The sequence below is a fragment of the Roseivirga spongicola genome, from assembly GCF_034376045.1.
GTDB classification, from domain to species: Bacteria; Bacteroidota; Bacteroidia; order Cytophagales; family Cyclobacteriaceae; genus Roseivirga; species Roseivirga spongicola.
Genome location: NZ_CP139724.1, coordinates 1,960,828 through 2,018,498, shown reverse-complemented (window position 1 = coordinate 2,018,498; position 57,671 = coordinate 1,960,828). Strand labels below are relative to the sequence as shown.

Annotated in this window: 55 protein-coding genes (1 of these 55 running past the window's edge); 42 read left to right on the top strand and 13 right to left on the bottom strand. The window is 40.5% G+C overall.

The window, feature by feature from the left end:
- The first annotated feature begins 37 nt into the window (after positions 1-37).
- Positions 38-2,752 (top strand): TonB-dependent receptor, encoded by a 2,715-nt coding sequence (locus T7867_RS08940; RefSeq protein WP_157717551.1) that lies wholly within the window; start codon positions 38-40, stop codon positions 2,750-2,752.
- 31 nt (positions 2,753-2,783) lie between these two features.
- On the opposite strand, the gene T7867_RS08935 is transcribed toward T7867_RS08940, so the two are convergent.
- The 3 genes from T7867_RS08935 to rocD all read right to left on the bottom strand — a co-directional run bounded on the left by T7867_RS08935 (position 2,784) and on the right by rocD (position 5,415).
- Positions 2,784-3,704, bottom strand: a complete 921-nt coding sequence (locus T7867_RS08935; RefSeq protein WP_068218346.1) for a sensor histidine kinase — start codon at positions 3,702-3,704, stop codon at positions 2,784-2,786.
- A 101-nt stretch (positions 3,705-3,805) separates the two neighbouring features.
- On the bottom strand, positions 3,806-4,012 hold the full coding sequence (locus T7867_RS08930) for a hypothetical protein (RefSeq protein WP_068218343.1): 207 nt from the start codon (positions 4,010-4,012) through the stop codon (positions 3,806-3,808).
- 122 nt (positions 4,013-4,134) lie between these two features.
- A complete protein-coding gene (gene rocD, locus T7867_RS08925) occupies positions 4,135-5,415 on the bottom strand; it encodes an ornithine--oxo-acid transaminase (protein ID WP_407691168.1) in 1,281 nt (426 codons plus the stop codon).
- Between rocD and T7867_RS08920 the strand changes: the two genes are divergently transcribed.
- The 13 genes from T7867_RS08920 to T7867_RS08860 all read left to right on the top strand — a co-directional run bounded on the left by T7867_RS08920 (position 5,384) and on the right by T7867_RS08860 (position 16,095).
- Entirely contained in the window at positions 5,384-5,653 is a 270-nt protein-coding gene (locus T7867_RS08920; protein WP_317038747.1) for a DUF5522 domain-containing protein, read from the top strand. The genes rocD and T7867_RS08920 overlap by 32 nt on opposite strands.
- On the top strand, positions 5,650-6,189 hold the full coding sequence (locus T7867_RS08915; RefSeq protein WP_322300097.1) for a PH domain-containing protein: 540 nt from the start codon (positions 5,650-5,652) through the stop codon (positions 6,187-6,189). Before T7867_RS08920 ends, T7867_RS08915 begins: the two co-directional genes overlap by 4 nt.
- Positions 6,170-7,684, top strand: coding sequence for a PH domain-containing protein (locus T7867_RS08910; RefSeq protein ID WP_322300096.1), 1,515 nt, complete (start codon positions 6,170-6,172; stop codon positions 7,682-7,684). The genes T7867_RS08915 and T7867_RS08910 overlap by 20 nt, the downstream gene beginning before the upstream one ends.
- A gap of 126 nt (positions 7,685-7,810) precedes the next feature.
- Positions 7,811-8,050: a 50S ribosomal protein L28 gene (rpmB, locus tag T7867_RS08905; protein WP_068218327.1), complete on the top strand. Its 240-nt coding sequence runs from the start codon at positions 7,811-7,813 to the stop codon at positions 8,048-8,050.
- 25 nt (positions 8,051-8,075) lie between these two features.
- The gene (locus T7867_RS08900) at positions 8,076-9,542 is read left to right on the top strand and encodes an aminopeptidase P N-terminal domain-containing protein (RefSeq protein ID WP_322300095.1); all 1,467 of its coding nucleotides are present in this window, start codon (positions 8,076-8,078) and stop codon (positions 9,540-9,542) included.
- A 51-nt stretch (positions 9,543-9,593) separates the two neighbouring features.
- Complete coding sequence (locus T7867_RS08895) at positions 9,594-10,292, top strand: class I SAM-dependent methyltransferase (protein ID WP_068218321.1); 699 nt, start codon at positions 9,594-9,596, stop codon at positions 10,290-10,292.
- A complete protein-coding gene (locus tag T7867_RS08890; protein ID WP_157717550.1) occupies positions 10,289-10,429 on the top strand; it encodes a hypothetical protein in 141 nt (46 codons plus the stop codon). The genes T7867_RS08895 and T7867_RS08890 overlap by 4 nt, the downstream gene beginning before the upstream one ends.
- 252 nt (positions 10,430-10,681) lie before the next feature.
- Positions 10,682-11,341, top strand: a complete 660-nt coding sequence (locus T7867_RS08885; protein WP_068218318.1) for a porin family protein — start codon at positions 10,682-10,684, stop codon at positions 11,339-11,341.
- 35 nt (positions 11,342-11,376) lie between these two features.
- Entirely contained in the window at positions 11,377-12,438 is a 1,062-nt protein-coding gene (locus T7867_RS08880) for a serine hydrolase domain-containing protein (RefSeq protein ID WP_068218315.1), read from the top strand.
- A gap of 10 nt (positions 12,439-12,448) precedes the next feature.
- Positions 12,449-12,877, top strand: coding sequence for a hypothetical protein (locus T7867_RS08875; protein ID WP_068218312.1), 429 nt, complete (start codon positions 12,449-12,451; stop codon positions 12,875-12,877).
- Positions 12,855-13,505 (top strand): CatB-related O-acetyltransferase, encoded by a 651-nt coding sequence (locus tag T7867_RS08870; RefSeq protein ID WP_068218309.1) that lies wholly within the window; start codon positions 12,855-12,857, stop codon positions 13,503-13,505. Before T7867_RS08875 ends, T7867_RS08870 begins: the two co-directional genes overlap by 23 nt.
- A gap of 1 nt (position 13,506) precedes the next feature.
- Entirely contained in the window at positions 13,507-14,154 is a 648-nt protein-coding gene (locus tag T7867_RS08865; protein ID WP_068218306.1) for a DUF4386 family protein, read from the top strand.
- Between the two features lie 189 nt (positions 14,155-14,343).
- Complete coding sequence (locus T7867_RS08860) at positions 14,344-16,095, top strand: FAD/NAD(P)-binding protein (RefSeq protein ID WP_068218303.1); 1,752 nt, start codon at positions 14,344-14,346, stop codon at positions 16,093-16,095.
- A gap of 11 nt (positions 16,096-16,106) precedes the next feature.
- On the opposite strand, the gene T7867_RS08855 is transcribed toward T7867_RS08860, so the two are convergent.
- Positions 16,107-17,012 (bottom strand): mechanosensitive ion channel family protein, encoded by a 906-nt coding sequence (locus T7867_RS08855; protein WP_322300094.1) that lies wholly within the window; start codon positions 17,010-17,012, stop codon positions 16,107-16,109.
- Between the two features lie 178 nt (positions 17,013-17,190).
- Between T7867_RS08855 and T7867_RS08850 the strand changes: the two genes are divergently transcribed.
- The 11 genes from T7867_RS08850 (at position 17,191) to T7867_RS08800 (ending at position 25,373) form a co-directional block, all read left to right on the top strand.
- Positions 17,191-17,766, top strand: coding sequence for a Crp/Fnr family transcriptional regulator (locus T7867_RS08850; RefSeq protein ID WP_322300093.1), 576 nt, complete (start codon positions 17,191-17,193; stop codon positions 17,764-17,766).
- A gap of 60 nt (positions 17,767-17,826) precedes the next feature.
- Positions 17,827-18,267, top strand: a complete 441-nt coding sequence (locus tag T7867_RS08845; RefSeq protein ID WP_322300092.1) for a carboxymuconolactone decarboxylase family protein — start codon at positions 17,827-17,829, stop codon at positions 18,265-18,267.
- Between the two features lie 124 nt (positions 18,268-18,391).
- Positions 18,392-18,574: a 50S ribosomal protein L33 gene (gene rpmG, locus T7867_RS08840; protein ID WP_068218291.1), complete on the top strand. Its 183-nt coding sequence runs from the start codon at positions 18,392-18,394 to the stop codon at positions 18,572-18,574.
- 2 nt (positions 18,575-18,576) lie between these two features.
- A complete protein-coding gene (locus tag T7867_RS08835; protein ID WP_084375596.1) occupies positions 18,577-18,732 on the top strand; it encodes a DUF4295 domain-containing protein in 156 nt (51 codons plus the stop codon).
- 183 nt (positions 18,733-18,915) lie between these two features.
- Positions 18,916-19,869 (top strand): signal recognition particle-docking protein FtsY, encoded by a 954-nt coding sequence (gene ftsY / locus T7867_RS08830; RefSeq protein WP_322300091.1) that lies wholly within the window; start codon positions 18,916-18,918, stop codon positions 19,867-19,869.
- Between the two features lie 181 nt (positions 19,870-20,050).
- Positions 20,051-20,311, top strand: a complete 261-nt coding sequence (locus T7867_RS08825; RefSeq protein WP_068218285.1) for a hypothetical protein — start codon at positions 20,051-20,053, stop codon at positions 20,309-20,311.
- Positions 20,312-20,389: 78 nt separating this feature from the next.
- On the top strand, positions 20,390-20,788 hold the full coding sequence (locus tag T7867_RS08820) for a transposase (RefSeq protein WP_273513439.1): 399 nt from the start codon (positions 20,390-20,392) through the stop codon (positions 20,786-20,788).
- Positions 20,785-21,717, top strand: coding sequence for an IS3 family transposase (locus T7867_RS08815; RefSeq protein WP_322300090.1), 933 nt, complete (start codon positions 20,785-20,787; stop codon positions 21,715-21,717). Before T7867_RS08820 ends, T7867_RS08815 begins: the two co-directional genes overlap by 4 nt.
- 131 nt (positions 21,718-21,848) lie before the next feature.
- Positions 21,849-23,165, top strand: a complete 1,317-nt coding sequence (gene rimO, locus T7867_RS08810; RefSeq protein ID WP_068218282.1) for a 30S ribosomal protein S12 methylthiotransferase RimO — start codon at positions 21,849-21,851, stop codon at positions 23,163-23,165.
- A gap of 59 nt (positions 23,166-23,224) precedes the next feature.
- Positions 23,225-24,808: a bacillithiol biosynthesis cysteine-adding enzyme BshC gene (gene bshC / locus T7867_RS08805; protein WP_322300089.1), complete on the top strand. Its 1,584-nt coding sequence runs from the start codon at positions 23,225-23,227 to the stop codon at positions 24,806-24,808.
- Complete coding sequence (locus T7867_RS08800) at positions 24,801-25,373, top strand: 5-formyltetrahydrofolate cyclo-ligase (protein WP_322300088.1); 573 nt, start codon at positions 24,801-24,803, stop codon at positions 25,371-25,373. Before bshC ends, T7867_RS08800 begins: the two co-directional genes overlap by 8 nt.
- On the opposite strand, the gene T7867_RS08795 is transcribed toward T7867_RS08800, so the two are convergent.
- The 5 genes from T7867_RS08795 to T7867_RS08775 all read right to left on the bottom strand — a co-directional run bounded on the left by T7867_RS08795 (position 25,370) and on the right by T7867_RS08775 (position 31,938).
- The gene (locus T7867_RS08795; RefSeq protein WP_322300087.1) at positions 25,370-29,065 is read right to left on the bottom strand and encodes a sialidase family protein; all 3,696 of its coding nucleotides are present in this window, start codon (positions 29,063-29,065) and stop codon (positions 25,370-25,372) included. The genes T7867_RS08800 and T7867_RS08795 overlap by 4 nt on opposite strands.
- A 3-nt stretch (positions 29,066-29,068) precedes the next feature.
- Positions 29,069-29,446 carry a hypothetical protein gene (locus tag T7867_RS08790; protein ID WP_288340888.1) on the bottom strand — a complete coding sequence of 126 codons (378 nt, stop codon included), beginning with the start codon at positions 29,444-29,446 and terminating at the stop codon, positions 29,069-29,071.
- A gap of 92 nt (positions 29,447-29,538) precedes the next feature.
- Entirely contained in the window at positions 29,539-30,219 is a 681-nt protein-coding gene (gene mnmD, locus T7867_RS08785; RefSeq protein ID WP_322300086.1) for a tRNA (5-methylaminomethyl-2-thiouridine)(34)-methyltransferase MnmD, read from the bottom strand.
- Positions 30,220-30,696 (bottom strand): 2-C-methyl-D-erythritol 2,4-cyclodiphosphate synthase, encoded by a 477-nt coding sequence (gene ispF, locus T7867_RS08780; protein ID WP_068218266.1) that lies wholly within the window; start codon positions 30,694-30,696, stop codon positions 30,220-30,222.
- Entirely contained in the window at positions 30,697-31,938 is a 1,242-nt protein-coding gene (locus T7867_RS08775; protein ID WP_068218263.1) for a M16 family metallopeptidase, read from the bottom strand.
- Positions 31,939-32,021: 83 nt separating this feature from the next.
- On the opposite strand from T7867_RS08775, the gene T7867_RS08770 reads away from it, so the two are divergent.
- Both T7867_RS08770 and ytxJ read left to right on the top strand, forming a co-directional pair.
- A complete protein-coding gene (locus tag T7867_RS08770; protein ID WP_068218261.1) occupies positions 32,022-34,001 on the top strand; it encodes an alpha-ketoacid dehydrogenase subunit alpha/beta in 1,980 nt (659 codons plus the stop codon).
- 1 nt (position 34,002) lies between these two features.
- Positions 34,003-34,374: a bacillithiol system redox-active protein YtxJ gene (gene ytxJ / locus T7867_RS08765; RefSeq protein ID WP_317038746.1), complete on the top strand. Its 372-nt coding sequence runs from the start codon at positions 34,003-34,005 to the stop codon at positions 34,372-34,374.
- A 34-nt stretch (positions 34,375-34,408) separates the two neighbouring features.
- On the opposite strand, the gene T7867_RS08760 is transcribed toward ytxJ, so the two are convergent.
- Both T7867_RS08760 and T7867_RS08755 read right to left on the bottom strand, forming a co-directional pair.
- The gene (locus tag T7867_RS08760; protein WP_068218259.1) at positions 34,409-34,948 is read right to left on the bottom strand and encodes a hypothetical protein; all 540 of its coding nucleotides are present in this window, start codon (positions 34,946-34,948) and stop codon (positions 34,409-34,411) included.
- Positions 34,949-35,074: 126 nt separating this feature from the next.
- Positions 35,075-35,824, bottom strand: a complete 750-nt coding sequence (locus T7867_RS08755; protein ID WP_068218256.1) for a hypothetical protein — start codon at positions 35,822-35,824, stop codon at positions 35,075-35,077.
- Positions 35,825-36,024: 200 nt separating this feature from the next.
- On the opposite strand from T7867_RS08755, the gene rpsT reads away from it, so the two are divergent.
- The 12 genes from rpsT to T7867_RS08695 all read left to right on the top strand — a co-directional run bounded on the left by rpsT (position 36,025) and on the right by T7867_RS08695 (position 52,699).
- Positions 36,025-36,276 carry a 30S ribosomal protein S20 gene (gene rpsT / locus T7867_RS08750; RefSeq protein ID WP_068218253.1) on the top strand — a complete coding sequence of 84 codons (252 nt, stop codon included), beginning with the start codon at positions 36,025-36,027 and terminating at the stop codon, positions 36,274-36,276.
- Positions 36,277-36,379: 103 nt separating this feature from the next.
- Positions 36,380-37,069 carry a RadC family protein gene (gene radC, locus T7867_RS08745; protein ID WP_068218250.1) on the top strand — a complete coding sequence of 230 codons (690 nt, stop codon included), beginning with the start codon at positions 36,380-36,382 and terminating at the stop codon, positions 37,067-37,069.
- Positions 37,070-37,130: 61 nt separating this feature from the next.
- On the top strand, positions 37,131-37,748 hold the full coding sequence (locus T7867_RS08740) for a DUF1684 domain-containing protein (RefSeq protein WP_068218247.1): 618 nt from the start codon (positions 37,131-37,133) through the stop codon (positions 37,746-37,748).
- A gap of 65 nt (positions 37,749-37,813) precedes the next feature.
- Entirely contained in the window at positions 37,814-40,228 is a 2,415-nt protein-coding gene (gene pheT, locus T7867_RS08735) for a phenylalanine--tRNA ligase subunit beta (RefSeq protein WP_068218244.1), read from the top strand.
- Positions 40,228-40,521: a hypothetical protein gene (locus T7867_RS08730; protein WP_068218241.1), complete on the top strand. Its 294-nt coding sequence runs from the start codon at positions 40,228-40,230 to the stop codon at positions 40,519-40,521. Before pheT ends, T7867_RS08730 begins: the two co-directional genes overlap by 1 nt.
- A gap of 11 nt (positions 40,522-40,532) precedes the next feature.
- On the top strand, positions 40,533-40,820 hold the full coding sequence (locus T7867_RS08725) for a cell division protein ZapA (RefSeq protein ID WP_068218238.1): 288 nt from the start codon (positions 40,533-40,535) through the stop codon (positions 40,818-40,820).
- A gap of 53 nt (positions 40,821-40,873) precedes the next feature.
- A complete protein-coding gene (rny, locus tag T7867_RS08720) occupies positions 40,874-42,439 on the top strand; it encodes a ribonuclease Y (protein WP_068218234.1) in 1,566 nt (521 codons plus the stop codon).
- Between the two features lie 125 nt (positions 42,440-42,564).
- Positions 42,565-44,337 (top strand): LytTR family transcriptional regulator, encoded by a 1,773-nt coding sequence (locus tag T7867_RS08715; protein ID WP_068218231.1) that lies wholly within the window; start codon positions 42,565-42,567, stop codon positions 44,335-44,337.
- Positions 44,338-44,530: 193 nt separating this feature from the next.
- The gene (locus T7867_RS08710; RefSeq protein WP_068218229.1) at positions 44,531-44,758 is read left to right on the top strand and encodes a response regulator transcription factor; all 228 of its coding nucleotides are present in this window, start codon (positions 44,531-44,533) and stop codon (positions 44,756-44,758) included.
- Positions 44,759-44,928: 170 nt separating this feature from the next.
- On the top strand, positions 44,929-47,400 hold the full coding sequence (locus tag T7867_RS08705; RefSeq protein WP_084375595.1) for a tail fiber domain-containing protein: 2,472 nt from the start codon (positions 44,929-44,931) through the stop codon (positions 47,398-47,400).
- Between the two features lie 60 nt (positions 47,401-47,460).
- Positions 47,461-52,224, top strand: a complete 4,764-nt coding sequence (locus T7867_RS08700; protein WP_068218226.1) for a tandem-95 repeat protein — start codon at positions 47,461-47,463, stop codon at positions 52,222-52,224.
- 7 nt (positions 52,225-52,231) lie between these two features.
- On the top strand, positions 52,232-52,699 hold the full coding sequence (locus T7867_RS08695) for a hypothetical protein (protein WP_068218223.1): 468 nt from the start codon (positions 52,232-52,234) through the stop codon (positions 52,697-52,699).
- 355 nt (positions 52,700-53,054) lie between these two features.
- Here the strand turns inward: T7867_RS08695 and sucD are convergent, their stop codons facing one another.
- Both sucD and T7867_RS08685 read right to left on the bottom strand, forming a co-directional pair.
- Positions 53,055-53,930: a succinate--CoA ligase subunit alpha gene (gene sucD, locus T7867_RS08690; protein ID WP_068218220.1), complete on the bottom strand. Its 876-nt coding sequence runs from the start codon at positions 53,928-53,930 to the stop codon at positions 53,055-53,057.
- Between the two features lie 329 nt (positions 53,931-54,259).
- Positions 54,260-55,222 carry an endonuclease/exonuclease/phosphatase family protein gene (locus T7867_RS08685; RefSeq protein ID WP_068218217.1) on the bottom strand — a complete coding sequence of 321 codons (963 nt, stop codon included), beginning with the start codon at positions 55,220-55,222 and terminating at the stop codon, positions 54,260-54,262.
- An 86-nt stretch (positions 55,223-55,308) separates the two neighbouring features.
- Here T7867_RS08685 and T7867_RS08680 point away from each other — a divergent pair, with 86 nt between their 5' ends.
- From T7867_RS08680 to T7867_RS08670, 3 genes are all read left to right on the top strand, one after another.
- Positions 55,309-56,757, top strand: a complete 1,449-nt coding sequence (locus tag T7867_RS08680) for an SLC13 family permease (RefSeq protein ID WP_068218214.1) — start codon at positions 55,309-55,311, stop codon at positions 56,755-56,757.
- Between the two features lies 1 nt (position 56,758).
- The gene (locus tag T7867_RS08675) at positions 56,759-57,487 is read left to right on the top strand and encodes a nitroreductase family protein (RefSeq protein ID WP_068218211.1); all 729 of its coding nucleotides are present in this window, start codon (positions 56,759-56,761) and stop codon (positions 57,485-57,487) included.
- An 89-nt stretch (positions 57,488-57,576) separates the two neighbouring features.
- Positions 57,577-57,671, top strand: partial view of a carboxypeptidase-like regulatory domain-containing protein gene (locus T7867_RS08670; protein ID WP_068218208.1) — the beginning only. Its footprint extends 802 nt past the window's final position; 95 of the gene's 897 nt are visible here — the first part of the coding sequence; its start codon is at positions 57,577-57,579; its stop codon lies off the right edge, out of view.

Here is a 57,671-nt window from a genome sequence, read left to right as displayed (position 1 = left end):
AAAAAGAATTCCTAAGTTAATAGTGTCGAAAACACTCATGAAATATTTATACACACTCACACTTCTCCTCTTTTTTCAACTTTTAAACGCCCAAGATTTTCAAATTAAGGGAACAGTTAAAGACAGTACCACCCAAGAAGTACTGCCTTATGCCAATGTAATCCTTAAAAACCCTAGTGACTCTATTCTTCGAACAGACATCACCAATAGCGAGGGCCAGTTCACTTTAGAAAAAGTAGAAAAAGGCCAATACACTTTGCACATCTCGTTTGTTGGCTTCACTCCCCATATTGATAGTATTGATTTAGATGCTAACCTTCAATTAGGAGACATCATCTTATCAGAAAGCAGTACCGAATTAGATGAACTCACCATTGAGGGAGAGGCCATTCCTGTGGTAGTAAAAAAAGACACGCTAGAATACAATGCCGCTGCTTTTACTGTGCCAGAAGGTTCTGAGCTAGAAGACCTTCTCAATAAAATGCCTGGGGTGGAGGTTAAAGATGGAACCATTACAGTTAATGGAAAGCGGATAGAAAAGCTGTTGGTTGACGGCAAACCTTTTTTCGATGGCCAGATTCAATCTGCGCTCAAGAATCTGCCTGCCGATTTTGCAAAGAAGATACAGTTTATAGAAGAAAAGTCTGAACAGGCGCAATTCAGTGGTACAGACGATGGGGAAAGAACTCAAACCATGAATGTGGTGAGTAAACCCGAAAAGCGCAAAGGATACTTTGGTAGAATAGGCGGAACACTCAGCCCACCAGACAGATATAACCTAAACGGGAGTCTAGGAGCGCTAAAAGGTGATAATCGATATAATTTGAGTGGAAGCATGAGCAACTTAGGCTCAGAGTCAAGTATATCAATTCCTTCAGGCATGAGCTCGGCAGATATGTCTAGAATAATGGCCATGCAGGGTGGCTCTGGAGGTATTGGCGGCAGCAGGTCACTAGGAGGGTCTTACTACAGAGAGTTTTCTGAAAAACTAGAAATAAACGCTTCATTAAGATGGAGCAATAGCGATTCGTTCAGTGAAACAGACATTACTCGCCAATACATTCAAAGTTCTGACCAAGGCAGGGTGTATACTGAACAGTCTGAAAGAAATAGAGAAAGCACAAACATTTCTACCTCGGTTTCCCTCAACTATAAACCCAGCAAAAAAGATCATTTCTCTATACGTCAGACATTTACTTCGGCAAACTCACTAAACTCCAATTGGAAAACAGGAGAAACCATATTGAATGGAGACTTTCTTAACTCAACGCTTAACAGGAGTTATATGGAAAACGAAAGAATTGGACTGGACACCAGACTTTCTTGGAGGCACAGGTTCAAAAAAGAAGGTAGAACATTCTCTTTCACCTTCGGTAATTCTTACAACAAGGCTGAGGGCACAGACTCCGTGAAATCACAAAATAGATTTGCGGATGGCAACATTCAAGAACAAGACTTCGACCAGATCTCTAACCCTGAAGATAATGCATCCGCCAGAACGGCATCAGTTACTTTTACAGAGAAAGTCGGTGAGAAAAGCAACCTCAGCTTTCGTTACAACTTCTCTCATGAGCAAGACAAAACAGAGCAGCTACTTCTAGACTTCAATGAAAATACTCAGGCTTATTCCGAGCTAGACCCGCTTCGCTCTAGTCAGTTTGAGTTAAACAACAAAGATCACAAATTCAATTTCACCTTTAACCTACCAATTAGTGAGAAGATATATATAGGACCAAGGTTGGCCTACAGAACTACCACAATACTAAACGATCAGGTTTACCCTAACGAAGTAGACACTAAGAATCAATTCAATGGTTTTACACCGAGTATTTCAATAGATGTGAGAGCAGAAAAGTCGGCTCAGTTAAGAGCTACAATATCCCGATCTATGCGAGTTCCGAGAGCAGAACAGCTCCAGAACGTTTTAGACAACAGCAACCCACTATTTCTTCGCCAAGGTAACCCAGATTTAAAGCAAGGCTTTACAAACAGCATAAACATTAGCTATTATAAGTTTGAAGAAGAGAGCGGTGTATATAGCTCTTTGAGTCTTTACGCGACATCCAGCGAAAATCAAACGACAAATTTCACCATTGTTGGCGATGGCACTAACAGCCCTAATGGAATAGACCTACCAATAGGCGCCAGGTACTCCAGACCTGTAAATATCTCAGGGGCTAAGAATATTAACTTTAGTGGCTCAACATCTATACCCTTATTGAAGAAAAAACTATCCTTAGCACTTAGAATCGGAGGCGACTATGCTTTCAATCCACAGTTTCTGAATGAAGTAAGACAGTCTTCAGAGTCTTTCGCATACTCCTTAGGTTTTGGCTTAGAAAGTAAGTTTTCTGAAAAGTTAGACCTTGGCTTAAGTGTTTTACCAAGGTATTCAATCATCAACAACTCAAGTCTGGAAGACCCAAGCAGCAGATATTTTGCTTGGAATGCTATGCTCAGAACAAAGTGGACAATTGCAGCCGACTTCTACCTCACGAGTAACATCAATTACTCTTATAATGGCGGAGTCAACAATCTGGGCAGCTTCGATCAGCTTATATGGAGTGCCTCTTTAGGAAAAAAGATACTGAAGAAAAAACTAGATCTTAACATTCAGGCAAATGATATTCTGAAGCAATTATCTGATCAAAACAGATCCATCAATTCAGAATATATTCAAAACTCCTCTACTATACTTCTAAGGCAAATCTTGAGGTTCAGCATTACCTATAAATTCAACAAGTTTGGGTAAATGAATTACTAGAGTCTTGGACTTCAGCACCCTAATCTTTATGCTCAGAATTAGGCCTTTTAAGAGGTGAAGCTTCGAGCGTAACCTTAAGTAAGTTTCCTTTATTATCTTTTCCTGGGCTTATACCTAATGATCCGTGAATCTGATTTAATCTCACCAAAATGTTTGCCCACCGGGTGCTTTTACCTTCACTGGGGTCAAATTGGCCCCCATCATCCTCTATTTGCAATTCAAAAACGCCATCATCTTCATGATTCAATTGAATAACAATTTGCTTAGTTGCTGAATTCTGAAGTATGTCCTTTATCCACTCTTGGGTTATCCGAAATAATGAAAGCTCAACGAGTGCAGACAGCCTAACATTGTTTCCACGAACCTGCACCTCACAATTCACCTTTTCTTCAGTAGTTAACCTACTTGCCAACTCTCTCAATGCAGAAACCAGCCCTCTCTTAATCAAAGATTGCGGCAACAAATCGAAGCTCATTCGATCTAGTTCTGCATTCATTTCATAAAGCACTGACCCCGCATTTTTATGTACTTCTAGAGGCTTTTCACGATCTGTAGATGAAGTCTCCTTTAGTTGAGAAAGATTAATCTCTAAAACGGAAATTAACCTACCAAAGCGATCGCGCAAATCTTCAGCTATGTGAGCTCTATCTTTTTCATAAGAAGCTATAACCTCATTGAGCTCAACCTCCTTTTGTTTCAGACTCTCCTCGTGTTTTTTTCGAAAGTCATTCCGTTTTAGCCTTTCTTTCCATAGCAAATAAACAAGTGCCAGAGATGCCAGCAGAGATACTAATAAAGCTAAGTAAATCAGGCCCTTTGGATTCTCTGTGCTGCTCAGAAACAACAACTGATTTGGTATGGAAAATACTTTACCAATATCTAAGCCTAGCACCCTCACATCTAACAAACCAACAAAAGCAAAGAGCCAACTGTAAAACAATATTTTCAATTCAAAGCCACATAATAGAAGGGTAAAAATAAGAAATGAGCGCACAAAAAAAGCCTCAAAACTGAGGCTTTCAATTATTTTTAAGAAGCTACCTAATTAGGCACTGAAACTTCTACTGTTTCTCTTTCTTCTACAACAGGTCTATGGTCGTTCTTCACTAACTCTTTTGCAACCTCCTCTTTAGGCGAAGCAACTTCTTCTTTAGTGAGTTTTAGGAACAATCCATAGCCAAATACCAGTATGGCCAGCGAAACGCTGATAAAATGTAAAATTCTACGACTTTTGGTTGAAGACAGCATGAGTGTTTAATTCTACACTAAGAACGCACTACTTGTGCAAAACCCTAAGTCTGAACACTACTTTTTTGTCGAAAACAGTCATTTTATTACATAAATGCCACACTTACTTCAATAAGTTTAACTTAACTCTCTGAACTTTCGAAGTCACGAATTGTATTTTCAATTATATCGCAACACTCGTGAAGCTGTTCTTCTGTCATTACCAACGGAGGTGCAAAACGAATAATGTTTCCGTGAGTTGGCTTAGCGAGTAACCCATTCTCTTTCAGCTTAACACAGATATTCCATGCTGTTGAACTGGTTGGTTCATCATTAATAACAATTGCATTGAGCAAGCCCTTACCTCTTACCAAAGCAACCAAGTCTGTAGTAGCAATGAACTTGTTCATTCGCTCACGGAAAATCTCTCCTAACCTTCTGGCATTTTGAGTGAGCTTCTCATCTCTAATTACTTCTAGAGCTGCCACTGCTACTGCACCAGCTACAGGGTTACCTCCAAAAGTAGAACCGTGAGTACCCGGAGTAATTACGTCCATTACTTCATCATTCGCCAAAACAGCAGATACAGGGTATACACCACCAGAAATAGCTTTACCAAGAATTAAAATGTCTGGCTGCGCATAAGTAGACTGCTTTTCGCAATGACCTTGGCAAGAACAGTTTCCACAAACAGCTAAAAGGCCACCAGTTCTACCAATACCCGTTTGAATTTCGTCTGCCATAAAAAGCACATTGTATTCCTTACAAAGCTTAGCCACATTTTGCATAAACTTTTCGTTCGGAACATTAACCCCGGCTTCTCCTTGAATAGGCTCAATCAACACCCCTACAATATTATTAAGCTGTAGAGCTTCTTCTAAAGCTTCTTTATCGTTGTACTGAATTTTTATGAAGCCATGGGTGTATGGACCAAAATTCCTTCTTGCGTCTTGGTCGCTAGAAAATGAAATAATGGTAGTTGTTCTTCCGTGAAAGTTTTGATCGAAGACAATGATTTTCCCTTCGTTCTCATCTACTCCTTTTTTCTCATAACCCCATTTTCTGGCAATTTTTATAGCGGTTTCTACAGCCTCGGCTCCAGTATTCATTGGCAACACCTTATCGAAGCCAAAGTATTCTGTTACATATTTTTCATACGGACCAAGTACATCATTGTAGAATGCTCTAGATGTTAGCGTTAACGTTTGTGCTTGTTCTGTCATAGCCCCAACAATTCTTGGGTGGCAATGCCCTTGGTTTACAGCACTATAGGCCGAAAGGAAATCGTAGTATTTTTTACCTTCAACATCCCACATGTAAACACCTTCTCCTTTAGAAAGCACCACTGGTAGTGGATGATAGTTATGAGCTCCGTGTTTATTTTCTAATGCTATGGCTTCTTTACTCGATTGTACTAATTCCATGATAGTTTACTTTAAATTTGTTCCTCCAAACAATACGAATCATTCAAAGGTATCAAAATCATTTCAGCCTGAAAACATGAGCAAACGTTCAAAGAAGCAAACGAACTTTGAAAGTAAAACCGAAGATTACTACATTGACGATAATGGCTTGCTAGTATTCACCGCACACTACCATAAAAAGAGAGGATATTGCTGCCAAAATGGTTGTAGACATTGCCCTTACGGATTTAAAAAATGACAAACACTTTTCAGAATTTGTCGGTAAACCTAGCCGAGCTACCAGAAGTAAAACAATCGGAGTTTCATGGTATTGAGAAAAAGTACCTCAAGGTTTCTCTAATTAGTAGAAGCCTGTGGTTTCTGGCCCTTATTATTAGCGCGGCCTGTATTATACTCTTCAATGACGATATAGACAAAGGTGTTTTTGAGTTTGGTGTTTCTATTGGCCCTATCTTACTTTTTTGGGTCTTTAGTCTGGTCTACGCGATAAAAGCATTCCCTAGAAAGCGTTATAGCTTGCGGGAAAAAGACATCATTTACACCAAAGGCTTACTATGGCAAACCAGAACTTCCATTCCTTTCAACAGAATTCAACATGCTGAAGTGAAGCAAGGGCCTATCGAAAGAATGTTTTCACTACACAGCCTTAAGGTATTTACTGCTGGAGGAGACAGCAGCGATTTGGTTATTCCTGGTTTGGAAGAGGAAAATGCCAGCCGCATTAAAGAATATATTATGGGAAAAACTGCATTAGATGGAACAGATCAGCAGTAAGTTCTCGCAACCATCTAGGCAATCTAGAGTGGCGATTGCCATTATTCTAATCAAGTTTATCCGGTTTACCATTCGAACCTTCTGGCCTATTGCCCTTAGTATTTTCATTGGCAGAAAGTCTGGCAGTTCGTTTCAAGACATTATAGGTTATGTGGCGCTCGGACTAGCAGCTTTTAACCTCATAGGATCAGTTCTTACCTATTTTCGCTTCTATTTCCATATTGAAGACGGAGCTTTTGTGATAGACAAAGGCGTATTGAAAAGGTCTAAAACCAACATTCCTTTCGAACGGATTCAAACCATCAATTTACAACAGAACATTGTTCATCAGATTTTTGGCGTAGTGAGTCTTGAGATTGACACTGCGGGAGCCAAAAAGTCCGAAATGACAATAGATGCACTTAAGAAAGAAGATGCGGAAGCACTGCGCCAATATATACTCGAAGAAAAAGATCAGCTTTCTGAAGTAGCGGCAACACCCGGCTCTACAGAACAGGTTGTTCAAGAGTCTTTTGAAGAAGATGTAATTCTTAAGCTAGACATAGGCGACCTAATCAAAATTGGAGTCAGCCAAAACCATCTGCGATCTATGGCTATCCTCTTCGCCTTTGTATTTTCCACGCTGAACGAGGTAACAGATAGTGTATCGGACATGGTAGAAGAACAGCTATCGGGATATCAAGAAGCCATACTCTCAAACGGATGGGTAGTATTTGCTGGTTCAGTAGTTATAGTCGGCATTATCTCATTTATATACTCACTAGTAAATACAGTTCTCAAAAACTTCGACCTAAAACTAACTACCAGAAAAGGTGGACTCAGAGTTATTAGAGGCTTACTAAACAAAGAGGAAATCTCCATCAACAAGTCTAAGGTTCAGAATATCTCGTGGTCAGATAATCCTTTGAGGAGAGCCTTTAAAATGTACACCATTCAAATTGAACAGGCTAGTAGTGCTCAGGCCGATCAGTTGAAGTCTAAGATTAAAATTCCTGGCAGCTATATGCAACAGGTTCGGCAGGTACTCGAGGTTGTTTTCCCTAAAGAATTCATTGCTGAGGGAGAAAAGCACAAGGTCAGTATTTTGCTTAAGTACCGTATATTTGTGTTTTCGGGCGTACTACCTGCATTAGTAGCTACTTCGGTAGCCCTTTATCATTTAGGAAATAATGGTTTATGGTTCTTAGTCTGGATTCCCATCATCTGGCTTACTACTTCTCTTTACTACAAGAAAAGGTCATTCGAGTTGAATGACGAAATGCTGACTAACAACAGAGGCACGTTCGGTAACTACCATGAGATATTTCAACTCTATAAAGTGCAAGCAGTTAGCATCAAACAAAGTTGGTATCAGAGAAGAAAGAATTTAGCGTCTGTAGTGTTTCATACTGCTGCTGGATCTCTCCGAATACCCTTTATTCCTTTACAGCAGGCAGAAGAGTTAGAGAACTTTGTGCTCTATAAAGTTGAAACGGACAGAAGAAAGTGGATGTAAAGCGGAATTTGCACCTTTTGAAAAAACCATCTTTCTTGGCTTATATTTTTTAAAGAATGTTGGCAGGTTAAATTTTTATTCAGATATTTGCAGTCCGTTTGAGAAAAGCGGATAATTCAGATAGTTATGGCAAGAGTTTGTGATATCACAGGAAAGAAAGTACAGGTAGGAAACAATGTTTCTCACGCTAACAATAAAGTAAAGAGAAAGTTCTACCCTAACCTGCAGAAAAAGAGATTCTATATCCCTGAAGAAGACAAGTGGATCACTTTGAAAGTATCTACTTCAGCAATCAGAACCATTAACAAAAATGGTATCTCTGCAGTACTAAAAAAAGCAAGACAAAACGGTAACATTTTAGTATAATAGCGTTACAGAACGTTATTATGCTATGATTAAAACCATAAGAATATATTCAATCCTGATAGCGTTGCTATCAGGATTTTTTGTTTGCCAGGCACAAGAGCGAAGAGGGGACTATCTTTCTGCCGAATTTCATAAAGACAGGCGAGAGCAGCTCAGAAAGCGCATGCCTCAAAACTCTGTTGCCGTATTTTTCGCTAATCCAGTTCGCAACAGAGCCAATGATGTAGACTACGTCTACCATCAAGACCCGAACCTCTATTACCTTACAGGCTACCGAGAGCCACATGCAGTTTTACTTGTTTTTAAAGAGCAACAAACTGATGCAGATGGCGAAGGCATTAATGAGATTTTCTTTGTTCAGGAGAAAAACCCCATGGCCGAAATGTGGACGGGCCGAAGAATGGGAATTGAAGGGGTTAAAGAACGGTTGAAAATTGAGCAAGCCCACAATGGCTCTACTTTCAAAGATTATAATATAGATTTCAGCAAGTTCGATAAAGTGCTTTTCTACGACTTTAAGAACGATGTAAGAGACAACCCTAATGACCAAGCCGATCTATACAGCTTAATCAATCAGTTTAAGCAGAAGGCTGGCTACATCTCTGACAACAATACGCTAGGCAAAGAACTTCCTTCTAAAAACTTAGACGTAAAGGAGCTAAACAACATTATGTCGGCACTCAGAGGCATAAAAACTCCAGAAGAAATTGAATTGCTTCGCAAAGCAGTATTTATTTCTACTGTTGGTCAGGTAGAAGTAATGAAAGCCATGAAGCCAGGTATGTCAGAAACCGAAATTCAAGGCATTCATGAATATGTGTTTAAGAAATACGGATCTGAATATGAAGGCTACCCTTCAATTGTAGGTGCTGGCAATAATGGTTGCATTCTACACTATATTGAAAATGAAAAACCACACATTGAAAGCAAAGAAATGATTCTGATGGATCTTGGCGCAGAGTACCATGGCTACACAGCTGATGTTACGCGCACCATTCCAATTGATGGAAAGTTCTCTCCAGAAGAAAAGGCTATTTACGACCTCGTATTAAAAGCTCAAGACGTAACCATCAAAATGAGCAAGCCAGGAACAACATTTAGCGAAGTTACCGCCAAAGCAAGGGAAATTATTAACGAAGGCTTGGCCGAATTAGGCATTATTTCTAGCCCTAAAGCCCGCCATCTTTATTTCCCACATGGACTGTCGCACCATATTGGCTTAGATGTACACGATTTAGGCACTTATGGAGAAATGCAGGAGAATATGGCCATTACCATAGAGCCTGGTATTTATATTCCTGAGGGCTCAGATTGTGACCCTAAATGGTGGGGCATTGCCGTTAGAATTGAAGACGATATCCTAATCACCAAAGACGGCTACGAACTGCTGTCCGATTTTGCCCCAAGAACAACTGAAGCTATTGAAACCATGATGAAGCAACCTAGCCCACTAGATGCTTTCAATTTACCAGACTTTAAAGGCAAAAAGTAATTTTTCAAAAACATCACCTATAATCTAAACCGACAGGGGACATTTTCGAATATGGCCATCAATAACTACTACCAAGAAAATAGCGCATATCTAGAAAGCAATCCATCATGGCATATCGAAGACTCACCATGGAAGGCAAAGCAGATTCTTAAAATGATTAAGAAAAACTCGCTTCAAATTAACTCAATTGCCGAAATCGGCTGCGGAGCTGGTGAGATTCTGAACCAGCTACAGACCTCTTTACCTAAAAATGTACTATTCACTGGCTTTGATATTTCTCCGGACGCTATCAAAATGGCTCAAAAAAGAAAAAGCCAAAGGGTATCTTTTAGACAGGAGGATATGATAAAATCTAGAGAGTTCTTTGACCTTCTACTTATGATTGATGTGTTTGAACACGTGGAGGACTATATGGGGTTCCTAAGAGCATGCAAAGATAAGTCGGAATATAAATTATTCCACATCCCTCTTGACGCCTCAATGTTTATGATCTTTAGGAATAAACTCTTAACCATGAGAAAATCTGTTGGCCACCTACATTATTTTATGAAGGATACTGCTCTTGCGACACTCTCAGACACAGGCTACGAAATTGTAGACCACTTTTACACTTCAATCATTTTAGATATCCCAAGAAAATCGATTAAATCAAAAATGGGCTACATGCCAAGAAGACTTTTATCTCTTATGAGTGAAGACTTTGCTGCTAAAACTATTGGAGGTTTCTCACTAATGGTGCTTGCAAAATGACAGAACTCCATAAATACTTAAGGCCTCCAACTACTCTCTGTTTTGCCCCAAGAACAACTGAAGCTATTGAAGCCATGATGAAGCAACCTAGCCCACTAGATGCTTTCAATTTACCAGACTTTAAAGGCAAACAATAGACTATCTATTGAAGGCAATTCAGGCCTAAAAAGCACTAAACGAGAAACTCACTCCAGACCAAAGGGTGGGTTTCTTTTTTTTTATACAATTAGAAAATCACTTTAAATTTACCCATACGGGCAAATCACTTTTCGAAAAAGTCCGGATTCTCACTTTACAAGTCCTGATCTGTTAACTCGGACATTTGAGTTTTTGCTACTCCCCACATTTGTATCATCACGAAGCAAAACAACAAGCAAAACTCAATTATCATGAAAAAACAACTTTTTACAATTGCACTCTTTTTACTGGCCAGTACGGCCTTTGCCCAAAAAACCTATTTAGACATTCTCGCCAACTACTCCCCTTCTACTTTCTATTATGGGAATTCAAATAGCGAACTAAAGGATTACCGTGAAAATTTAAAGGGTATTCAAGCAGGGCTTTCCTTTCAGGCCGGTATTACCGAGAACTTCACCCTAGTATCTGAGCTTTACTACATGCAAAAAGGTAGTAAGCTCAAGGCTGACAATCCTGTAAATGGAGTTAAAACTAAAACCCGACTTCACCTGATAGAAATGCCTGTACTTGCTAGGCTATATTTAGGCAAATTCTATTTAAATGCAGGGCCGTCTATCGCCTACCAAACAGGCGGAAAAGTAACACTTTCCCCCACAGAGACGTCTCCAGAAACTAAGACTAAGATTCAGTTTGGAAATGGAGATGATGAATATAAACGATGGGATGCTGGGGTAGAGTTTGGTGGTGGTTATGAACTTCCATTCAAGAAAACCATGCGAGTAACTTTTGATGTTCGCTACCACGTTGGCCTAGTAAATATCTCTAATGTTTCTGAAGTCTATAACAGATCGCTGCTCTTCAACGTCATGATTTCGAAACCATGGAAAACCAACCCATTCGCTAAAAAATAACTGAAGCCCAAAACAAAAACTCAAACAACAACATTATGAAAAACTCAATTTACACCTTCAGCCTTATACTAGTGGTCTTTTTATTAGGCTGTAGCAATGACGATGCACTAGCACCCACTGAACAGTTTACCGATGCGGAAAGCTATTTTTCCGATATCAACTTTCAAGGCTCGGTATTGATTAAGAAGAATGGAAATACCATTCTAAACAGGTCTTATGGTGAAGCAAACCTAGGTCAGAACGAGAGCAATACACCAGAAACAAAGTTCCGAATTGGCTCTGTAACCAAAACCTTTACTGCCATGGCTATGGTTCAGCTTAAACGCGATGGACTTATTGAAAGCTTTGACCAGAAACTAAGCGAATTTGATGATGAATTTCCCGAAGGAGATAAAATTAGCATTCGTCATCTGCTTAGCCACGGTTCTGGCCTGCCAGATTATGTAGACGCCATTGAGCCTATTGCAAAAAGTGGCACCTACGTATCTCCAGAAGATATTCTGGACGCCATAATGGAAACTGTAGAAGAAGATGGACTGCTCTTTGAACCAGGCAGTGCAGTGAGTTATAGCAACTCTAACTTTCTAATTGCCGCTTTATTGATTGACGAGCTAACAGATGAAGGCTATGAAGAATACATCAGGCTGAACGTTCTCGAGCCACTCAATATGAACGATACAGAGCTGGGCGAAAATGAAATTACAGAGTCTGGCTACGCTCATGGCTATGAAGGTTCAGAAGATGTATCTTCTTACCCAATGCCTGTGGCCTACGGAGCTGGCGACTGGACGAGCACAACAGCAGACCTAGCCCGTTGGGCAGAAGCTGTAATGGGTGACTGGTTCACGGCAGAAGAGCGTAATGACGTATTTCCTGGCGATGTGCCAGCAGGTTACACTATGTTCGGTTTAGGATGGTTCAAAAGCAACTTAGCCAATAAAGATTTCTATTGGCATGGTGGCGACATCTCGGGCTTTACAGCACTCATGGGCTTTGAACCAACAACTGGTGGAATTGTGATCGCACTGAGCAATCAGGGGGACAAGGGCGATCAGCGTTTCGAAATCATAGAGACGCTATTAGCGCACCAATTCTAAATCACCTAGCATGCCTATCCAAGCAAAATTCATTGTAACCAAAGTGCGTCTCTTGCAGGCGCTTTGGTTACTTCTTGCCGTTTTTCAGGCTTTAATTTTGGCTGGCTTAATAGACTACAAATACATAGCTGGTGGAAGACTCACAAGTTGGGAGCAAGCGCAAGAGCATTTGGTTATGGCCATTTCGGTCTTAATTGGCTTCACACTACTACTTGAAAAATTCTATAGAAGTATAGTAGAAAAAGACTGGTCTAAAAAGTGGTTACGTGGAGTCATTTTGGTCATTGGCATTTACTTTATTCTAAACACAGTGGGCAACCTTTTGGCGGTAACGCTTTTTGAAAAAGTAGCCTTCACGCCCATTACCGCAATTTCAGCTATCTTTTGTATCCAATTCGCCAGCAAATCAAACAAGTATGAAACAAGCACCGAACTGTAACGAACCATTCCCACTGCAAGGCTATAACAAGCTTTGTTTCTTGAAAAACGTGGTCAAGAATCCGAAGATAGAAATCGGTGATTTCACCTATTACGATGACCATGATGATGTAGCAAATTTCGAAAAGAATGTTCGCTACAACTTCGACTTTATTGACGACAAACTGATTATCGGTAAGTTCTGTAGCATTGCTTCTGGTGTTCAGTTTTTACTCAATGGAGGCAACCATTTAATCCAAGCCATCTCATCTTTTCCCTTTGCCATCTTTGGTCATGGGTGGGAGAACGCCATGCAAGACAAAGCCTACCCAGTAAGGGGCAGCATTACAGTAGGAAGCGATGTTTGGATTGGCCATGAGGCCGTAATTCTTCCTGGAGTAACCATAGGAGATGGCTGTATTATTGGCGCCCAATCTGTAGTTACCAAAAGTGTAGAGCCTTACACCATAGTGGGTGGAAACCCAGCAAAACCAATCAAAAAACGATTCAATGAAGAAGAAATTGAAACGCTCTTAAAAATTGAGTGGTGGAATTGGCCCGTTGATGTCATTACCCAAAATATTCAGCTGTTGACATCGAAAGATATTAAAGCCCTGATGCAAGTACACCAACAACTTAAAAGCGCTTAAAATGAAAACACTTTACAAGATTGGTGGAAGCGCTGCGCTAACCCAAGCGACTATCTACATATTTGGCTTTATCTTACTCATTGGCTCACTCAACCCTGAAGCAAGCTCCCTCAGCATAAATGAAAGACTAGCTTTTTTGAGTAGTAACCAAGCCCTTTATCAGTTATGGATTTTCGTAATCTATGTGCTCTTCGGTGTGGTATTGGTTTTTTTAAGCTTCGCTCTAAATGGCATCCTAAAAGCCAAGAAACCTATTCTTTCAGGCATAGCTGTCATATTTGGGTACATCTGGTCAGTACTCGTCATTGCCAGCGGTATGATCACGAACATAGGTTTAGAAGCCGCCTTAGCCCAGCAGCCCAAAAATATTCAACAAGCAAGTCAGCTTTGGCTTACCATTGAAACCCTTCAAAATGGATTAGGTGGTGGAGTTGAAGTAGTTGGGGGAATTTGGGTATTGCTTGTTACCCTTGCTGGCCTAAAGGCCCATCAATTGCCAAAGGTCATGCATTGGCTTGGGCTTTTGGTGGGTTTGGCTGGTATTCTAACTGTAATTCCAGGGCTCGGAGATTTAGGAGTCGTTTTCGGACTTCTCCAAATTGTATGGTTCGCTTGGCTGGGCATAGTCTTGCTTAAAACAAAAGATTAAACTCAAACCTCAAACAACAGAAAGGAAGCGCACCGAACTCTCGGAGTAGCTTCCTTTTGTTTTTCTATCCCTTTCTAATTTTTCCAAAACACATTTTACTTTAGAATAGTATCTATTTTAGATTAAGCATTTCAATACACTATTTTTCAAAAAACCTCAACAGTAACGGTGTAGCACACCCACTAGATTATGCTCAAAGAAAGAACCATTGGTATTGTTGGCATTGGCCCCAGAGGCGGACATGCATTTGAATCCCTAGTTGTAGAGTTAGCCAAAAAGAATGCACTTAGCGGAATACGCTTTATTCTTTTTGAAAGCACTGGTAATTTTGGAAATGGACAAGTCTATAGTCTTGATCAGTCTGAGGCTAACTGGATAAACATTCATGAGCGAATATTAGAAATTGAAGGGAGAGAAGCCGTCAATTTCGGAGACATAGCCATCCCTCCTTTTCCTTCGTACCATGAATGGATAAGCGTGAACTGGGAAGAGGCTTCTGTAACACTCGCAGACAGCTATCCACCACGTGCTAAAATTGGCAAATACCTCAAAGAACGATTTGAATCGTTGGTCAGCGCATTACGTGAGGCCAATATTGTATCACTTCGTACCGAACGAATTGAAAACTTAAGACTGAATGACGACCAATACATTACACTCAGCTCTTCCATAGAGCATTACGACCAACTCAACGAAGTTCTTTTAACCATAGGTCATCAACCTGCAGAACCATCAGAAGAGATTGTCGATTGGGAGCAAAAGACTGACCAGAATAAGAATATTGAACTATTCAGGTCGCCATACCCCTTGAGCAACATCCTTGAACATGAGCTTCTATCTCCCAATACCAAAATAGCTATCCGTGGTTTTGGATTAGCAGCTATAGACTTAATTAGAGCCGTTGCCAATAAGTTTGGAGCCTTCAACATAGAGCATCCAGAAACTCAATTATGCTCTTATAGCACCAACTACTCGTTAAAAAACTTACTCTTTCCTTACTCGCCCGATGGGCTCCCTCCTGTACCGAAGCCTTTAAATGCCGCTGTAGATAAATGGTTTCAGCCATCTGAACAGCAGATGAGCCATTTTGAAGGTGCAATAGGAGATAGAAAGACTCAGCGAGAAGCCAGCGATACCAGTTTCATATTGAAGGCTTTTGCCCCAATGGCAGCAGAAATATTTGAGCGCTTGCCAGCCCCCTATAATTATCAAATATCAGAAAAGGCTAAGGTTGAACAGGCCGTCATAGAATGGTTAAAAGACCAGAGCTATGAACACCCAACCATGTTGCCCAAAGACCTGTCGGTACTCGAAACTTTGCAGGCATATGTAGGAATGGCAGTTGGCAAAAGAGCCATAAGCTTGGATTACTGTATTGGTCAGGTTTGGCGGCATTGCCAGCCGTCCATTTATGAAGAGCTTTCTTATAACGTTTGCTCTAACAATGTAGCAAAAGAGATTGTAGCCTTAGATGAATCTACCAAGCGCTACTCATTTGGGCCTCCTGTGGAGAGCATCCAACAACTAATTGCGCTCATAAAAGCTGGTATTCTCAATGTTGACCTAGTTCATAACCCAGATATTAAAGTCACCAAAAAGGGATGGAACCTAAAAAAGGACGAATTAGAACATACTATTCCGATAATGGTAGACTCTGTTTTACCCTCCGCCAAAGTAGATCAGGTAAGCTCGAGTTTAGTAAAGAACCTTCTTACTCAAAACCTAATTCAGCCACTAGATGAAGAGTTAGGGATTGCAACAACAGATAAGGGCTACATCTTGTCAGAAAATGACCAAGAATTGCCAATGGCTCTTCTTGGCCGTTTGGCCAAAGGAACTGTTGTGGGAGTAGACGCCATTTTAGAATGCTTAGGGAAGCGCCCAAAAATTTGGGCTAAAGAAGCCAGCAGGAGACACCAACAATGGTTAGAAAAAGGTTAATCAATAAGGCATTACACTTTCCCTTTCAGGTTATCCTGCTCAATTTTACCACTCACAGTTACTGGTATAGCATATTCTGGTTTATAGATTTTAAGCTCCACAATATCGGCTGGCATAGAGAACCCTTCCTTAGTAAGTCTATCTACCGTTAGGCGCATCACTTCACTTTTAAGCTGAAGAACTGAGCCTTCAAAGTCGTGAGAATTTGTCCAGAAATGGATATTCAGATTAATTGTACTGGTACCGAATTCCTGAATAACCACAAAGGGTTCCATACCTTCGGCCTGCACTAGGCCATTTAACTTAGAGAGTTCATCTAGTACTACTTTATTGGCTTTCACCAAGTCATCTCCATAGTCTATACCAATTATAAAGTTGTGCCTCATCAAACCATCTCGGGTAAAATTGGTCAGCATATTTTTGATGAGCGAAGCATTCGGCACAAACACATCACGCCCATCGAAAGTGCGTACATGCGTACTTCTAAAGTTTAGTGCGCGCACCGTACCGGTCATTCCTTCAATCTCTATAATATCGCCAATGCTGAAGGGTCTGGAAAAGGCCAGAAAGAAGCCAGCTAAGAAATTTTCTCCAATATCTTTAAAGGCAAAACCAATAATTAAGGCCGAAACCCCAGCCCCGGCCAGCAAACTACTAGCCGCCTTGCTCCATCCAACCTCGTTGAGAAATGAGGTAAGGCCAATTATAAGGAAAATGAGAAATACAATTCGGGCTATGAAATTGGTAAGCAACTGATCATTGAGTCGCTTTATAAGCCTTCTCTTAATTAAAGATTGAAGCCCATAACCGATCAGTATGAAAATGATGAGCAGCCCGAACCCGATGAGAATTGACGGTGCGTTTTCCAGCACATTCGACCAAAAATTATCGAATGCTATTTGTAGTTTTTCGTTCATGGTTGAAGCAATTAAAAAATGGTTGACTTTTAGACAACTAGTAAAATGCTGACTTTTGTTTTGAATGAAGACGAAAATATAGACCACCAGAAATACCAATCTCCCACGTTCACTCCTTCAAGATTAACTGTAAACCAATTATTATTAAGCCCCAACAATCACCCCTACCTTAGCAACCATGAGCGAGTTTCTATTCAGGCACATCAATAAGTTTGTAAGTATTGATCACTCTCAATACCAAGCCATACTCCCCTTCTTTGAAGAGCAACAGCTCGAAAAGAAAGAAGTGGTAATTGAAGCCAATACCAAGTGCGACAAACTCTTCTTTGTAGAGAAAGGATGTCTCCATATATCTTTTATAGACACTGCGGGAATGGAAAAGACCGTAAAGTTTGCCATTGAAGGCTGGTGGATTACGGATTTTATGGCATTTAATAACCAACAACTAACGGAATTCAAAACCCAAGCAGTAGAGGCTTCTACTGTTTACAGCATCACCTATTCGGCATATTCAGATCTATTGCATCAGCACCCCAACCTAGAGCGATATTTCAGAAACATATGGGAAATAGCCTATGGCGCATCCATTATCCGAATGAAGTATGTTTTTGAATACTCTAAGGAGGAAATGTTTAACCGCTTTCGCGAAAACTTTCCAGAATTTGTAGAAAGAGTCCCTCAGTATATGCTGGCTACTTTCTTAGGGCTCACACCAGAATATTTAAGCAAAATAAGAGCAAAAAAGCTTTCTTAAACTAGGTTAAGTTTTTTCCATTCTTCACCCTCTAGTTTTGCTTCAAACAAAAAAAGAAAGATGGAAAACAGAATTCAAATTGATCAGATTGACCCTAAAAGTTTCAAAGGACTACTTACGTTAGAACAGCACCTTAATGACTGCAGCATGAACAAAACTCATGTTGAACTCATTAAAATTAGAGCATCACAAGTAAATGGCTGTGCCTTTTGCCTAGATATGCACAGTAAAGATGCTATTGTAAATGGAGAATCGGCACAGAGGCTCTTTGTACTGAATGGATGGAGAGACACGAACTTTTTCTCGGAAGAAGAGCAAATAATTCTGATGGTTACAGAAGAGGTTACCTTAATACACAATGGGGGCTTAAGCACCGAAACTTATAACAAGGCACTCTCAATTTTGGGCGAAAAATACCTAGCTCAGGTAATTATGTCTGTAGTAGCTATTAATGCTTGGAATAGAATTGCCATTAGTACGCATAAACCAATTACAGAATAATTAGATTTGTACCTTCATGTCTCTGATAGACAGGCAATTTATTTTAAATAAATTTTAAACTCTGCTTTTTAATATCAGAATCACATTCGTATATTTGCAGTCCGAATTTTGAAAGCGAAGAGAAATGGCTAAGAAAGGTAATAGAGTTCAGGTGATTATGGAGTGCACAGAGCACAAGGACAGCGGAATGCCTGGTACTTCAAGATACATCACTACCAAGAACAGAAAGAACACAACTGAGAGATTGGAGTTGAAGAAGTATAACCCAATTCTTAAGAAATATACAGTTCACAAAGAAATTAAGTAATCATGGCTAAGAAAGTAGTTGCAACCCTAAAGAAAGAAGGTGGTGTAAAATACGCCAAAGTGATCAAAGCAGTAAAATCTCCTAAGACAGGTGCTTACACCTTCAAAGAAGAGATGGTTACTGAAGATATGGTTAAATCTGTTTTAGCCGATAAATAAGAAATTACCTAATATCATATATATTAAAGTCCCGTTAAGGGACTTTTTTGTTTGCCACTTCTTTTCGTCATTCTGAACTTGATTCGGAATCTTAGCGTAAGAGGGAATGAATCCCGAAATAAACTCAGGACAACCAATTTGGCTACAGCATATTAAAAGACAACTTCATCAAACCTCATTACTATGGCACTATTCGGTTTATTTTCTAAAGACAAGAAACAAAAGCTGGATCAAGGACTTGAAAAGACTAAAGAAAGCTTCTTTGGCAAGCTTGGCCGTGCTGTTGCCGGAAAGTCTAAAGTAGACGATGAAGTTCTCGATGAACTCGAAGAAATACTCATCACTTCCGATGTTGGTGTAGAAACCACCGTGAAAATAATTGAGAGGATTGAGGAACGCGTAGCTCGAGACAAGTACATGAACACTACTGAGCTAGACCAGATTCTACGCGATGAGATTGCCGAACTCTTAGCCGAAAATAATACTGAAGACTTAGCCGACTTCAAACTTCCAGAAGGTCACAAACCGCATGTAATTCTTGTAGTAGGCGTTAATGGAGTAGGCAAAACAACTACCATTGGTAAACTAGCCGCTCAATTTAAAAGCAAAGGCAAGTCTGTTGTGCTTGGTGCAGCCGATACCTTTAGAGCTGCAGCAGTAGACCAGCTAAAACTTTGGGGCGAAAGAGTAGGCGTTCCTGTAGTTGCTCATGGCATGAACACCGACCCGAGCGCTGTAGCCTTCGATGCTATTAAACAAGGCGTTGAAACCGGTGCCGACTTAGTAATTGTAGATACTGCAGGAAGGCTTCATACCAAAGTGAACCTCATGAATGAACTCTCCAAGATTAAGAGAGTAATGCAGAAGTTTATACCTGAAGCTCCTCACGAAATTCTTCTGGTACTGGATGGCTCAACTGGTCAAAATGCTTTTATCCAAGCAAAGGAATTCACCAAAGCCACTGAGGTTTCTGCACTAGCAATTACCAAACTAGATGGTACAGCAAAAGGCGGTGTAGTGATTGGTATCTCAGACCAATTCAAAATTCCAGTTAAGTATATTGGTGTAGGAGAAAAAGTAGAAGACCTTCAGGTTTTCAATAAAGCGGAGTTTGTAGACTCTCTTTTCAAGAAGTAAACAAGAGCCCACAAAATAAGAGTAAAAACATGAACGTTCTCGTACGTTTTACTGCTCTTTATCGGTCAAACCTCATGACAACCTTTATCTAATCAACTGAAATACAATAAGTTAAATTCATGGCACTCATCTTGTTCCTTGAAGTACAGATAGAAAACATTTGTACATTAACGAACAACTTATGAGTGCTATAGCGATACAAATTCCCCAAGTAAGTGGCGAGCAAGACATTGAGGTAGAAGTAAAGATAAATGGTCAAAAACGCTCATACAATTACCGTGTAGAGGTATTCTACTGGGCCGACTGTGATAACCCAAGCGATGACAGAGTAGATTGCATTCGTCAAATCCTTTCAAAATATGACTCTGATTGGGAGCTTTACCAAATTGGAATGCCTACAGATGAGTTAGTACCTATTACTTTCAGAAAGAGAAGAGGGTAGTTTAGAGTTTTACGTTCAAAGTTTTATGTCTCTGTCCTTCCCTGAAATAAGTTGACCGTTTTTAACCGAAGAATAAAGATGTTAAAAACAGGAAAACGTATCAGGCGTAAACGCGTCTATTCAGAGGATTTCAAGTTGAAGGTTGTTAATTTTTACGAATCTGGCCAGCGGACAGTGCTGGAGATGGTGCGTGAATATGACCTTTGCGAAGCGACAATTTATTCATGGATATACCGATATTCGGAATACAACAAGAAGTCCGTACAGGTAGTGGAGATGAAAGACAGTCAGCAGCACAAGATCAAAGAACTGGAGCAAAGGGTCAGGGAACTGGAGCAGGCCGTTGGCCGCAAGCAGATCAGCATCGACTACCTAGAAAAGATGATTGAACTTGCCAAGGAGCACTATGATATCGACATCAAAAAAAACTACGACACCCCACAATCTGGTGGTTCCAAGAAAACAAGGGTCAAATGAGCCACAGCCTGAACCAACTGTACCGGGCGCTGGGTACAAGCAGGCAGTCGGTACACCAAAGCAGGCAGAGACAGGCCTTGTTCGACAAAGAACTGGAAATGCTGATAAAAGAAGCTGACCTGCTAAAATCAGAGCACCCAGGCTGTGGGGTGGAGAAAATGTATTATACGCTACAACCAAAAACGATGGGCAGGGACAAGTTCTGCGAGATATTCCTTTCGTTGGGCTATGGTGTGAAAAAAGTGAAAAATTACCGTAGGACGACCTTTCCAGGCCATATCCGCCACCCCAACCTGATTGAGGGCATGGAGGTGTCTAGGCCATTTCAGGTGGTGCAGAGTGATATTACCTACTTTGACCTGAATGGTAGATTTCACTACCTAGTTTTCATAATAGATGTGTACACGAGGGAGGTTTTGGGGCATCAGGTTAGCCACCATATGCGGGCTGAGGCCAACCTAAAGGCACTTGATATAGCACTCAAGAAGATGGCGTTCAGGCCAGGAGGGCTCATCCATCATTCAGACAGGGGTAGCCAATACGGGAGCGACCTGTACACCCGTAAGTTGAAGAAAAAAGGGGTGCACATCAGCATGGGGTTGACGGCTACCGACAATGCCTATGCAGAAAGGGTCAACGGCATCATTAAAAACGAATACCTGAAACTCTGGAACATCGGCAATGAACAAGACTTAAGGCACAAAACAGCCAGGGCGGTCAAACATTATAACCAGAGAAGAAAACATAGGGCATTCAACATGAAGTTCAGCCCAGCGGAGTTTTATCAAAACTGGTTAACTTTGAGTACCCAAGACAGGCCGAAGGTGATTATTTACACCGAAGGAAAACCAAATCTCAAAGGGGCATCGAGCCCCAATGAGATTTACCCAAGAACAGAACCTCAGGCTTATATTTGCCCGATGGAATGATTAATAGTTTGTAAAACAACGGTCAATGCTATTTAGGGATGGTCACTCATTGACCGAACTTTGAACTTCAAACCTAAAACTTGAAACTGACCAATTCTTCTTACCTTTGCCCTCCAAATTCATTGATTAATATGAAGGTTAAGGGGCTGAAGAAAGATAAAGTCAATATTGTTACACTAGGTTGCTCAAAGAACTTAGTGGATTCTGAAGTAATGTTGACTCAACTGAAGGGAAATGGAATTAAAACCACTCACGAGTCTAAAAAAGATGATGCTAACATTGTCATCATCAACACTTGTGGGTTTATAGACAATGCCAAGCAGGAGTCTATAGACACCATTCTTAGATATGTGGACGCTAAGGAAGAAGGGCTGGTAGAAAAAGTTTACGTTACTGGCTGTCTTTCACACCGCTATAAAGACGACCTAGAAAAGGAAATCCCTCAGGTAGATGCCTTCTTCGGCACTATGGAGTTGCCAGCGCTTTTGAAAAAATTCAAAGCCGACTATAAGCACGAACTTTTAGGCGACAGAATCACCACAACATCTAGTCATTACGCTTATTTGAAAATTGCTGAAGGATGTGACAGACCTTGCTCTTTCTGTGCTATACCTTTAATGCGTGGCGGACATAAATCAAGACCAATTGAAGAATTGGTTACCGAGGCTAAAAATTTAGCCAAGAACGGAACCAAGGAGCTTTTATTGATCGCTCAAGATTCTACCTACTACGGATTAGACCTTTACAAAAAGAGAAATCTTGCTGAGCTAATGCAGCGCCTTTCAGATGTTGAAGGCATTGATTGGATCAGGCTACATTACGCTTTCCCAACGGGTTTCCCAATGGATGTGCTCGATGTGATGGCCGAGCGTCCAAATATTTGCAACTACTTAGACATTCCACTTCAACATGGTTCAACCAATATGTTGAAGCTTATGCGAAGAGGTACTACAAGAGAGAAAACTGAGGCCCTTTTGGCCGAAATGAGATCTCGAGTACCTGATATAGCCATAAGAACTACGCTGATTGCTGGGCACCCAGGAGAAACTGAAGAAGACTTTGCCGACATGGTAGACTTTGTTGAAAAGTCACGTTTCGATCGCTTGGGAATTTTCACCTATTCACACGAAGAAAATACCCATTCATATAGTTTTACTGATGATGTTCCTGATGAGGTGAAACAAGAGCGTGCAAACCACGTAATGCAGATTCAAGAAGAAATTTCAAACGAAATCAATCAAGCAAAGATCGGCAAGACCTTTAAGGTACTAATTGACCGAAAAGAAAGTGGCAGCTTTATTGGCAGAACTGAACACGACTCGCCAGAAGTTGATAATGAGGTTTATATTGATGCTAAAAAGCACTACTTAAGAGTGGGTGATTTCGCTGAAATTAAAATTACTGATGCTACTGAGTTCGACCTATATGGTGAACCAGCACAAGGATAATTTCCGTTGTTTTGAACCTGAATGGCTGAAGGTTGTTACCTTCCATATAAACTGAATTTATGAGCACCTTAACTGAGACTGACTGTTTACTCTCTAAAATTGATTTTGACCAAACGAACAGTTTTTCATCATTCTTTTTAGACTATATATCAGGGAAAGAGTCTCTTCAAGGATTTCATAATGGATTGCCAACCAAGGAAAATTTCAAGAAGCAAATTGAAGGCAGAAACTTTCCTCAGTCGCATAGAGACGTGGTTTCTGAGCAGCTTGTAAAGCAATATGCAAACGTAGACGCTAGCCAAGCTACACTTTCTAACATTGAGCTGCTCAAAGAAGGAAATACTTTTACCGTAACAACGGGCCACCAGCTTAACATTTTCACTGGGCCTCTGTACTTCATTTATAAAATTGTCACCGTGGTTCGTGCTTGCGAAGAGCTTAAACACGAGTATCCGGAATATAATTTTGTACCTGTCTATTGGATGGCTTCTGAAGACCATGACTTTGAGGAAATTTCATACTTCAGGCTAAATGGCAAAAAGCTAGTTTGGGAAACAGACCAGCAAGGCGCAGTCGGTAGGTTCAACCTAAAAGGGATTGATAAAATATTTGAGCAGGTTTTAGGGATGCCTGTGTTCTTTGTGGATGCCTACAAGAAAAAAAACCTGGCTAGCGCGGTTCTTTCTTACGTTAACGAACTCTTTGGCGAACGAGGGCTCGTAGTAATTGATGCAGACAATGCCGCAATGAAGGAGTTATTTAAGCCAGTAATTCAATCGGATCTTTTCGAACACAAACCTCAAGAACTGGCTCAAAAGACTACTGAAGGTTTGGAGCAAGCGGGCTATTCGACACAGGTTTTCCCTAGAGAGATCAATTTCTTTTATCTGAAAGATGATATTCGTTCGAGGATTGTAAAAACCGATTCAGGCTTTGAAGTCTTAGAAACCAACCTCCACTTCTCAGAAGAAGAGCTGAAAGAAGAAATAGAAAAACACCCAGAAAGATTTAGTCCTAACGTATTACTGAGGCCATTGTACCAAGAGTTCTTACTTCCAAATTTGGCCTATGTGGGTGGCCCGTCAGAGCTCGTTTATTGGCTTCAGCTCAAAGGTATTTTCGATCATTTCGGCACTACCTTTCCTCTGTTAATGCCAAGGAATTTTGCTGCCGTTGTAGACAAAAACACCTTAAGAAAAGTTGAGCAAATTGACTTGACTTGGGAAGACCTCTTCAAAGAAGACCATGAATTGGTGAATGAAAAGGTTAAAGAACAGACCACATTCAAGCTCGATTTGAACGTTGAAAAAGCAAAGCTAGAAACCATTTATCAGCAGGCACTTCAGCAAGCTTTAGATGTGGATCAGACATTAGAAAGAATGGTGAAGGGGGAACACCGAAAAGCTGAAAAGACGTTAGAGAAAATTGAGCAGAAGATTCTGAAAGCAGAACGCAAGAACCAAGAAATACTGGTAAACAGAATATACGCTATCAAGGAAGCACTTTTCCCTGGAGGAGCACCTCAAGAGCGAAAAGACAACTTCCTTAACTTCTACATGACTAACCCTAACTTTGTAGAGGATTGCCTTAGTTCGCTCTCTCCTTTCGATTACCGATTCCATCTGCTCAAAACCAATGAATAAAAAGGTACTTCGCTCTATGTTTCTAGAAAAGCGGCTAACTCTGACTGCAGAGGAGCATAGCAGAAGAAATGAGCAATTACTAAAGCAATGCCAACAGTTTGTTAATTCAAGGACTAGTCTAAAAACAGCTCATATTTTTGTTTCAATGCCTGAGCAAAACGAGCCTGACACCTTAAAACTGATCGATTGGCTGATAGGAGAGAAACAAATGAGTGTATTAAGCTCTAAAACCTTCTATAAAGAAAGGAGGCTAAGTCATCATAAGATTATAAACTCCACTGACTTTGTACTTAACCCAAAAGGAATTCCAGAACCTACCAACTCAGCACTTGAAGACCCTAAACAGATTGATATAGTTTTTGTGCCACTCATCTCATTCGATGAACAAGGAAACAGAATTGGTTATGGTGCAGGACTATACGATAGGTTCTTAAAAGAAGTGAGGAGTGACTGCCTTAAAGTTGGTATGGCAATCACTCCTCCTCTTAATACTATTGACTATACCAATGAGTTCGATGTGTCTTTAGACTTCTGCATCAACCATCTTGGTATATATGAGTTCTAACGCGTCCGCTTCAATAATTTCACAGTTTCTTTTCTTTTATTTCCAACGGCTTCAAAGATATATAGACCATCTGCCTGACCTCGAATATCTATGTTCAACTTATCGCCAGATTGGTAATTAGCAACTTCACCAATAGCAACACTAATACCTGAAGCATTCACCACGTTGTACTCTACCCTTCCCGTAAACTCAACTGGAAGCGTTAGGCTAAACTGCCCAGCACTTGGGTTAGCATCTACCTGAATATTAGCAGCTTTTGAACTACCTGCTTCGAGTCCAGCAATTACGTTATTGATGGTATAGGTTTCTTCACTAAGAACAAGTCCATCGAAAGTATTACCACTAGCATCAGCAATATCCTGTGAGGCAGAAAAATTCAGATTGATTTCCCCATCTTCTATAATTTGAGCTACCTCCACTACGTAAGAACTATTATTTACCACCGCTTCTACTGAACTTATTTCAGCTTTTTCGATTGGATTTTCCAGCTGGAAGTCAGTTACATCTATGTTTCTAACATCTTCAGAAAACTCAACTAAGAAACTAACCCTATTCTGATCTGTGATTCTGGTGATCGGTGTGCTTCTTTTAAAAGTTGCGGTAGGTCGAGTGGTGTCTTCTATTGTATAAGATTCACTAGAACCGACCTCTCCAGTAAATGCGTTCCCTACCAAATCAGTTATATTATTGGAGTCTCTAAAGCCTAACGACAAAGTACCTTCTCCTCCAATATTCATTACTGAAACATCGAATACCGTTGCATCAGTAATTATGGCCACACTACCCACAATACCGTTAGCATCTCCCTCAACAAGGAAGTCATCGGAGCTTATATCTACAACGTCTTCATTAAAAGTAACTTTAAACCTTACAGTAGTAGCGTCTGTATTCTGAGTGGCTGGACTCAATCTTTCAATTGAAACCACCTCAGGACCAACTCCATCTAAGTTAACTGATACTATATTCGACAATCCAGAAATTTCGGTAGACTTACTAACCCTCAATTGATAATCGCCACCATCGAAAACCTCAAGCTCTGCGGAGTTAGCACCTTCAACCTCTACCCCGTTCTTCAGCCATTGATAGCTTAAGGGAATAGCTGAGTTAAATGATACATTCCCCCTAAGGGTATACGATTGGCTAGCCGAATTCTTTGAATAATTGATTCTAGGCGTGACACCAACGTCATATGTGGCTTTAAAAACTCCATTTCCGTGAGTACTTGCCACGACTAGACCTTCTATAGGCCTTACCACTACTTGAGAAACTACAACATTACCTATTGAATTGACGGCCTGCTGCTCCCAAACCGTGTTTTCACCATCTAAAGACTGGGTCATAAACAAGCCCACAGATGTTCCTACAAAATAATAGTTACCACCTTGGCCATCAGGCATAATAGCAACCGATCTAGTAGAAGGGCCAGCACCAGACCCATCAGGGTTTTCTTCTAAGTTTCCAGCTACAGGGGTCCATGTATCACCCCCATTCTCAGAAAGCCATAAACTAAGCACCTCATAATTAGAGTAACATACTAGAATTCTGTCGGCATCTCTGGGGTCTACAGCAATACTAGAGATATTACCTGTAGGCATATTTACATCACTAATTTGTTCATCTACCTGACCGTCAATTAAGTCTCTCGTATCGTTTACCTTAAATACTCGCCCATTCTGAGTTCCTAAATACAAAACACCTTCCGGTTGAATAGACATAGCCAATGCAGAGATTGGCTGTAGGCTCAAAAACCGTGAGCTTATTTCTCCCCATTGCCCATTTCCTGGATTCAACCTTAGATCATTAGTGAAAAATACTTTGGCATTGGATGCCACAAACATTTGTTCCTGATTTACCGGGTTAACAATGAACGGATTGATAAACAAGAAATCACCCTGATTATCTGAAGGGGAAATATTACCTGCAAACTCATAAGTATTGCCTATTAGCTCTAGCCTAAGCATATTTCCTCGTTGAGAGGAAACATAAAGTGAATTATGCGTTACTGCAGAAAAAGCACCATCACCGCCAAATACTTCAGTCCATGTTTCTTTGGCATTTGTAGTGGTTTTTGCCCAAGAGCCATTGTCTTGCATACCACCTAAAATCAATTGATCTGAAAGGTTACTTTCATTAATACTTACATGGTAAAACTGGGTAGTGATATAACCATTATTCAAAGAGCGCCAAGAAACGGGGTTATCGGTACTTTGAGTAGCTAAGTTATTCAGTGTTAAATGAACTCCTCCGTCTGTAGCAGAAATCATCTTGTTTGGGTTCGAAGGGAAAAAAGCATAGTCATGATTATCTGGATGATGATTTAAGTACCTAGGAAAGCTATTTGGGTTATTATCATTGCCGTACCCTCCAATCTGCATCCTTGTATTAGTTGTTGCAAACTTATCTGAAGATCTCAGTAGGTTGGTTCCTCCAATAAATAGCACATTACTATTACTTGGATGGACAGCAGCATATAAATTGTAACCTCCTTGTGTTGAGTGCCCTTCTCCGACATCATCATCAGAAACACCTAGGTTATCAGAAAGATCAGTCCATGAGTCAGAAATGTCGTTAAAAAGAAAAAGGTTATTAGAACCTACGAAATACACCTTTGTTTCGTCTGAAGGATCTATTGCTATTTCGAACCTATTAAATGTTGAAGGGAAGTTTGGCCCTGGGTCTAGACTCTCCCAAGTAACGCCATCTGTAGACATAAACAATCCATCTTCTGCACTAGAGCCATTGAAGCTAGAGCTTCCTATAGCGGCAAATAGCTTGCCTTGGGAAGTAATAGCAATATCGGTCAGGTTTATTCCTCCGTTGCTTTCACCCAAGACGACCTCCCAAGTTTCAAAGCCATCTGTGCTTCTAATTACCTTACTCAGTCCTGAAGCATAAATCTCTGTACCTGACTCTTCTGAATAGTCTATTGCCAATTGATCTATTATGGTAAAATCAGAGTTTCTGATGAGTACATCTGTTCCACTAGTTCCAGGTTGTGCTGTGCTTGCTATCAACTCCCAGGTCTCTCCATTATCAGCTGATTTATAAACACCATTCCCTCTAAAAAAAGCTCCTGAGGCTGAGGCAGAATTCCCTCTAAATTCTCCTGTGGAATAGTACCATTCATTATGATGACCTGCCCTTACATCTTGTACAATTGAAGTAACTGCTGGGTGGTCTTGCAGGCTCGATTTTCTGCTCCATGTTGTCCCCTGATCTTCACTTTTCCAAATACCTCCTGAAACACCTCCTGCTATTATGGTATTTTCATTATCTACATCTATGACAACAGCCCTAGTTCGGCCTCCGATATTATAAGGCCCAACACTTTCAAACTCAGCTCCAGAGGTAGTTGTGCTAGCAGATGATCTTAAAAATTTGAAAAGACTCTCGCCATCTTGCCCACCATCACTGGGCCTCAAGAATTTATCAGCATATTCCTTCTCTCTCTCTTTAATTCTGAAGGGAACCTCTCCTGTTTTTGGATTAACCAGCTGCTTGTACTCAAATTCAGTTCTATCTATTGGGTTTTCACTCAAAGGATCTTCTCGTTCCCCTTCCCCTTCTGGAATAGAGCTTGAATTAATAGTTACACTTTGAGAGATATGAGCTTCTTTGGGGTTATTGAGATAAACAATAAGTAAAACGGCAACGCAAATGCCCGCCAACAATGACACAATCCTCCTTCTCATATCTTAATTCTCAATTAAATTTAACTCTAGCACTCCTGCGCCCTTATCTATGGGAGACAAAGCATCAAATATTACTTCCGCTCCTTTTTTAAACTTCATCTCTTTAGTAGCATAAAGTATCACCGTTTCCGAAACATTAGGCTGCACCCCCGAAAAAGTACTACCAAAACTCAGAACCTCTTTGATCTGCACGGAATACTGAATCCTTTCGTCCAAGACATTAATATCTTGCACCTTTCCCCTGAGCCTAATACCATCCTTGTTCATCTGACCTGAACTAGCTAAAATCACACCGTCTTCATTTACTGGCAATTTTGAAGAAGCACAGCTTACCGCAAATAACGATACAACCACGGAAACTAGAATTAGAAAGACTCTCATAAGATTTTTACCGTTCATACTCAATAAGGGAAGTCGAATATACAGTTTTCTTCGCTACTCGAGCACTTCTGAATATGGAAAATGTAAACACCCTATTTCCTCGCCCTCACCATCTCCTTTTTTCCGGGAGGACCATCTATTGTTTCTACTTGCAGACCTAGCTCGGCCAGGTTTCTCTTGAATTGTCCTTGAGCACAGTAAGTAACCAGCACCGCCTTTTCGTCCATCATACTATATGTACAACCAAGTGCTTCAACATCCCACATTTCAGCTTGTTTGCTTGGCGCAAATGCATCATAAAATACGAGGTTGAACTTATATTCAGATCGAAAATCTTTTAATGAGGTCTTATGTTTGACAAAAGTGAAGTTTTCATTGAGTGACTGAGGCTCAGCCCAAGCGGCAGTATGAAGGCTTTGAAACTGTTCGGCACTTACACTACTTTCGAAAAGCGTGGTATAATTAAGCAGCTGATAAAGTTGCTGGTCTAATGGAAACGGCTCTAGCGTTTCGTAATGAATCTGGACATCAGAATGCTTCAAAGCAAAATCCCAGACCAATAATGCGTTTAGACCTGTTCCGAAGCCTACCTCTAAGATACTGATCTGCTTACAGCCTTCTTGAACCAATAACTCCAAGCCCTCTTTAATAAACACATGAAGAGACTCCGTTAAGGCTCCATGAGTGGAATGATAGGTCTCTTTTAATTGCGGGTTATATAATGAATGAGACCCATCTGAAGTAGTAATTAGGCGGATTGAATTCTCCTCCATCTATTTTTGAATTAGAACAGTAGCATAAGCGGCAACGCCTTCTTGCTTACCCACAAACCCTAGCTTCTCTGTTGTAGTAGCTTTAATAGAGATATCTTCTTCAGGAATTTCCATCACTTTAGCCAACACAGTTTTCATCTCCGGAATATGCGGATTTACCTTAGGCTGTTGCAAGCAGATAGTAGAATCTATATTAGACACTTCGTAACCAGCATCTCTCAATAGCATCATTACGCGTTGAAGTAAGATTTTACTATCAATGCCCTTGTAAGCTGGATCAGTATCAGCAAAATGATACCCGATGTCTCGCATATTAGCAGCACCAAGCAGCCCATCGCAAATCACGTGAATAAGTACATCGGCATCAGAGTGACCAACTGCACCATGAGTATGCCGAACTTTAATTCCTCCGAGCCAGAAATCTCTACCTTCTTCTAGTTTATGTACATCGTACCCAAAACCTACTCTAATCTTCATCTATTTCTTATTTGACTTATACCTCAAAACTGAGGCATTTTCTTTTCTCAAAACTTTTTTTGCAGCAGCCAGAATATCTTCAGGGCCTACACCTCTGATTTTAGCCAACTCTTGGTTCACTAAACTAACATCTCCTAGCATTTCGGCATAGGCAAGGTTCATCGCCCTATTTAGCAGCTCCATTTCAGAAAAAACCAAAGTTGACTCTGCCTTGTTTTTAACTTTTGTTACTTCAAGCTCTGAAAGCTCTTCAGACTTGAATGCTTCAATCAGATTCCAAATAGCTTCTTCTCCCTCCTCTATAGTGAATTCGGTATTTAGCTTTCCTTCAATAACGAACAAGCCTGGATCTAACGAACCTGAAACATGGGCTGACAGAGAGCTGAACATTCGCTTTTGCTCAATTAGCTCATTGTAGAGCCTTGAAGATTTACCTCTGCCAAGAATGTCACTCAACAGATCGGTGGCATGATAGCTATCGTCCAATCTGGCTCCCATATGAAACACCATGTAAAGCGAATCAATAGGCACATCTTCCTCTACTTCCAATAGCCTATACTCAGTCTGTTCCGGCTCAACAGGCAAATTCTTTTCAACTGCTTTACCCATTGGAATTTCGCCAAACCACTTTTCAGAAAGCCTCTTTACTTCTGAAAGAGTCACATCTCCGGCAACAACTAAAACTGCATTATTTGGCAGATAATACTTGAAGAAAAACTCCTTCACATCATCCATTGTAGCCTTTTCAATATGGCTTATCTCTTTACCAATAGTCGCCCACCTGTAAGGATGCTCTTTGTAGGCCAATGGCCGAAGTTTCAACCAAGCATCTCCATAAGGTTGGTTCAAATACCGCTGCTTGAATTCTTCAATCACCACAGAGCGCTGCACTTCTAAAACTTTAGGATCGAAAGAAAGGCTCAGCATTCTATCCGACTCTAACCAAAAAGCAGTTTCTAAATTGGAAGAAGGGAGCGTAATGTAGTAGTTGGTAATATCATTGCTGGTGAAAGCATTATTATCGCCACCTACTTTCTGTAAAGGCTCGTCATATTCGGGCACATGCTTGGAGCCACCAAACATCAAATGCTCAAATAAGTGAGCAAAACCGGTCTTTTCAGGGTCTTCATCTCTGGCTCCAACCTTATAGAGAAGATTAAAAGCAGCAATTGGTGCAGAATGATCTTCATGCACAATCACCTTCAGTCCATTAGCTAAAGTAAAACTCTCGTAGTTAATCATTGCAGGTGGCCAAGTTAAAAATAATGACCCTTAATTTTTGCAATTGGGGCTTTACTTTAATTTTGCTCCCTACATCACCACCTATGAGATTTAGTAAAACCGGTTATACCCCAGATCAACTACTCCATTTATACAAGGAGTTAATTACCCCAAGGCTAATTGAAGAGAAAATGCTGATTCTGCTTAGGCAGGGAAAAATCAGTAAATGGTTTTCAGGAATTGGCCAAGAGGCAGTATCCGTTGGTGCTGTACAAGCACTAGAAGCTGATGAGTACATTCTGCCCATGCATAGAAACTTGGGCGTTTTCACTGGCAGAAACATTCCTCTAAACCGTCTTTTTGCACAGTTTCAAGGGAAATTAAGTGGCTTTACTAAAGGAAGAGACAGGTCTTTCCACTTTGGGTCGAAGGAACATCACATCGTTGGAATGATCTCGCACCTTGGCCCACAAATGGCACTGGCCGATGGAATTGCACTTGCTAACACACTCAAGCAAGAACAGAAGGCCACCTTGGTGTTCACAGGTGATGGCGCGAGCTCTGAAGGAGACTTCCATGAAGCACTAAATGTAGCTGCAGTATGGAATCTGCCCGTCATCTTTGTGATTGAAAACAACGGTTATGGTCTTTCAACTCCAAGCCACGAACAGTTTAAGTTCAACAGTTTTCTAGATAAAGGACCAGCATATGGCATTGAAGCTGTTCAAGTAGATGGTAACAATATTTTAGAAGTTCATAGAACCATTTCAAAACTGGTTAAAGAGGTAAGAAAAAACCCTAAGCCAGTAATTGTAGAGGCTTTAACCTTCAGAATGCGAGGCCATGAAGAAGCTAGTGGCACCAAATACGTTCCGAAGGAATTAATGGAGCACTGGGCTAAAAAAGACCCAGTAGAAAATTACGAGCAGTATTTACTAAAGAATGGAGTACTGACTGAACAACTGATCGAAGAGTATAAGGCCGAAATAAAAGCAGATATAGATACAGGACTAGAAACGGCTTATGCCGAAAGTCTGCCTGAATTTAAGCTTGAAACAGAGGTTGGTGATATGTTCCAGCCTTTTGAGCAAGAGGTAAAAACTCCAGATTCAGAAAGTAAGTCAGATAAGAGGTTTGTAGACGCCATTTCCGATGGACTAAAACAAAGCCTTGAGAGATATGACAACTTGGTGGTAATGGGCCAAGACATTGGCGACTATGGCGGAGTATTTAAAATCACGGAAGGTTTTATTGAAAAATTCGGCAGAGAAAGAATCCGTAACACACCACTTTGTGAGTCTGCAATTATTGGTACTGGCCTTGGGCTCTGTATCAACGGGTATAAGGCGGTAGTAGAAATGCAATTTGCCGACTTTGTTACCTGCGGGTTCAACCAAATTGTTAATAACCTAGCCAAAATTCACTACAGGTGGAATCAGAATGCAGATGTTGTGGTGCGAATGCCAACAGGAGCTGGTGTAGGTGCAGGGCCATTCCACTCTCAGTCTAACGAAGCATGGTTTTTCCATACGCCAGGTCTTAAGATCGTCTACCCTTCTAATCCTTACGATGCAAAAGGGCTGTTAAACGCTGCCATTGAAGAGCCAAACCCTTATATGTTCTTCGAGCATAAAGCCCTCTACAGATCACTTTCTCAGGAAATTCCTGACGATTACTACACCATTGAAGTTGGCAAGGCTGCTATTACTCAAGAAGGTGAAGATATTTCAATCATTACCTATGGTATGGGTGTGCATTGGGCTAAAGCACTTTCAGAAGAACTAAAAGAGATTTCGATAGAAGTAATTGACCTCAGAACGCTCAGCCCATGGGATTCTGAAACGGTGGCAGAATCCGTTAAAAAGACGAACAAAGCCTTAGTTCTCCATGAAGACACTATGATTGGAGGAATTGGTGCAGAAGTTTCTGCATGGATTTCTGAGCATTTGTTTGAGCACCTAGACGCTCCTGTTGCAAGAATAGCCAGCTTAGACACGCCTGTTCCATTCACCAAAACCTTAGAAGAAAACTTCTTACCAATTAAGAGGTTGAAAGAAAAGGTAATAGACCTAAACAGTTACTGATATGTTCTGGAAAAAATCGAATACTGAAAAACGAGTGGCTATCGACTGGCAAAAACTCACCACTATAGAGCAATTGCAAAGCTTAAAAGAGGAGAGTAAAACGCAACCTGTTTTAATATTCAAACATAGTATACGCTGTAGTATTAGCAGCATGGCCTTGAGCAGATTAGAGAGAGAGTGGAGCGAGGAACTCAATAAAATCACCCCTTACTACTTAGACTTGATCACCTACAGACAGATATCGAACGCAGTAGAAACAGAGTTTGGCGTATATCATGAGTCTCCACAAATGATTGTTTTAAATGGAGGTGAAGTTGTTTTTGATGCATCTCACATGTCAATTTCAACCGAACCATTGAAAAAATGGGCATAAAAAAAACTCCGATCATTTCTGATCGGAGTCTGTTTTAACCAATGGTCCAACACCCATCTATCCATATCCTCACACCGTTGAACCTTCTGTAATGTCCTGGCACCCACCTGTGATTATTTCTTCTCACAGACCAGTAGCCATCAACCCACACATCTCTTCTTAGTCTTCTGTCATAAGTCCAATAGCCAGATATCCAAATGTGTCTTGCACTAGGCCTATACCCTCTGTTTACTTTTATTCTTCTTCCTCTGCGGAAGTCATAATCATAGTAAACTCTGGTATTTCGCACAACCACAGGCCTGTTGTTATATCTGCGGCCGTTATTTCGGTAAACCCTTCTATCTACAACTTTTACTGTTCTACCGTATTTGTCCTTTCGGCCTTTTCTATCGTTATCTCTATAACCGTTGTTACGACCATCTCTTCTACGATCGTCCCCTTTCCTGTTGTCTCTTCTTACATCCTCTTTCCTATCTCCTCTTCTACGGTCATCTTGCCTTCCTCTTTGGGCAAGCATATCTGAGGCAGAAAAGAACATAAGTAGTATTCCTGATAATAGTATTACTCTTTTCATAACCTTGAATTTTAGTTTCTGACTTATTTCAAGGTCCGGACCAATTATTTCAAATGCATTGCAGTGAGTTATTCCATTACCGTGCCAAAATTGATTTTCCTAAACCGGAAAAGAACTTATTACCCTCTACTGCCGAGTCCAGATTTCTTTAATTGGGTCTCCGGAAGAGCTTAAACCACTGTGGGTCCATTTGTCGCCATTCACTTCGTAATTAAAGGTAAGATCAGCTCCAACTCTATCAGGGTTTCTTGAAAAGAACTCAATATGCTCGGAATATTTACCGTCTTTCAAGGTTACTTTTCCCCCACCAGTACCTGAAAACTGTTTGGTTTCTGGGTTAAAGGCAGCCCATTGAAACCTACTTCCCGTAATCATCTTAATAGTTTTTCTTGCACCCAACTGCATGGCTTGCATTTCACCATTTCTCATTCTATCCGTTATGCGCCAAGCACCAGCCAAATCGCTATTCCCATCATCGATTCTATTTAAAATCATCTTATTAGAGGTTCCTGCATCATAATTATACATAAGAGTTACCTCATTGGCCTTGAGCTCCGCAGTCATCTGAATTTGCTCTCCAATTTGCTCATCAGACCACGTGTTAAACTCCATGGTGTAGAAAACCTTATTCGCAATAATCTCAATAGTTCCTCCCTGAGACCCAACAAACTCTTTATTTTCCACATCGAATTCTGTATAAAAAGCATAGGGCTCCTCAATAAGCAGAACAGCCCGATGCGATATTTTTTGACCATTCATGCTCACCATCTCCCAAGCTCCTTCCAGCGCGTTAGTGGTTTCAATACTGTAGCTTGGCTCTTTGGTAGACGACCCATTTACCAAAAAACCTAAGAGTAATAAAATTAAATACTTCATAGCCAGATGATTATAAATATAAGATAGGCATTTTTGCTGTGAAAACACTGCTTACCTAACAGAAACCACCATGAAACACTGAGTATTCTGGTAGTCAGTCGAATAAAAACTTTGACCTGATTTGAAATTTCTTTTCTATATTTTGCAAATAATTGAATTAGACCTATCTTTGCATCCCAATTCAGAAAGCAGAAATATAAATGGCAAATCATAAGTCAGCACTTAAGAGAATCAGATCAAACGAAGCTAAGCGTTTGAGAAACAGATATCAGCACAAAACGACTCGTACGTTTGTGAAGAGATTGAGAAACACGACTGATAAGGCTGAAGCACAAGAGCTTTTGAAGAAAGTGATCGGCATGTTGGATAAACTTGCTAAGAAAAATATCATTCATAAGAATAAGGCATCTAATCAAAAGTCTAAATTGACTAAGTTGGTAAATGCGCTTTAATTGAAAAGACTTTGAAAGAAGCCGAGCCCAAAAGGTTCGGTTTTTTTATGCCCTTTCAGCAATAATTCAACTTAATATTTAAACTTTTTCTTTATTATTAAATATGGAAAAAGGCTTGAATATTCTTAGCTGGGCAGAAGAAGACAGACCAAGAGAAAAGCTTTTACTCAAAGGTCGGAGCGTATTATCAGACGCAGAACTCATTGCAATCCTTATTGGCTCTGGATCATCCGAACTTAGTGCAGTAGATCTCTCGAAGAAAATTCTACAATCAGTAAACCATGACTTAAACTCTCTAGCCAGACTTTCTGTAAAAGACCTAACACAATTTAAAGGCATAGGAGAAGCAAAAGCCATTAGCATTGTAAGCGCATTAGAGCTAGGGAGAAGGAGAAAAGCCACAGAGCCAGCAAAACGGATAAAAATTCAAAGCTCTAAAGATGCTTACGAATCCATAGCTTCCGAACTGCTAGACCTACCAACCGAACAGTTTTGGGTAATTATGCTTAACAGAAGCAACCATATCATTCATAAAAGAAACATTAGCCAAGGAGGTGTAAGCGGAACAGTGGCCGACCCCAAGCTTATCTTTAAAAAAGCGTTAGATGATCTGGCTAGTGGAATTATTTTGGTTCACAACCACCCCAGCGGCAACTTACAGCCAAGCCACGCAGATAGACAGCTAACAAAAAAAATAGTAGAGGCTGGTAAACTATTAGAAATACCTGTGCTAGACCATATAATCTTCGCTGATAACGGCTATTATAGTTTCGCTGACGAAGGAGAACTGTAACCGTAACATCATACTCTTTCCAAAACTCGCTTTTTAATCTTCCTCAGGTTAATTTTACCTTATGAAAAAGAGTAATCTGTTCATTCTATTGATAGTGGCTATTGTAGCCATTACCATTTTTAACTTTCTAACCATTGGCGAAAGCTCCAAAGACTATACTGAGCGGCTAGAGCAAGAAAGAAAAGACAAAAATGGATACATGCTTTCTTCAAACTCACCTTTGATCGAAGAAGATAAGCAGAACTTTACCGGACTAAACTACTATCCGATAGATGAAGAGTTTAAAGTGACAGCTAGAATTGAAAAAACTAATAATAAGCAGCCCATCTTCATTGAATCTACTACAGGAGAACAACTTAAGTATATCCCCTTTGCTACAGCCAATTTCGAACTGAAAGGACAACAACATAGTGTAATGCTATACCAAGACTGGGAAGAGAAAGACCCAAACAAGCTCTCTTTAATGTTTGCGGATGAAACCAGTGCAATAGAAACGTACGGAGGAGGCCGCTACCTAGACGTTATGTATAGAAACACCAATTCCGTTATTATAGACTTCAATAACGCCTATAATCCATTCTGTCATTTTAATGCAGAATATAGCTGCCCAATTCCGCCAAGACAAAACGTTCTGAGTATTCCGATTGAGGCTGGAGAAAAAATCTACAAAAACCATTAATACTGACGTAAGCAGCAATTAATCACTAATTTTGCCCATTCTTTGATAACGGTTCATCAGTTAATATGAAAATATCGCTCAACTGGCTTAAGCAATACATAGACATTTCAGAAACACCTCAGGAAATTTCGACTATCCTGACCGATACAGGTTTGGAAGTTGAAGGCTTAGAAGAGGTAGAAAGCGTAAAGGGAGGCCTTAAAGGCTTGGTAATTGGCGAAGTACTAACCTGCTCTCAACATCCAAATGCCGACAAATTAAAACTCACAACTGTAGATATTGGTACAGATGAGCCTTCTCCAATTGTTTGTGGAGCACCAAATGTAGCTGCAGGTCAGAAAGTAGTGGTTGCCACAGTTGGCGCCAGCCTCTATCCTGCCGAAGGAGAACCTTTCACCATTAAGAAGGCTAAAATTAGAGGCGAAGTTTCTTTAGGAATGATTTGTGCAGAAGACGAGATTGGACTAGGCAACTCTCACGCTGGCATAATGGTATTAGATACTGACCTACCTAATGGAACTCCAGCTGCAGAATATTTTAACCTAGAGTCTGACTATGTTATTGAAATTGGTCTTACTCCAAATAGAGCTGATGCTGCCTCTCACCTTGGTGTGGCAAGAGATTTAAAGGCGGCTTTAAAGAGAGATATTAAACTTCCTGAGGTTACTGACATTACTCCTGTTAAATCAGAAGGAGGAGTAAAACTCACTATCGAAAATACTGAAGCTTGCCCACGCTATGCTGGCCTCACAATAGAAGGAGTAAAAGTTGAAGCATCTCCAGAGTGGCTACAAACCAAACTCAAAGCTATTGGGCTCAACCCAACCAACAATGTGGTAGACATTACAAACTACGTACTCCACAGCCTTGGTCAGCCAATGCACGCCTTTGACGTAGATGCTATTACAGGAAAAGAGGTAGTTGTAAAGACACTTTCTGCAGGAACCAAATTCATAACCCTCGATGAAAAAGAAAGAAAGCTCTATGCTGAAGATTTAATGATCTGCAACCAGAACGAAGGCATGTGTATTGCAGGAGTTTTTGGCGGAATCAAATCTGGCGTTACTGAAAAAACCACTTCGGTGTTTTTAGAAAGCGCTTACTTTTCTCCAGACAGCATCAGAAAAACAGCGCAGAACCATCAGCTTAAAACAGATGCTTCTTTTAGGTATGAGCGCGGCACTGACCCTAACATGCCTTTCTTTGCCTTACAATATGCTACCAAGTTAATTCAAGAAATTGCCGGAGGAGAAATTGTTGGCGAAGTGTTCGACATATATCCAAATCTTGTAGACAACTTTAAGGTCGATGTTACTTATCACAGAATCAATCAACTAATCGGTAAGGAGCTGTCTAAAGACCAAATTGAAAATATTTTAATTGGGCTTGACATTCAGCTAGAAAGTAAAACGGACGAAGGTTTTACCGCCATAGTTCCTCCGTATAGAGTGGATGTTCAAAGAGAGGCCGACATTGTAGAAGAAGTACTTAGGGTTTACGGCTACAACAATGTTGAACTTCAGCCTACATTAAGCTCTAGCTTTCTATCAGAGTTTCCGAAAAAAGACAACGACTCTCTTCAGTTAGAGGTATCAAGAATGCTTGCAGGCGCTGGCTATAATGAGATTGTAACTAACTCTCTCACTAAGCATCAGTATGTAGCAGAAACCGAATCTATTGACTCCAACGAGGATGTTCATATTCTGAACTATCTAAGTGAAGAATTAGACGTGATGCGTCAAACATTGATGTTCTCTGGCTTGGAAGTAATAGACCGCAACGTAAAGAGAAGACAGAACAGCTTAAAACTTTACGAATTTGGAACAACTTACCACAAGAGAGGCGAAAAATATAAGGAATATTCAAGGCTCGCTATTTTCCTAACAGGTGAAAACAATGCCGAGTCTTGGTTAGATAGCAACAGACCTGTAAGGTTCCATGATCTTTCGCAATTAGTCTATCAAATATTGAACAAGTTTGGTTTAGATAGACTAGAGACAACAGACATTCAGTCCGATTTATGGAGCTATGGAATAGAAATTAGCTACAATAAAAAGACGGCAGTTAGATTTGGCAAAGTAAACCCTAAATTGGCCAAACTCAGCGAGGTAAAGCAAGAGGTTTTCTATGCCGACTTTGATTGGGAAATGCTAAGACACAACTATCCGTTGATTGTTGACTTTAAACCACTTTCAAAATTCCCTGAAGTAAAAAGAGACTTATCTCTAGTTATTGACAAATCAGTAAATTTTGAAGAGATTAGAAAACTGTCAGAAAGAAATGCATTCAAACTCCTGAATGGCATTAGAGTGTTCGATGTTTATGAGGGAGATAAAATTGGAGCTAATGAAAAAGCTTATGCTGTAAGTTTCTTCTTGCAAGACCAAGAAAAAACCCTCACCGATAAGGTTATTGATAAAACCATGCAGAGGTTAATGACAGTATTTGAAAAAGATTTGGGAGCAACTATAAGAAAATAATGGCTAACCATCCGATTGACCAAAAGCTTACGGGGCTTGAAAAAAAAGTGAATGAATTGATAAGAGCTTATCAATCGGAAAAGGCCAAAACCAGCCAATTAGAGTCTAAAAACCAATCACTTAAAACAGAAGTTGCAGACTTAAAGGCTAAACTAGCTGATTTTCAAAATCAGTATAAAATCGCTAAAATTGTATCTAGCACAACAGTGGAGAAAGACGAATCTGTTGAGTTGAAAAATAAATTAAACGAGTACATTAAAGAGATTGATCGTTGTATAGCTCATATGAGCTAATTTAGAAATATATGGATCTTCTATCAGTAAAATTAAAAATAGGAGACCGCGAGTACCCAATGAAGGTTAAACCTGAAGAGGAAGCACGGGTACGCAACGCAGGCAAATTCATCAATGAGAAACTAAGGTCTTACAGAGACAAGTTTGGTATTGATGATAAAGAAGATTTGTTGGCAATGGTAGCGTTCGACTGCATGGTGGCTAAGCTAAAAAGCGAAGAAGAGTCTACTGCAATCGATAGCACAGCTGAAAACACAATTGAAAACCTGGAACGACTAATTCGGGAAACACTCTCTTAAAAACCGTTATCGACTCACTTATTTGTTCATCTCCACATAGATTATAAATATTTATGGGAGACACGCTTACTATATTGCTAACGGCCATCGGAGCGCTGGTAGTTGGCTTTTTGTTCGGTCGATATCTGCTTCAAAAGCTCAATCGTGCCGCAGCCATAGAACTGGAAGAAAAAGGAAAACGGATCATTAAAGAGGCCGAATTAAAGGCCGAAAACATCAAAAAAGACAAAATTCTAGAAGCCAAAGAGAAGTACTTTAAAATAAAAGCAGACTTCGAAGAAGAGGCTAACAGAAAGAAGAATCAGATAATTTCTAACGAAAACAAACTCAAGCAACGCGAAGCTTCTTTGAATCAAAAGCAGTCTGAAATCAATAGAAAGGATGCTGAATTAGATAGCCTTAAAGAAAATGTAGAAGCTCAGCTAGAGATAGTTAGAAAGAGAAAAGAAGAGCTTGAAAGCAAGGTAGATGAAAAGGTTAAAGAGCTAGAAAAAGTAGCCAACCTTTCTGCCGATGAAGCCAGAGAACAGCTTATTGAAACGCTGAAAGACGAAGCGGAGAGCAAGGCCTCTGCATTAGTAAAAGACATCATAGATGAAGCAAAACTTTCTGGCGCTAAAGAGGCCAAAAAGATTGTTATAGAATCTATTCAGCGTACAGCCACAGAGCATGCCATTGAAAACTGTGTCTCAATTTTCAACATTGAGAGTGATGAAATTAAAGGTAAGATCATTGGCCGTGAAGGCAGAAACATTCGTGCCTTAGAAGCCGCTACAGGAGTTGAGATTATTGTAGACGATACACCTGAAGCCATCATCATTTCAGGGTTTGACCCTGTAAGAAGAGAGATTGCAAGGCTCTCTCTACACAGGTTGGTAACCGATGGTAGAATTCACCCGGCCCGTATCGAAGAGGTGGTAAACAAAACCACTAAGAACATCGAAGAAGAGATTGCTGAAATTGGAGAAAGAACGGTGATCGATTTAGGCATTCATGGGCTTCATCCAGAGCTAATCAAGTTAGTCGGCCGAATGAGGTTCCGTTCTTCCTATGGTCAGAACTTGCTTCAGCACTCTAGAGAGGTAGCCAACCTTTGTGCTACTATGGCTTCTGAATTAGGTTTGAATCCTAAGAGAGCTAAAAGAGCAGGTCTTCTTCACGATATTGGAAAGGTTTGGCCAGAAGAGCCAGAAATGCCTCACGCAGTTCTCGGTTTCGAACTAGCTAAGAAATACAAAGAACATCCTGAAGTGTGCAACGCCATTGGTGCTCACCACGATGAGATGGAAATGACTTCAATGATCTCTCCATTGGTTCAAGCTTGTGATGCAATTTCAGGAGCAAGACCAGGAGCAAGAAGAGAGGTAATGGAGTCTTACATTAAGCGACTCAAGGAGTTAGAAACTCTTGCCCTAAACTTCGATGGTGTAAATAAATGTTACGCTATTCAGGCTGGTAGAGAGCTTCGCGTGATGGTAGATGCAGAATCGGTTACCGATAATCAAGCTGCACAGCTATCGTTCGATATTTCTCAGAAAATTGAAAAAGAGATGCAGTACCCAGGACAAATCAAGGTTACTGTTATCAGAGAAATGCGCGCTGTAAACTTTGCCAAATAGAAAAAGTTAAAAAAAAAATTATAACTAATTGAGGGGCTGATATTTAGCCCCTCATTTGTTTTAACCCCTCGCATACCTGAATATTCTCTCTTGTTCAATTCAGTAAATACTAATATTTTGCTACTGTGCGTGCGTTAATTACCAGTGTAGCCTTTTATCTGGGTCTTTCAATCTTCACCTCAACCCTATTAGCTCAGAGCGATTTTTCTGAACTCAAGGCTGATATCATCAACGCTGAAACGGAAGCCAAACGGATTGAAGCTATTATAAACATTGGTACAGTTTATAACCGCACACAAACTGACAGCATAGACCAATACATCCAAGAACTTACTAGCTCAAATTTCGAAAATGAAGAGCTTGCTCAAGCTGGGAAACAGTTTCTCGATGCGCTCATTCAATATCATCAGGGGAACTTGCAGGTTGCAGTAGAACAACTGGAGTTTGCCAGAAGATATTTCAATAAAGAAAACTATAAAGACATTCACCTGAAGGTTCTAAACTTCTTAGGGATAGCATACATGAGAACCAACCAAGTGGAAATGGCCATTGAGGTTCAAAACGAGTCGATCGAGCTCTGTGGAGACGACCCAAAATACTCCGCTGCAAAACGATCGGCCTATGGTAACCAAGCCAACGCCTATAGAAGAATTGGAGAGTATGCTAGGGCCATTTACAACCTAGAAAAGACTTTGGCACTAGCTGAGTCTGACTCAGTAGGTATCCACGGAATGAGCTATTTGGGCTTAGGTCAAATGTTAACGAGCCTTAATCTTTATGATAGAGCCTTAGATGCCTATGATAACATAGACGTTGAGAACTTTCCGTCCAAATCTGTTCAAGGAGCCATTTACTCTGGTAAAGCACAGGCATTCCATGCATTAGAAGAGCTCGACTCAGCATATTTGTATTGGAATAAAGCTTATGAAGTTTCTAGTACTTCTAGAAACTGGCAACAAACGCTAAGACCTCAATTAGAAATGGCTCTTATCTCTATAAATAGAGGCACTAAAGAAGCTGCCGCTATGCATATAGAAATAGCAGACGATATTTCGAGCAATTATAAATATCCTCCACCAGCATTTGTAGACTTATTCATTACTAAAATTAAGTACAACGTGCTCATTGGTGAGTTAAAGAAAGCCAAAGCCATAGCCGCTGAATTTGAGCTCTTCATTAATGATAATTCCATTGCTCACCTATCTAAAGATGGCTTTAGAATAGTGTCCGAACTGTATGAAAAGCTTGGCGACCCTCAAAAAGCTCTGAAGTATGAGAAAATACACAGTAACCTAGATGCCAACCCTACCAAAATTAGCAGTAATGCGCGCATAGCGGAGCAACGCTCTAAACTGGCTTTATTAGAAAAAGACGAACAAATAGAGCAAGAGTCAGCAGAAAAATCTTTCTACCAAGAGCTTACATTCCAAATCATAGCAATAACCATAGTTCTTATTGTTGTATCAATCATTCTCTACCGTTACTACAGAAGAGAAAAGTCTGAGAATGTTATTAAAGACCAAGAACTGAAAGACCTTAAAAAGAAATTGAATGAGCTCTCTAAAAAGTCTGCACGACCAGAAGTAGTAGAGCATATTACACTCAAAAGCAAAGCACTCATTAAGCTTAAAGATCTCAATTATGTTTCTTCTGATGGACCTTATCTAGAGTTTCACTTAAGCACTAAAGAGAACCCTGAGATAGACCGCAATTCTTTAAAGAATGTATTGGCAGAACTACCCGCCAGAAAATTCATTCAGGTTCATCGAAGCCACATTGTAAATCTAGATGCTGTCAAGTCTATATACTCCAATAAAGTAGTACTTATTAATGGAGAAGAACTCAATGTAAGCCGCAGCTACAAAGACAAGCTAGATTTACTCCTAAACAACAACTAGTCTTTTTCTTCATATCGGTTTTTAGGTTACTCATTACATCTCGGGTGGCAATACCCCCATTTTACGCCACTAAAGACATGTCATTCGTGACAAGTAACATGTCACTCATAACATAAACCTGAAATTGTGCCTTCTAAACGCCAATTTTAGTAACAACAATCAGTACTCCAATTCGGGTACTCCAACACAACCAATGACCAACAAAATCCAGACAAAAAAGAAGGAGATTTTAAACGCTCTTTCAGTAAGAGAGATTGAAATTCTTCAGCACATGGCAAAGGGTAATTCAAGAAGTGATATCGCCTCTACCCTCTCCATATCTGTACTCACTTATGATGAGCACAGAAAGAACATAAGAAACAAGTTGGGACTACAGTCTAATGCAGATTGGGCCATGGTTCTTATGGCATTCATGTCTTAGAAATACTCTGAATTGAGTATTGAGCTAGGCTTAAAAACTAAAAAACTTTACAAAGAACAATAGTCGGTTTAGTTGAGTCTCATGCCGGAGCCACAAACGGTGACTCCGGCTACCTTAGAAATCACGCGAATAATCATCAATATAAATTGTCACAACCAAAATTTTAAAAAATGAAAAAACCACTACTCCTTATTATGTGTCTAACACTCCTACTGAGTGCTGGACCTATTATGGCAGCTCCCTTTCAAGATGAAGCAGCCACAACCATGGCGCCTGAAGGCAAAAAAATGAGCTTTCAAGGCACGCTATATGAAAATGGTACTCCAGTTACAGGAGCAAGAACATTTACCTTTTCCATTGACCTTGGAGACGGTGAAAGCTGGACAGAAACCCAAGCAGATGTTCAGGTAATAGAGGGCTTGTATGCTGTAACCCTTGGTGACGTAAACCCAATGCCTGAAGACCTGTTCTATAATGCAGTTGAAAGAACTCTTACTGTAAGCATTGGAAATACTGTGCTAGGCTCAACAAGCCTTTTCGCACCATTTAGTGTTAAACAACCACTAGAAGTATATAGCCCAGAAGGCATGCTAAAAGGCGAATTGAGTTTCTATGAACCAAACAACTCAGCATCGCTGGTTACTTATGGTCATAACGACACAAGAAGAGTAATCTTAGGGGCAGCAAACGAAGGAACCACAGGCTTCTTAGGACTTTATGATTCATTAGATGTAAGAAGAGTAGACCTAAGAGCTTACAACGGAAATGGTTACTTCGGTCTCTCTGGTGAAACCAACATGAATATTGCCATGGGTGGCAAGTATTGGGAAGAAGGCGGCCTAAACAAAGGATACTTTAAAATTCAAGGTAATCCTGAATCTGGTGAAGACGGAGCTCCTATTCATGACCTCATCTTTATGGATGCCTCATACAATGATGTAATGGGCCAAGAGCATGGTAGAATGGAAACCAAAAACCAACTCGGTCAGCAGATGTCGCTTCTAGACATGAATGATGAAGGTGCAGGAAGGTTCCAACTAAAAAGCCCTGATGATTTCGCCAATGTACTCATAGGCTCTAATGGCCCAAAAGCAGGACTTCTTTACTTGAACGACTCTTTAGGCAGAAACACCTATAGAATGCTTACCTATTCTGGTGGTTCGGCTTACATGGAAATGAGTGCTGGCATTCCTGAAACAGGAGAAACCAGAGTTGTTTATCAGCATGCAGGTTATATGAACCCATGGACGAACATGATTGCCAGAAATGACGATGGCACTGCTAAAGGTAGAGTTCAGAGCGGATGGTTAGCTGGTGGAGGTGAAAACTTCGGTCAGTTCAGAGTATCTGCCAGCAATAACAGAACCCTAGCCTCAATGGGCGGAAATGATGAAGATGGTGGATCAATCACCCTTGAAGGCCCGAGCTCTTCTAACTTCTGGATTGGTCAGAAAAACTGGGAAGATTCTAATCTACCTTTCATGGGTTTAAGAGGTGCTTATACTGAAGGAGAAGGAGATGGAACGTACAACCCAGACCTGCTTCAGCTAGAAGTAACTCGTTGGGAAAATGGCACCGAGCTTGGCCAGATCAACTTTAGCGCTACAGGTGAAAACGGAGTAGAAACTGTTTCTCTAAACTACTTCGATGTGAACAACTTACTAAATCCAGCATCTCACATAGTAAGAGGCGAAAACGGAAATGAAGTTGCAAGATTAGAAAGAAGAGGTGACAACTTTGGACAGGCGGTTTTCTTCAACAACAATAATGAGCTAAGAGCAGAAGTTGGCTCTTTCGGAGATAATTCTGGCTTCCTACAATTATTCGGTCCAAACAACTCCAAAAACATTCAAATGGGTGGCTCAGATGCCAACCGAGACTTCGGCATGATGAGAATCTCTGGCTCAACCGAAAACAGCTTAATCAATCTTGAAATAGCGCAAGATAGAGCTAATACTGAATATGGTATTATAAATATTGGAAACACACAAGAAGGCGGTTTTGAAATTGGTTCAAGAAGCTGGGAAAACGATGGAAATGGTGGCCAAAACACATACACAGCAATCAAGAGTACAATAGACGTTTCAGATGGAAATGGTGGATCTTATAGACCATGGCTAGTTAGTCAAGAGTTTCATGCAGATGGAAGCGGAAACCAGTTCGGTACTATAAGAGTGAACTCAACAAACGGAGCTGCTTTTGTAAACATTAATGATAACAATAGCGGAAACATTGACATTTCAGGGTCTCTCAACCAATCATCAGATGCTCGCCTTAAGAAAAATGTAAGCACTCTTACTTCAGGGCTTTCTATAGTGCATAAACTTAGAGGTGTTCGCTATAACTGGAAAGACGAGTCTAGACCAGAAAATAAAATCGGTTTCATAGCTCAAGAAGTTGAAGCAGTGCTTCCAGAATTGGTTCACACTCGTGAAAACGGTTTCAAAGGTGTAAACTATGCAGAAATGACTGCGGTATTAGTTGAAGCAGTAAAAGAACTTTCTGCAGAAGTAGAAGCGCTTAAAGCCGAGAACAACACTTTGAAGGCAGAAGCTTCTAAAGTTGAAGCTATGGAAGACAGATTGGCTAAGATAGAAGCCCTGCTAATGAACAATCAAAAAGTTAACGCTAATCAAAAATAATCTAGGATGATTAGCCTAAAACAAATTTTTAAAGTCAGAAACCTGGCAACCACATTGTTAATGCTAGTTCTTGCAATAAATGTTCAAGGACAAGATGAAAACAATGATGAGGCGCTAAACAAGCGCTTATCCACCAGCAGTGGTGGTTGGGTGTCGGGGGGTATTTATACCAGCCACATTGCTGTGGGCCAAAACGGTGTAAGTACTTTGCTCACCGCTACTGACGGGCAAACTGAATACAAAGGAAACTTTGGATTCATTATTCCACTAATAGAACAAGTGGAGCCCAATCAGGCACCAATAGCCGTAACAGCTGCTAAGTCTGTCCTATATAAGTTAGGAGAAACTTTAAAGCTAAATGGTTTCGATCCAGACGGAGATGAAATAGACTACGTGATTACTCAGGCTCCGGCCAACGGAGAACTTGCAGTTTCAGGTACCAATAAAGGAAGGTTCACTTTCAACCCTAACAGTGACCTGACCCCTGCCACAGGATACGAAGATGTAATCAAGTTTAAGGTAGTGGAAGTTAATGGTGAGAAGCTAGAGTCTGAAGAGGCCACGCTCACATTTAAGTTCAACGTAGTAGATGAACCGCATGAGATCAGCAGCTTGTCTGTGAGTAATGCAACTGAAACTTCAAAGTCGTTAGACTTAGAAATATCAGATACTAGGTTCAATTCAGTTTACTCAGTTAAACTAAGCTACTTGGATTTATCTACTCCAACAGCACCTAAGACTATCTCTATTGTGAATGACGCATTCAACTTGGAGAGTTTCACTAAAGGTGATAATAGCTTGGCAACCAATATTGGAGTTACTCAAGCAGAGCACCCATACTTATTCAGTGCTGAACAAGTAGTTATTATTGCTGAAGTAACCACTCCGAAAACGGGCTACAATGATGATCAAGTATTTGTACTGGAGAATAGTACCGAAAGTGGTACTGGTGGAGCAATTAGAAATTTAGATGCTGACTCCGACTTATTTGCCGATACTAGAGATGAGGAAGCTTTTGTGAATAGCACATCTACAGATGGATTATTCTTCAGCTTTGCTAATGAGAAGCAAACGCCAGAAAACACTCCTGTAGCCGTTAATCTCTATGCACTTGAGCTAGGAGGTTTCGATTTGACTACAGCTACTGTGGAAATCACATCTTCTCCAGAAAGCGGAACGCTCTCAGAGCCAGTTTTAGTGAAAACGTCTGGAAACTTGATTCAATGGACAGCCTTTTACACTCCAATTGGAGACGTAGGCTACAGCGACTCATTCGAATTTAGTGTAACCAGTGCGTCTAGAGAAACCACCGTTAACGCCACAGCTTCTATTGAAGTAATTGATGTGAACGATGCTCCTACTCTTTCTGCCATTAACAACCAGTTAATCAACGAAGATGAGATTGGCACTGTACAACTGAGTTATGCCGATGTAGACAATGAAGTAAATATTACAGCAACTTCATCTGAACCATCTAAAGTAGCGGTAACCGTGGCAAATGGAGAGTTAACTCTCACACCTATAGCAGATTATACTGGTAAGGTTAGTATTTCTGTGCTATTGGAAGAATTAGATACTGAGGAAGCTTATTCGCTTTTCGAAACCTTCGAAGTAACTGTTTCTCCTGTAAACGACTCGCCAATTATGGCTGCCATAGACGATCAGAATGTAGATGAAGACAATGTGTTTACTTATACACTTTCGGCTACAGATGTAGATGCCGCTGTTCCATTATTCACCTACAAGGCCACTCCAGACGTTCAAGGGGCTGCCATTGTAGATATTAATGGCAACATCATGACGGTAACTCCTACTGCCAACTATAATGGCGTTATCAACTTTAGCATTACTGCCGATGATAGGCTAGGTACCGCCACCTCAGTTTCTGCAGTGGAGTCATTTGCGCTTACAGTAAATGCAGTAAATGATGCTCCCGTTTCTACAGCTACAATCCCTACTCAATCTATGCTAGATGAACTTCCTGCATACATAATTGATATGGGTAACTATTTTGACGATGTAGAAACAGCTGATGAAGACCTCATTATAACGCATAATGGAGCAGGTTCGCTCTTCACTCTTGCTGTAGCAGGGAAAAACGTTACCGTAACCCCTATTTCAGGTCAGTCAGGTTCTGAAGATGTAACCTTTACGGTGAGTGACGGAGAACTTTCCGTAACGCAAACTGTAACCTTTAGTGTCGAAACAGAAAGTGCGGATATCACAACTACAGGCATTCAAAATGTATCGGTCGATGAAGATTTCACAACCTACACGATAGATCTTTCTGGAGTGTTTACAGATAACAACGACCCTAATGCCGTGTTTAACTACACTGTTGGTGGTTTAAGTCAGTTATCTGGCACAATCAATGGTACTAACCTTGAGATTAACACCAGTAGTGATTTCAATGGAAGTGAGAGCGTATTCCTGATTGCTTCTGCCAACGGAAAATCATCGTTCACATCTTTCGACATTAATGTAAATCCTGTAAACGATGCTCCTACTTTAGGAACAACGAGCGGCCAAAGCATTCAGGAAGATGGACAACTAGCCGGAGTGTTTATGACTTTCGCAGACATAGATACAGAGGCCACAAACCTTGTTTTCACAGCCACTTCTTCCGATGAAAGCGTGATTACCACCGATGCTATCGCTATTAGTGAAAGCGCATCCGGCATCACCTTATCGGCCAATACAGTAGCGAATGCTTCAGGATCTACCACAATAACAGTCAATGTTTTCGATGGAGAGTTTACTGCAACACAAACTTTTGATGTAACTGTGCTTTCAGTAAATGATGCACCAACGGTAAGCGCAACAACTATTGCCGATGCAACTGAAGATGCTGCTTACACTCAAAGTTTAGCTGGCCTTTTTGCCGATGTAGATGGAGATAACCTTAGCTATATGCTAGAAGGAAACCCAGACTGGGTTTCAGTAGATAATGGAAGCCTGGTTGGAACACCTACTAACGATGACGTAGGTTCTACTGACTTCTACATTACAGCAGACGATGGTTCTGGCGGAACAGTAAGACAGCAGTATTCTATCAGTGTTGCCAACACAAACGATGCTCCAATTGTGGCTTCTGCCGCAGCAGACATTACGGCTACTGAAGATGTATTGCTAAGTTCACTAATTGCTTCTTCTGTATTTATAGACGTAGATGGTGATGCACTTACCTTATCTGCTACTTTCACTGGAGCCGATTGGTTAACATTTGATGCTACCAACAACAGGTTTACAGGTACTCCTGCTAATGATGATGTTGGCACCGTGAACATTACAATTACTGCTACTGACTCAGAAGGAGCATCAGTATCGGATGATATTGTACTTACAATTCAAAACGTCAATGATCAACCAACAGATTTAGCTATCTCGACCTTAACAGTCGCTGAAAATAGTGCTACTGGAACAGTAGTTGGCTCTCTAAGCTCAACAGATGTTGATGCTGGCGATAGCTTCACCTATACTCTCGTTCCTGGTAGTGGTTCAGACAATAACGATCTATTCAGCATAGCTAATGGCGAGTTAGTGACAAATGGCGATATAGATTTTGAATCTACCACAAACCTGAGCGTTAGACTTAGAACTACAGATGTAGCTGGAGCTACATTCGAAAAATCATTCAGCATAACGGTCAATAATGTAAATGAAGCACCTACAGCACTAGCTTCTAGCAGCTTATCGCTTGATGAGAATGCAGGAGCCGATGCCGAAATTGGAACGCTAAGTACTACAGACCCAGATAATGGAGATTCATTTACTTATAGTTTGGTAGCTGGTACTGGCGACTCGGACAATGCGAGCTTCAGCATAAACAGTGGAAAACTCTTAGCTAAAATTAGCCTCAACTTTGAGTCTAAATCTTCTTACTCAGTGAGAGTTAAAACAGAAGATGCTGGAGGTTTATCTTATGAAGAAGCACTCACCATTACATTGAATGATGTAAATGAAGCCCCAACAGCTATAGCTATCGATGCCTCCTATATAGATGAAAATGTAACCGTTGGTTCCGTTGTTGGAGCACTGTCTACAACAGATGAAGACAATGGAGATACGTTTACTTATAGCCTTGCTGCAGGCACCAATGATAACGATGCGTTCGATATTGATGGCGCCAATTTAGTTACTGCTGCAGCAGTAGACTTTGAAACCAAGGCAAGCTATACGGTAGTGGTTACATCTACAGATGCCGGTGGTGCAAGCTTCGACAAGTCCATCACCATAACGGTAAACAATGAGGCCGAGCCTAGCATTGCCAATATTGGTGGCTTGGTGTTCGATGTAACCGATATTGCTGAAACTACTTCTCAGAACTTCACTATAGAGAATACTGGTGATACTGACATAGAAGTAGCCAGCATTACTTTACCTGATGGCTACTCAGCAGATAAATCGGCCTTTACTGTAGAGGTAGGAGCCTCAACGCAAGTAGAAGTAACCTTTGCTCCATCTGAAGCCAAAACTTACGCTGGCGAAATGGTAATTCAATCAAATGCGGGAGAAACCAGAGTAAATATTACTGGTGAAGGTACTATAGTAACAGCTATTGATGATGATGTTATTGATGCTGATGAAGTAAGCCTTTACCCTAACCCTGCTCAGCACATGGTTACCATAGACCTGTCTCAAATACCTCAGGTTCAGCCGAACTTGGCCATAGTAGACATGAATGGCACAGCCGTTTGGAATAAGCAAAAGGTACAAGAAAGCAAGGTAGAAGTGAACGTAAGCTCATACCCTGCTGGCACCTACCTGATCCGAATAAGCTCAGAAAAAGGTAGCGCTGTTAAAAAGTTGATCATTGTTAAATAACTCAGAAATGAAAAGTAACAGAAGTAGAAACACGTTTAACAGTGTACTGAAAATATCGATTGGAATCCTCATAGTATTCGTCATCGCCTCCTGTGGAGGTGGTGGCGATGATTCTCCAACTCCACCTGAAGAAACTCCTCAGGAAATAGCTCAAGCTTTACTAGAGGCTAACTGGACAATAGCCAGTGGTGGCTCTATAACTCTTGATGGAAGTGATGTATCAAGTAGATACGATGGGTTCTCAATGGATATTGACAATGGTAGTTTTACTACAACCAATGCCGGAAACCTATTCCCTGCCACAGGTACTTGGTCTTGGGTAGGAACAAGCGACAATCAGGTTACTACTGGCAATGGTAAATCCATTACCATTACCACTCTAACTAGTTCAAGGATAGTTTTCAGCTTTCTGAAGACCGATCAGAACGTTGCAGCGGGTATTCCAGGTAATTATGTAGTCACTTTAACACAATAATAATTCTTCAACCAAAATGTTGGTGAGACTCAAAATTTTCGAAAAATACCAAGTTTACGGTATTGAGATAGGTGGCGCAGAATATGACCTTTATATCGTCAGTAAAGATTCATATAGTAGTCTGATTTAGTTGAGTCTCTTGGAAACGGGAACCGCAGAAGGTGGTTCCCGTTTTACCTTAACCCCCTGAAACCATGACGGAAAAAGCTATAAATACCCTTTCTAAAATTGCCAGCAAAGCCTCCGACTCTTTCGAAGTGTTAGTGCTTATCGCGGTAATTATCTTTATCCTTTTTCGTTAGGCATAAAAAAAGGGACTTAAAAAGCCCCTTTCATATCTATTAAGATCTAAATCTTATCCTTTTAACACGTTAGCCATTGTCTCTCCAATATCTGCAGGAGATTTCACTACGTGAATACCACAATCGGCCATAATCTTCATTTTAGCTTCAGCTGTATCTTCAGCTCCGCCAATAATTGCACCAGCATGTCCCATTCTTCTACCTGGAGGTGCTGTTTGGCCAGCAATAAATCCTACAACTGGCTTCTTATTACCAGTCTCTTTAATGTAGTTAGCTGCCATGGCTTCATAGTTTCCACCAATCTCACCAATCATAACAATGGCATCGGTTTCATCATCTTCCATCAATAACTGAACAGCATCTTTAGTAGGAGTACCAATGATTGGGTCACCACCAATACCAATAGCAGTAGAAATTCCTAAACCAGCTTTTGCCAATTGGTCAGCAGCTTCATAAGTTAAAGTACCTGATTTAGATACTAATCCTACTCTACCCTTCTTGAATACGAAACCAGGCATAATACCTACTTTAGCCTCACCAGGAGTAATTACACCCGGACAGTTAGGACCAATTAAAGTAACATCTTTAGACTTGATGTACTCTTTGGCAGTTACCATATCCTTAACCGGAATTCCTTCAGTAATAGCAATGATCACTTTAATTCCTGCATCAGCTGCCTCCATAATGGCATCAGCCGCAAATGCTGGTGGAACAAAAATGATAGACACATTAGCGCCAGCTTGCTGAACAGCTTCTTCAACTGTGTTAAACACTGGCCTGTCTAGGTGAGACTGTCCTCCTTTACCTGGAGTAACACCACCAACTACATTGGTACCATATTCTATCATTTGACTGGCATGGAAGCTACCTTCAGAACCGGTAAATCCTTGCACAATCACCTTTGAATCTTTATTCACTAAAACGCTCATTGCAACGGGTTTAATTTTCAGGCAAAAATAGAATATAAAATGGGTTGACCAAAGGGAATGTTAAGTTACAGAAGTGTTCCTTCCCTTCATTTTACCGTTTAGCCATTGATTAAAATGTTTAACAGATTTTAACCGAATATTTTCAACTTAATTGAAACCATTTGACCGTAATAAACGTCTTATAATCAGAAGTTAATTTTGAAAAGTTTAGATAAGTCAGTAAAACACAGAATTAAATTCTTAGAGAAGACGTTTAAAACATAGTTAGTTAGTTTTTAGTATTTTAAGGTTGAAGATGAGAAAAGCCCCCACTCCGGGGCTTTTTTCTATTACTGCACTTTTATTCTTGTGAACATGGGTAAATGGTCGCTCAATTTCATCATTTCTTCTTTTGAAAGAAGGTCACTAAAAACCGTAGTACTCCCCTTCTCTACATCTTCCATCATGTTCTTGTTAAAAATTATGTGATCGATTCTCCACCTCGGATTGTCCGATGGATGAGAAAACACACCACTATTGGCTAAAGGGTCTATAAACTGATGACCTTTTTTTCCAACCAATAATGTTTGAAATTCTTCACTATCTGGAGTACAGTTGAAATCACCTACCATCATTAAGTTCACCTTCTTGTCTTCTTTTACCATTCTGGCCCATTGGTTTTTTAACAAGTTTATTTGACCTAAACGCATTTTCTCATTTCTTTCACCTCTGCCTGCCTTTAGGTGAACTCCAGTGAGCGTAAACTCATATTCTTGATTAGGAAGGATATCTATAGACCACATTCTAGAGTTAAGATTTACCTGCGACTCAGGTTTTCCGTTTTCATCTAGGTAATTGACCACAGGGGTATATAGTGCTCCATAACTATAAACAGTACCAAGAGGCACCTTACTCATTATTACCACATTCATATACCACGAGTAGCTTTCTGCTGCAGCAAAAAACTCATACCCCATTTCGCTCAAATAACTATCCGCAATCTGTTTTAGGTAAGCAATACTCTCAAACTCCTGTAGCACAACTACATCTGCATTTGCAGCTTTTAAGGCCTTTACCAACAAAGCCTCCTTACCCTCCATACTCTCTTTGGGATTATCTTCTCTAGAGTTATTGATGTATGGATTATCATACATGTCTACAAAGTGCTCCACATTCCAACTCAGAACACTTAACACCTCCGGATTATATTGGAAACCTGTTGGTGCAGTAACACCAGCTCTCTTTAATGATTGACCATTGACACCACCTATAAATAAGGTAGATACAAGCAGGCCTATTAATATTGCTCTCATCTCTTTATATTTTCAGATTCAAAAGAACCTCAAAAGCAAGAATAATCACCCTTTTAGACATTAAGTAACCATTAAGAACCACAACATTGAAACAACCTAAATTTTACGGAGCTAAGCTATTTGGCCTGATCTTCGGACCTTTACTTTTTGTTCTATTCCAATTTTTACAGCCAGAGGGTGTTCTTAACGAAACTGCCTGGAAAGTAATTGGTGCAGCCCTATGGATGATAGTCTGGTGGATTACGGAGGCTGCCCCTATTCCGGTTACTGCTCTTTTACCAATTGTACTTTTTCCTATAACTGGGGTCTTTACTGTAGATGAGGCCACCTCTCCCTATGCCAATAAAATCATCTTTCTCTTTATGGGTGGCTTTATGTTGGGCCTAGGTATGGAAAGGCATAACCTGCACAAGAGAATCGCACTAACTCTAATCAAAAAAACAGGGACTAACCCCAACGGAATTATACTTGGGTTTATGCTCACCACAGCTTTCATTTCCATGTGGATCAGCAATACAGCCACTGCGGTAATGATGCTACCTATCGGTCTTTCCATTACTCAGCTGCTGAATATCGATGAAAATGCAGGGAAAGGAAAACGGAGATTTGCCTTAAGCCTAATGTTGGCCATAGCTTACGGAGCCAATATTGGAGGAACGGCCACTATAATTGGCACCCCACCTAACGTAGCTTGGGTTGGTTTTATGAACGATATGTTGGGCTATGAAGTCACTTTCGCAAAATACCTCACCATCGGTCTGCCCATCTGCTTTATCATGCTTTTCATTACTTATCTGATTATTACCAGGGTGATGTATCCGAGTGGACTGAAAAGTTTGTCAGAATCGGCTCAAGTCATCGATGATCAATTGAAGGCCTTAGGAAAAATGAGTAAGCCGGAAAAATACGTTGCGGCCATTTTTGTAATTACTGCCTCTGCTTGGATTTTAAGAGGCTCTATAAACAACTGGCTCAATGCAGATTTACTAAACGATTCCGTAATAGCCATTGCTGGAGGTATTCTAATGTTTATCACCCCTGTAAACCTGAAGCAGAATCTATTTCTGATGGAATGGGAATACACCAAGAAGCTGCCTTGGGGAATTCTCTTACTCTTCGGTGGAGGGCTCACCTTGGCTAAAGCCATGGAGAAATCGGCTATAGTTGAATTTGTTGGTCAAAGTATAGCAGGTGGAGGAGAACTGAATCTGATTCTTTTAACTGCAGGACTAACCGCTTTCATGCTATTTATGACTGAAATAATGAGCAATGTAGCGTTGACTGTCATCTTTGTTCCCGTAGTCATTAGCATCTCTCAATCATTAGGTATCAACGCCATGTACTTGACTATTCCGGTAACACTTGCCGCTAGTTATGCTTTTATGATGCCTATTTCAACGCCACCTAATGCCATCGTATTTTCTAGTGGAATGATCCGCATGAAAGACATGATTAGAGCAGGTGTAGTGCTGAACATTATTGCAATAATTCTCCTTGTCATACTAAGTCAAACCTTGGTTCCCCTGATATACTAATATGAAAGAAACTGCAAAAATATTCGACCAAATAGTCCAAGAAAGAAGGTCGGTAAGAGTCTATGATATTGAAGCTGAGTTCGACCATGAAGCAGTACAGCGAAGTATTGAACGCGCCATTCTTGCCCCAAACAGCAGCAATATGCAGCTGTGGGAATTCTACCGAATAAAATCTGAAGAGGCCAAGAAGCAAGTCGCCTGGATGTGCATGAATCAGAAAGCGGCCAAAACTGCCAAAGAACTAGTAGTAATTGTAGGGCGAAGAGACTTATGGAAGAAAAGGCAGAGAGCACTGGTTCAGGAAATGAAAAGGGTTTATCCCGATCCCTACTCTAAACAAGCCAAAAGAGCCATGAACTATTACGAAAACCTTATTCCAAAATATTATTGGAGTGATTGGTTTGGCCTTTGGGGCATGATCAAAAAATGCATCTACTTTTTTGCTGGGCTTAAGCGCCCCATGATCAGACATGGCAACAATGCCGACCTGAGAATTTCCGTCCACAAAAGTGCTGCTTTAGCCGCCCAAAACTTCATGATGAGCATGAAAGCCGAAGGTTACGACACTTGCCCAATGGAAGGAATGGACTCACTCAGAATCAAGCGATTTCTAAAACTCCCACGCAAAGCCGAAGTAGTAATGGTCATAGGCTGTGGGCCTGGTGCAGAAGGCGGCATCTACTCCGACCGTTTTAGAGTACCGAATAGTGAGGTTATTTTAGAGGTTTAATATTGGGATTACCATTCATTTTAGAACTCTTACCTTATGCGAAACAATGAGCATCACAATTCGTCTAACATGAAAACACAGTTAGAAAAATGCGAAATACACTCCTCTTTGTATTACTCTTTCTTAGTACTTACACTCTTTTTGCTCAGAACACCATTATCAAAATTCAGGTTTTGGATGATGA

Bases quoted from the DNA above. Each gene is read 5' to 3' on its own strand.
- T7867_RS08710 (WP_068218229.1), top strand. From the start codon at position 44,531: ATGACCAACAAAATCCAGACAAAAAAGAAGGAGATTTTAAACGCTCTT.
- T7867_RS08705 (WP_084375595.1), top strand. From the start codon at position 44,929: ATGAAAAAACCACTACTCCTTATTATGTGTCTAACACTCCTACTGAGT.
- T7867_RS08740 (WP_068218247.1), top strand. From the start codon at position 37,131: ATGAAAAAGAGTAATCTGTTCATTCTATTGATAGTGGCTATTGTAGCC.
- pheT (WP_068218244.1), top strand. From the start codon at position 37,814: ATGAAAATATCGCTCAACTGGCTTAAGCAATACATAGACATTTCAGAA.
- T7867_RS08930 (WP_068218343.1), bottom strand. From the start codon at position 4,012: ATGCTGTCTTCAACCAAAAGTCGTAGAATTTTACATTTTATCAGCGTT.
- T7867_RS08855 (WP_322300094.1), bottom strand. From the start codon at position 17,012: ATGAACGAAAAACTACAAATAGCATTCGATAATTTTTGGTCGAATGTG.
- T7867_RS08870 (WP_068218309.1), top strand. From the start codon at position 12,855: ATGAAACAAGCACCGAACTGTAACGAACCATTCCCACTGCAAGGCTAT.
- T7867_RS08770 (WP_068218261.1), top strand. From the start codon at position 32,022: ATGAGATTTAGTAAAACCGGTTATACCCCAGATCAACTACTCCATTTA.
- T7867_RS08895 (WP_068218321.1), top strand. From the start codon at position 9,594: ATGGCCATCAATAACTACTACCAAGAAAATAGCGCATATCTAGAAAGC.
- T7867_RS08700 (WP_068218226.1), top strand. From the start codon at position 47,461: ATGCTAGTTCTTGCAATAAATGTTCAAGGACAAGATGAAAACAATGAT.
- T7867_RS08920 (WP_317038747.1), top strand. From the start codon at position 5,384: ATGGCTTCTTTACTCGATTGTACTAATTCCATGATAGTTTACTTTAAA.
- T7867_RS08685 (WP_068218217.1), bottom strand. From the start codon at position 55,222: ATGAGAGCAATATTAATAGGCCTGCTTGTATCTACCTTATTTATAGGT.
- T7867_RS08910 (WP_322300096.1), top strand. From the start codon at position 6,170: ATGGAACAGATCAGCAGTAAGTTCTCGCAACCATCTAGGCAATCTAGA.
- T7867_RS08900 (WP_322300095.1), top strand. From the start codon at position 8,076: ATGATTAAAACCATAAGAATATATTCAATCCTGATAGCGTTGCTATCA.
- T7867_RS08695 (WP_068218223.1), top strand. From the start codon at position 52,232: ATGAAAAGTAACAGAAGTAGAAACACGTTTAACAGTGTACTGAAAATA.
- T7867_RS08755 (WP_068218256.1), bottom strand. From the start codon at position 35,824: ATGAAGTATTTAATTTTATTACTCTTAGGTTTTTTGGTAAATGGGTCG.
- T7867_RS08775 (WP_068218263.1), bottom strand. From the start codon at position 31,938: ATGATTAACTACGAGAGTTTTACTTTAGCTAATGGACTGAAGGTGATT.
- bshC (WP_322300089.1), top strand. From the start codon at position 23,225: ATGAGCACCTTAACTGAGACTGACTGTTTACTCTCTAAAATTGATTTT.
- T7867_RS08795 (WP_322300087.1), bottom strand. From the start codon at position 29,065: ATGAGAAGGAGGATTGTGTCATTGTTGGCGGGCATTTGCGTTGCCGTT.
- T7867_RS08675 (WP_068218211.1), top strand. From the start codon at position 56,759: ATGAAAGAAACTGCAAAAATATTCGACCAAATAGTCCAAGAAAGAAGG.
- T7867_RS08860 (WP_068218303.1), top strand. From the start codon at position 14,344: ATGCTCAAAGAAAGAACCATTGGTATTGTTGGCATTGGCCCCAGAGGC.
- rimO (WP_068218282.1), top strand. From the start codon at position 21,849: ATGAAGGTTAAGGGGCTGAAGAAAGATAAAGTCAATATTGTTACACTA.
- mnmD (WP_322300086.1), bottom strand. From the start codon at position 30,219: ATGGAGGAGAATTCAATCCGCCTAATTACTACTTCAGATGGGTCTCAT.
- ftsY (WP_322300091.1), top strand. From the start codon at position 18,916: ATGGCACTATTCGGTTTATTTTCTAAAGACAAGAAACAAAAGCTGGAT.
- sucD (WP_068218220.1), bottom strand. From the start codon at position 53,930: ATGAGCGTTTTAGTGAATAAAGATTCAAAGGTGATTGTGCAAGGATTT.
- T7867_RS08940 (WP_157717551.1), top strand. From the start codon at position 38: ATGAAATATTTATACACACTCACACTTCTCCTCTTTTTTCAACTTTTA.
- T7867_RS08890 (WP_157717550.1), top strand. From the start codon at position 10,289: ATGACAGAACTCCATAAATACTTAAGGCCTCCAACTACTCTCTGTTTT.
- radC (WP_068218250.1), top strand. From the start codon at position 36,380: ATGGAAAAAGGCTTGAATATTCTTAGCTGGGCAGAAGAAGACAGACCA.
- T7867_RS08725 (WP_068218238.1), top strand. From the start codon at position 40,533: ATGGATCTTCTATCAGTAAAATTAAAAATAGGAGACCGCGAGTACCCA.
- T7867_RS08820 (WP_273513439.1), top strand. From the start codon at position 20,390: ATGTTAAAAACAGGAAAACGTATCAGGCGTAAACGCGTCTATTCAGAG.
- T7867_RS08800 (WP_322300088.1), top strand. From the start codon at position 24,801: ATGAATAAAAAGGTACTTCGCTCTATGTTTCTAGAAAAGCGGCTAACT.
- T7867_RS08880 (WP_068218315.1), top strand. From the start codon at position 11,377: ATGAAAAACTCAATTTACACCTTCAGCCTTATACTAGTGGTCTTTTTA.
- T7867_RS08790 (WP_288340888.1), bottom strand. From the start codon at position 29,446: ATGAGAGTCTTTCTAATTCTAGTTTCCGTGGTTGTATCGTTATTTGCG.
- ispF (WP_068218266.1), bottom strand. From the start codon at position 30,696: ATGAAGATTAGAGTAGGTTTTGGGTACGATGTACATAAACTAGAAGAA.
- T7867_RS08850 (WP_322300093.1), top strand. From the start codon at position 17,191: ATGAGCGAGTTTCTATTCAGGCACATCAATAAGTTTGTAAGTATTGAT.
- T7867_RS08865 (WP_068218306.1), top strand. From the start codon at position 13,507: ATGAAAACACTTTACAAGATTGGTGGAAGCGCTGCGCTAACCCAAGCG.
- rpmB (WP_068218327.1), top strand. From the start codon at position 7,811: ATGGCAAGAGTTTGTGATATCACAGGAAAGAAAGTACAGGTAGGAAAC.
- rpsT (WP_068218253.1), top strand. From the start codon at position 36,025: ATGGCAAATCATAAGTCAGCACTTAAGAGAATCAGATCAAACGAAGCT.
- rny (WP_068218234.1), top strand. From the start codon at position 40,874: ATGGGAGACACGCTTACTATATTGCTAACGGCCATCGGAGCGCTGGTA.
- T7867_RS08730 (WP_068218241.1), top strand. From the start codon at position 40,228: ATGGCTAACCATCCGATTGACCAAAAGCTTACGGGGCTTGAAAAAAAA.
- T7867_RS08835 (WP_084375596.1), top strand. From the start codon at position 18,577: ATGGCTAAGAAAGTAGTTGCAACCCTAAAGAAAGAAGGTGGTGTAAAA.
- T7867_RS08915 (WP_322300097.1), top strand. From the start codon at position 5,650: ATGACAAACACTTTTCAGAATTTGTCGGTAAACCTAGCCGAGCTACCA.
- T7867_RS08825 (WP_068218285.1), top strand. From the start codon at position 20,051: ATGAGTGCTATAGCGATACAAATTCCCCAAGTAAGTGGCGAGCAAGAC.
- rocD (WP_407691168.1), bottom strand. From the start codon at position 5,415: ATGGAATTAGTACAATCGAGTAAAGAAGCCATAGCATTAGAAAATAAA.
- ytxJ (WP_317038746.1), top strand. From the start codon at position 34,003: ATGTTCTGGAAAAAATCGAATACTGAAAAACGAGTGGCTATCGACTGG.
- rpmG (WP_068218291.1), top strand. From the start codon at position 18,392: ATGGCTAAGAAAGGTAATAGAGTTCAGGTGATTATGGAGTGCACAGAG.
- T7867_RS08885 (WP_068218318.1), top strand. From the start codon at position 10,682: ATGAAAAAACAACTTTTTACAATTGCACTCTTTTTACTGGCCAGTACG.
- T7867_RS08875 (WP_068218312.1), top strand. From the start codon at position 12,449: ATGCCTATCCAAGCAAAATTCATTGTAACCAAAGTGCGTCTCTTGCAG.
- T7867_RS08760 (WP_068218259.1), bottom strand. From the start codon at position 34,948: ATGAAAAGAGTAATACTATTATCAGGAATACTACTTATGTTCTTTTCT.
- T7867_RS08845 (WP_322300092.1), top strand. From the start codon at position 17,827: ATGGAAAACAGAATTCAAATTGATCAGATTGACCCTAAAAGTTTCAAA.
- T7867_RS08815 (WP_322300090.1), top strand. From the start codon at position 20,785: ATGAGCCACAGCCTGAACCAACTGTACCGGGCGCTGGGTACAAGCAGG.